This is a genomic window from Hymenobacter terrigena, assembly GCF_054776515.1.
Genome location: NZ_BAAHBU010000001.1, coordinates 173,014 through 230,684, shown reverse-complemented (window position 1 = coordinate 230,684; position 57,671 = coordinate 173,014). Strand labels below are relative to the sequence as shown.

The window sequence follows — 57,671 nt, the reverse complement described above, 5'->3', positions numbered from 1 at the left end:
TGGGGCCCAGCACACGGGCCAGTTCCAGGCCATTGAGCTCCTGCATCTGAATATCCAGAAAGGCCAAATCGACGGTACCGGGATGTTCGTGCAGGTACTTGAGGGCCTCCACGGCGCTGCCGAACTTGCCCACCAGCTCCAGAAACGGGGTTTTCTGGATGAAGGACACAACCAGACCGAGGGCCAGGGGCTCGTCGTCGACGGCAATGGTTTTGAGGGGAGTCATTCGTTAGGATGTGAGGGTAGGCGGGTGTGAGGGTATGAGTGGTGAGGGTGCAAGGGTGTGAGGGTAAGTGGCAATCAACTCCTACACTCATCCTCCTACCCTAGTCCCTTCAACCCCTCCTGCCCAACTTGTAGCGTCAGGTGCACGCGGAATTCATTGGCGGGCGTGTGGTCATCCACCAGCAGGCTGAACCGGCCGGGGTACAGAAGGTCGAGGCGGCGGCGGGTGTTGGCCAGGCCGATGCCGTTGCTGCCGGCCAGGTCGGTGCTGGGCAGTGCGAGTAAGGTGTTGCGCACTTCCAGCTCCAGCACGTCGGGCGATGGCTGGGTGAGGCCGATGAATATTTTGCTGGCCTGGGTGGCGGCCACGCCGTGCTTGAAAGCGTTTTCGAGGAAGGGCAGCAGCAGCATGGGGGCCACGGGCACGTCGCGCACCGGCTCGGGGCGGTCGAAGGTGACGGTCACGCGCTCATCGAGGCGCAACTGCATGAGGGTGATGTAGTCCTGCACGAAGGCGATTTCCTGGCTCAATAAGGTGAGGCCGCCGGCAGTGTCGTACAGCACGTAGCGCATCATGCGCGAGAGCCGGTGAATGGCCACGCGGGCCTGCTCGCCATCGAGCAGCGTCAGGGCATAGATGTTGTTAAGGGTATTGAAGAAGAAGTGCGGGTTAATCTGGGCCTTGAGCACCGACAGCTCCGAACTCACGCGCTGCTGCTCCAGCGTCTGCCGAATACGGGCATCGTTTTGCCACTTCTGCACCACCGTGATGCTCGTGCTGATGCCCAGCACAAACATGGTGGTGAGCAAGCCCATGGTGTCGATGCGGAAGCTGCCCCTAGGGGTGAGCCGGGGCCGGCCGACCGCTGCCTCAAAGGCTTTGTCCATGAGGGCGGGCAGGTTCAGCGAGAGCTCCAGAAACTTGCTGAAGCTGAGCACCACTGCCGTGGTGGCTATCAGGGCCAGGATAAACCACTCGGTACGCCCGTTTAGCAGCAGGCGCGGCACCGTGAATTTGGACGTGAAGTAGAACGTGGCAATCCAGGCGGCAAACATCAGCCCCTGCTTCAGCCAGAACTGCGGCGGCATGGTGAGCCGCCCGGTGAGCGGCTGAAACAACAAAAACGTGAGCCCGAACAGCCCCCACACCAGCACATGGATGAGCGGCGTGAGGTAGCGACGGGGCGTGAGGACGGCCATAGACGAGGGAGAAATCGAAACAAACATAGCCGGTCCCCTATTCCAAAGCCGGGCCAAACCGACCACACCCCGTAATTGTATCGACGGCGGGCAGCGTTTTACCGTTGGGGAAGGAGGCGTTTGGCGGGAAGAGGCCGGCAGAGCAAGGTTCCCCTCCTTGGCAAGGCGGGGAGGTTTCCATGCTACACTTCCGCCCCCAGTCCCGACCTTTGCCCGCATGATTCGCTCGCTACTGCTGTTGCTTGTGCTGTTGTCCCCTGCTCCGGCGCCAGCTGCCCCGCCGCTTCCCGATTATTCTACCTACCCCACCTACCTCGGCCCCGAACTGGGGCTGACCTGGCGCGGCCTCCAGCCGACCCTGCGCGTGTGGGCGCCCACCGCGTCGACCCTGCACCTGCGCCTCTACGCCGCCGGCACCGGCGGCCCGGCCAAGGCTGACTTCTCCATGACCAAGGCCGAAGGCGGCACCTGGACCTATACGCTGCCAGTCGGCACCACCGGTTTCTACACGGTGCAGGCCACCATCGGGGGCAAGCAGATGGCCGAAGTGGCCGACCCCTACGCCCACGCCGTGGGGGTGAATGGCCAGCGCGGGGCCGTGTTCAACCCCATCATCGCCGAGCCGCCGGGCTGGAAAGACGACCTGCGCCCGGCCCTGAAACAGACCACCGACATCGTAATCGGCGAAGTGCACATGCGCGACCTCACCATGCACCCGCAGTCGGGCGTACGGCACAAGGGCAAGTTTCTGGGCGCGGCCCAAACGGGCACCCGAGGCCCGGACGGCGTGAGCACCGGCCTCGACCACCTCGTGGAGCTGGGCCTGACCCACGTGCACCTGCTGCCCACCAACGACTTCGCCAGCATCGACGAAGCCGCGCCCGCCAGCGCCAACCGCTACAACTGGGGCTACGACCCGCTGAACTACACCGTGCCCGAAGGCACCTATTCCACCGACGCTACCAACCCGGCCGCCCGCATCCGCGAGTTCAAGCAGCTGGTGGAAAACCTGCACGGGGCCGGCCTGCGCGTGGTGTTGGATGTGGTGTACAACCACACCGCCGACGCCCGCCGCAGCAATTTTGAGCAGCTGGTGCCCGGCTACTACTACCGCCACAACCCCGACGGCAGCCTGAGCAACGCCACCGCCTGCGGCAACGAAGTGGCCTCGGAGCGCCCGATGGTCCGCAAGCTCATCGTGGAATCCGTGTCCTACTGGGCGCAGCACTACCACGCCGACGGCTTCCGGTTCGACCTCATGGGCGTGCTCGACATCGAAACCATGCGCGCCGTGCGCGTGGCGCTGGACCAGCAGGACCACAGCATTTTCATCTACGGCGAGGGCTGGACCGCCGGCCCCTCGCCCCTGCCCGACGCCAAACGCGCCCTCAAAGGCAATATGATGAAGCTGGACCGCATTGCCGCCTTCGGCGACGAGCTGCGCGACGGCGTGAAGGGCCACTACGCCCACCAGACCGAGCCCGGCTTCGCCAGCGGCCAGCCCGGCCTGGAGGAAAGTGTGAAATTCGGCATCGTGGCCGCCACCCAGCACCCGCAAATTGATTACGCCAAGGTCAATTACTCGAAAGCCCCGTGGGCCGGCGCGCCCTCCCAGGCCATCAACTACGTGGCCTGCCACGACGACCGGGTGCTCTGGGACAAGCTCCGCGCCTCGAATCCCAACACCTCGGAAGACACGCTCATCAAGATGGATTTGCTGAGCAACACCATCGTGTTTACCTCGCAGGGCGTGCCGTTTTTGCCGGTCGGCGATGAGTTCCTGCGCACCAAGGGCGGCTCCTCCAACTCCTACAACCAGCCCGACAGCGTGAACCAGATTGACTGGGGCCGCAAGGCCAAATACGTGGGCGTGTACGAGTTTTACCGCAAGCTGCTGGCCCTGCGCCGCAACCACCCCGCCTTCCGCCTGCCCACCACCGAACTCATCCAGCAGCACCTCGAATTCCTGCCCAACATGGCCCCCGGCATCATCGCCTACCAGCTGAAGGACCACGCCGGCGGCGACGCCTGGAACACCATCACCGTCATTTTCAACGGCAACCGCTCGGCCTGGAGCGTGCCCCTGCCCCGCGACACCTACAAAGTGGTGCTGCGCGGCAACCAAATCCAGGAAGAAGGCCTCGATGTGCTCGAAGTAACCAGCGGCGTGCAGGTCCCCGGCAACTCCGCGCTGATTCTGGTGCGGTAAACGGGCCGCAGACAGTTTAATAAAAGGCCGTCATGCAGAGCGAAGCGAAGCATCTTTACCGCCACCACTAAACCTTTTTGATTGATTTAGTTTCGAGGTAAAGATGCTTCGCTGCGCTCTGCATGACAGACGGGGCCGAACCTGCATTGGCCACAGCCGCCTTGCTGATTTGAAAAAATCCGCTTTCCATTCTGAAAAAATTAATCCCCGCCCGGCCCTGCGCCCGGCGGGGATTTTTTATTATCACACTGAAAATCAATAGATAACTAAATCATACCCGTCAAATCCCCGAAACGGCATTGGTATTGGCATAAGGTGGAGGTAACCAACTAACGGCCGTAGCGGCCACCACCTCCACCCCCAATACCAACGCCATGAACGCACTTCCCTCTTTCGATTCCGCCCCCGGCCTCCCCAAGTGGCAGCAGCCGGAAAAAATTGCCGGCCGCGTGGTCCTCCTCGGACTGGTGGGCACGGCGGTGTACTTCTGGGGCAGCATCCTGCCCTTCCTCGTCGACATGGTGTTCGACACAGTGAAGCTGGGCATCGGGCTCGGCACGCTGTTCGTGCTGTTTCTGCTGGCCACCAACAAGCGGATTCACGCCGGGCTGTGGTACGCCGGGCAGCGCATCCTGCGCTCAATGGCGGGCATTTTCGTCAACACCGACCCCATCGGCATCATGGAGGACTACATCTCGAACACCGAGAAGGAGGCCCGCAAGATGGACGCCGAAGTCACCAACATCGAAGGCGCGCACGAGCTGGTGAAGCGCAAGCTATCCGCCAACGCGACCCAGATTAAGGAGTACCTGGCGCTGGCCGACTCGGCTACCCGCCAGGGCGAAAAGGACGCCGCCGAGAGCTACGCCATGCGCGCCGCCCAGATTCAGGACTACAACCAGCGCCTGCAGCCCATGGCCACCACCACGGCCAACGTGAGCCTGGTGATGCGCCAGATTCTCAAAGCCGCCCTGCGCCAGATTGACGGCAGCAAGTTCAAGGTCAACCTCTTAAAAGACGAGTACGCTCTGGTAAAACGCACCAGCTCAGGCATGCGCGCGGCGATGAACATCCTGCGCGGCGACCCCGACAAGAAGTACTTCTTCGACCTGGCCACCGACCGCGTGGCCGAGGACATGGCCCAGCAGTTGGGCCAAATCAAGCAGGCCATGCGCTACTCGCAGGAGTTCGTCAAGGAGATGGACATCCAGAACGGGGTGATGAGCGAGAAAGGCCAGCGCCTGCTCGACCAGTACCAGAAAGGCGAATTCAACGCCGTGCTCAACGAAAAACCGCAAGCCCCCCAGTCACTTACCGCCACTAAAAAAGCCGCCGATGATGCCTATTCTAGCCTGCTTGATTAGCTTTTTGCTGGCCTGCGGCCTGATAGGCCTGCTGGGCCAGCCAGCGGAATCCTCTTCCCTGAACCGTCATGCTGAGCACAGCCGAAGCATTTCTACCTCAGTAGCAATCCAATCGGCAAAACGAAGCGGCAGCGATGCTTCGACTGCGCTACGCTTCGCTCAGCATGACAAAACGCTGGCCGCTAACGCTGCAGTCAGCCGCTAATCAACCCAACCAAAACCGAAAAAACCTAGCGCCCAAAACGGGCGCCTCACCCCTCTTTTGACCATACTAAAATGACTACCCGCGGTAAATTCATCATTGGCCTCCTCCTCGTGGGCCTCCTGTACTTCGGCATCAACAAGCTGGTTTCCAGCGGTGCCGTCTTTAAAAAAGCTGACACGCAGTCGGTGCTTTTGAACTCGATTGAGCTGCCCACGGCCACCGGCGGCAGCCGGGCCAACATCGTGGTGCCGCTGGCCCCCATGCCCGGCACCGCCCCGGCCGACAAGGGCACGCCCCTCACCTGGGAGGTGATGGCCTGGAACAGCCAGATGGCCGGCATGCTGGCCAACGGCGGCCCCCGCTCCACAATGGGCTCGGCGGCTGCCGCCAACGGCCTGGACATGCAGATTGTGCGCCAGGACGACGTGAGCAAGATGCAGGCCGACCTGGTAAAAAACGCCCTCGACCTGCAAAACAACCCCGCCACGCCGGGCCTGATTGTGAGCATCATGGGCGACGGCCTGCCCGGCTTCTCGGCCGTGCAAACGGAGCTGAAGAAGGCCGGCACCCAGCTGCAAATCATCCCCTACTCGGTGGGTAAATCCTTTGGCGAAGACAAGCTGATGGGCCCGAAAGAATGGCTCGACAACCCCAAAACCGCCCTGGGCAAAACCATTGCCTGCTACCTGCGCGACGGCGACCAGAACATCGCCCTGAAATGGTGCGCCGACAACGGCCTGAAAGTGAACCCTGACGAAACCACCTACGACCCCGAAGCCGTGAACTTCATGGCTGCCTCCGACTTCCTGGTAGCCGCTGAGAAGTACATCCTCGGCAAGCCGGAAGCCCGCACCAAAGTGGTGAACGGCAAAAACACCGGCGTGAAAGTAGACGTGGTGGCCGACGCCGTGGCCACCTGGACGCCCGGCGACGTGAACATTGCCAAGCAGCGCGGCGGCCTCGTCAACATCGTGAGCACCAAAGACTACTCGAACCAGATGCCCAACATCATGGTGACCACCAAGCGCTGGTACGACGCCCACCCCAAGGAAGTGCTGGGCCTGATGACGGCCTTAGCCGTAGCCGGCGACCAGGTGAAAAGCCACCCCGAAGCCCTGGCCCGCGCCGCCGACATTGAAGCCACCGTGTACGGCGACCAGGACAAGCCCGGCGCGTACTGGCTGAAGTACTACAAAGGCGTGAGCGAAGCCGACCGCAACGGCAACGTGGTGGAGCTGGGCGGCAGCAAAGCCTTCAACTTCAGCGACAACCTGAACCTGTTCGGCCTCGACGAAGGCGGCACCAACATCTACGCCGCCGTGTACAAAACCTTCGGCGACGTGCAGAGCAAGCTCTACCCCAAAGAATTACCCAGCTACGTGCCGCTCGATGAAATGCTGGACCTCACGCCGCTAAAGAACCTGCAGCAGCAATACAAAGGCAAAGCCGTGGCCCCGGCCGAAACCCAGCAGTTTACCGCCGGCGACGAAATCCGCCAGAGTGTGAGCAAGCGCGCCTGGAACATCGAGTTCAACTCGGGCCAGAGCAGCTTTACCCCGGCCGCTGAGCACGACCTCAACCAACTCTTCAACGACCTCGTGGTGGCTGGCCGCCTGAAAGTGGCCGTGCACGGCCACACCGACAACTCCGGCGACCCCGGCCGCAACCAGCAACTCTCGGAAGACCGTGCCATGGCCGTGCAACATTGGCTCGAAACCAAGAGCCACAGCGCCTTCCCCGACGGCCGCGTGCAGGTGTACGCCCACGGCGCCACCGAGCCTATAGCCAGCAACACCACGCCCGACGGCAAAGCCAAAAACCGCCGCGTGGAAGTAGTACTGGGCAATTAATTCCCGCCTGTCATTGCGAGTGGAGCGAAGCGAAACGCGGCAACCGAAGGTCAGCGAAGCTAATCCGTCCTCTCAACCGCGACCAGCCCTGAGGAGTGACACTGCTTTTCAACCAAATAGAAAGGCTTCATCAAATCAGAAAGCTGGTCGCTGAGAACAGGACGGATTGCTTCGGCTGCGCCTCGCAATGACAAAAAACTTACAGCCATGAAATCCTTATTCGCCCCCAACGCCCAGCCCGCCCGCCTCGTGTTCACCACGATGGTCATCGGGCAAGCTTCAGTTCTGCTGCTGCTGTGGCTGTTTTATCCCATGCGGCTCTTCCCCAGCCTGGGCGAAGTCGTCCGCTCGCTCGGCGACCTCATCACCACGCAGGGCCTGATTCAGGAACTGTGGGCCAGCATGACCACGGCCATCGAAGCCCTGGCCGTAGCCACGGTACTGGCGCTGCTCATCTCCTATCTCACGGCGCTGCCCTTCTTCCGGCCCATCGCCTACGCGGCCTCCAAAATGCGCTACCTCACCCTCACCGGCCTCACCTTCTTCATGGCCCTGATGGTGAGCTCCGGCCACCAGGTGAAACTCTCGGTGCTCATCTTCGGCGCTACCGTGTACCTGGTCACGGGCATGACGAGCGTGATTCTGACCACCACGCAGGAGGAAATGGACCACGCCCGCACCCTAGGCATGAGCGAGTGGCGCAGCTTCTACGAAGTGGTGGTACTGGGCAAGCTCGATGAAATGCTTGAAGTCGTGCGCCAGAACTTCGCCATCATCTGGACGATGATTACGCTGGTGGAAACGCTCTACCAGTCCGAAGGCGGCATCGGCCTGCTGCTCTACAAGCAGAATCGGTATTTGCACCTGGATGGGGTGCTGGCCATTCAGCTGGTGATTTTGGCAACCGGGGCGGCGCAGGACTATGTGTTTGTGCTGCTGCGGCGGGTGTTTTTCCCTTACTCGGCGCTGGCCACCAGCCGATAAATCGTCTGTCATTGCGAGCGAAGCGCGGCAATGACAGACGGCCTGCATCAACCCTACCAACCCCACATCCCCGCCATGACTGCCCACACCTACGCCTACAAAGCCCCCATCCTCACCCTGGAGAATGTCTCCATGTCCTTCCACGGCGAGCAAGTTCTGCGAAACATCAACGCCCAGGTCCTCGACGTGACGCGCCCCAACATGCAGCAGGGCCAGGTCGTGGGCTTCTACGGCCGCTCGGGCATCGGCAAGTCGGTACTGTGCCGCATCATGGCGGGCCTCATTGCCCCCGGCACCGGCACCGTGGAAGTGGGCCTCGCCCAGCAGCCCGTCACGCCCGGCATGGTGGGCTTCGTGCAGCAGCGCTACCCCCTCTTCGACCACCGCACCCTGCACGACAACCTGCTGGTGGCCGCCCAGCGCAAGCACGCCCCCGCCGACGCCCGCCAGCACGTCGACGCCTACCTCGAACGCTTCGGCCTGGCCCCGCACCGGCGCAAGTACCCAGCCCTGCTCTCGGGCGGGCAGCGCCAGCGGGCGGCCATTGCCCAGCAGCTGCTTTGCTCCGACCACCTCATCCTGCTCGATGAGCCCTTCTCCGGCCTCGACGTGGCCATGATTGACGAAGTGAAACGAATAATAGTCGAAGTCACCACCATGGACGAGCTGAACACCGTCATCATCGTCTCGCACGACATCGTGACCACCACCGCCCTGGCCGACCGCCTCTGGCTGCTCGGCTACGAGCACGACGCGGCCGGGGCCCTCGTGCCGGGCGCCACTATCAGCCCCCAGCACCAATACAACCTGGCCGAAATGGGCCTCGCCTGGCACGAAAACGTCGAAGCCGAACCCGAATTCGCCCAGTTCGTCGAGCACATCAAGAATGAGATTCGGGGGAGTTAATAATCCCACTTAAGGTATTTACCCTTCAACGCTTGGTCAGCGGCGTGCTTTAAACTGGTGTCTTTAATTAATTGGCATTCCAAAAGAAACTCGTGTGTTAATGACTTCTTCCAGCCACTACTAGCAGCTGCAACCCAGTACCTAAGTCCAGATTTATCGCCGGGATATCCTCGCACACCATCTATAAATTCCGGTTGTCTCGCTACGGCAATAATGTCTTGAATTGTCTCATCATCAGGAACGAGTTTTAGCAAAGCAATTGCCCGTAACGCACCATCTATAAACATTGGATTTTGCGTTTTTAAAACCTCGGCCCAAACTTCTGAAAGAGGTTTTTCTAGGATGGACAACCGCACAATTGCATCGCCAAGCCCCAAATAAGTCATTGTCGCATCAAAGTCTTGATGTGTTAATTCCCACAAAAAAGGTAGTGCTGGCAGGTATTTAACCACGCCCAAAGCCGCAATTATATGATACCGGGCGGACCAAGTCCGTTTGTCTTTAATCTCTTTTTTCAACGCCTCCAATAGTATTTCCCCAGATTCGGGTAAGCCTAGTTTACGAAGCCGCTTTGCTCCTGACTCTCTTTTAAGAGCTATTGAGTTGTGTAATAATTCGACAGCTTCAGCAAGCTTCAAAGCAACTTCAGACATAAAGCGAATGGAATAATTGACGTCATCAAAACTAGGCATAACAACGCGTTACACTTTGTCAAAACTGCTTTTTATTGCTGACTTGCCGCAGTCTGGCGTTCTTTGAGTGCCCAATTCATCCTTTCCAAAGCTCAATAATGCCTACCGGTACCCTGCTCATCATCGACGACGAAGCGCGCTTGCGCCAGCTGCTGGCCCAGGTGCTGGAGCTGGAAGGCTACACCGTGCTGCAAGCCCCCGACGCCCACCGCGGCCTCGAGCTGCTCCAGCAACACGCCGCCGACATCCTGCTCGTGCTCTCCGACGTGAAGCTGCCCGACGCCAACGGCGTCGACCTGCTGCCCCGCTTCAAAGCCGCCGCCCCCGATGCCGAAGTGGTACTGCTCACCGCCTTCGGCACCATCCCCGACGGCGTGAAGGCCATGAAGCTCGGCGCGTTCGACTACCTCACCAAGGGCGATTTTGAGCAGCAGCTGGTGGTCGTCGTCGACCGCGCCGCCGAAAAAGCCCGCCTCCGCCAGCGCGTCACGGAGCTGGAGCGCCGCGTGGGCCAGCAGTACCGCTTCGAGTCCATGATTGGCGACTCGCCCGAGCTACGGCGCGTGCAGCAGCTGGCCCGCCAGGTGGCGCCCACCGACAGCACCGTGCTGCTCGAAGGCCCCACCGGCAGCGGCAAGGAGCTGTTTGCCCAGGCCATTCACGAGGCCAGCGGGCGCAAGGGCAAGGCCTTCGTGGCCGTCAATTGCAGCGCCTTCCCCAAAGATTTGCTCGAATCCGAGCTGTTTGGCTACAAGAAAGGGGCCTTCACCGGCGCGCTGGCCGACAAGAAGGGCCTGCTGGAAGAAGCCAACGGCGGCACCCTGTTTCTGGACGAAATCGGCGAGCTGGAGCTCAACGTGCAGGCCAAGTTCCTGCGCGTGCTCGAAAGCCAAAGCTTCACCAAGCTCGGCGACACCAAGCCCACCAAGGTCAACATTCGCCTGGTGGCCGCCACCAACCGCAACCTCAAGCAGGAAGCCGCCGAAGGCCGCTTCCGCCCCGATTTATACTACCGCCTCTCGGTCTTCACTATCCTCGTCCCCAGCCTCAAAGACCGGCCCGCCGACGTGCCGCCGCTGGCCCAGCACTTTCTGCAATACTTCGCCGCCCGCCTCAGCAAGCGCCTCCCCGGCCTCGCGCCGGAAGCATTGGCCATGCTGCAGCGCTACCCCTGGCCCGGCAATGTGCGCGAGCTGAAAAACGTGCTCGAACGCGCCGCCATCCTCGCCCCGAACGGCGAGTTGCTTTCGGCTGATTACCTGCCCGATGAGTTCCACGCCCTGGGCCGCCCCGCCCGGCCCGGCGCCGATGCGGCTGATGAAAGCCTGCGGGCGCTGGAAGCCCGCCACATCGGCAAACTGATGGGCGAGCTGGAAGGCAACAAGCCCGAAGTAGCCAAGCGGCTAGGCATCGGGTTGACGACGCTGTACCGGAAACTACAAGAGTACGGGCTGGAGGCGTAGCGCGGACTCTGCGCGCCCGCGCTTGAACCGCTCTGAATTTCCAGTACCGGCGCGGACTCGCAGAAGTCCCCGCTACGTGGAACGGGCGTGGGTCAGGTCCAATATCAACTGGCAGAGGGCATTTTCCTCGTAGGGCTTGATGAGGCAGGCATTCATGCCGGCGGCCAGGTAGGTGGCGCGGTCACCGGCGAAGGCATTGGCGGTGAGGGCGATGATGGGGATGCGGGCGCGGGCGGCATCGGAGTGACGCCGAATTGCCTGGGTGACTTCGACCCCGCTCAGGCCCGGCATCCGGATGTCGAGCAGGGCCACGTCGAAGGGCTGCGCTTGCAGCGCCGCCAGGGCGTCGGGGCCGTTGGCCACGGCCTGCACCTGCACACCCCAGTGTTCAAGCACGGCCACGGCAATCTGCTGGCTCACCAGGTTGTCTTCGGCCAGCAGCACCCGCAGGCCGCGCAGGGCTTCGCAGGAAGCATTGGGGGGCGCGGGTGCCAGCAGCGGAGCCGGTTCCGGGGCGCGGGGCAGCACCAGCTGAAACGAGAACGTAGTGCCCGCGCCGGGGGTACTGCACAGGGACAGCGTCCCGCCCATCTGCTCCACCAGCTGCTGGCTGATGGCCAGCCCCAGCCCCGTGCCGCCAAAGCGCAGGCTGGTTTCGGCACTGGCCTGGCTGAAGGCGTCGAAGATGTGCGCTTGTTCCCCGGGAGCGATGCCGATGCCGGTATCTTCCACCCAAAAGCGCAGCACGAGCTCCTGCGGCGTGTCGCGCCGCACCTCGGCCCCCAGCCGAACGTGGCCCTGCTCGGTGAACTTGATGGCGTTCGAGAGCAGATTGAGCAGCACCTGGTGCAGGCGGTAAGCATCGCCCACCACCCGGGGCAGCGCCGTGGGCGACTCTACGCGCAGGGTCAGGCCTTTTTGCTCGGCCAGGGTGGCCACCATCTGGCCGGCGCCCTGCATGGTCACGGCCACATCGAAAGGGCCGTGGTTGAGCTCCAGGTGGCGGGTGGTGATTTTGGCCATGTCCAGCACGTCGTTCACCAGGGCCAGCAAGTGCTGGCCGGCCTCCTGCATGGCGCTCAGGTAGTCGAGCTGCGGCGCGGTCAGGTCCGTTTTGCGCAGCAGGGCCGCCATGCCCAGCACACCGTTGAGGGGCGTGCGGATTTCGTGGCTCATGCGGGCCAGGAAGGCTTCTTTGGCACGGGCATTCTCTTCGGCTTCCTGCTTGGCTTGCTGCAGGGCGCGCTGGGCCAGCACGCCGGGCGTCACGTCGTAGCCCGAGGCCACCACGTAGGGCGGGTAGCCCTCCTGCGTCACTTTATAGGTGTAGTAATTAAGGTAGCGCCGTTCGCCCGCCTTGTTGAGGACGCTTATCACGCGGGGTTGCGGCAGGCTGGCTTCGTCGCCGTCCAGGTAAGCTTGCAAGGTGGCCAGGTGCTCGGGCGGCAGCACTTCGCGCAGGTCGCGCCCCACCAGCTGGGCCGCCGGCACGCCCATCAGCTGCTCAATGGCCGGGTTCACGGTGAGGAGTATGCCGTCGAGGTCGTGGGTGCAAATCAGGGCCTGGGAGTAGTATACCAGGTCGTGGTACTGCTTTTCGCGGCGCTCCAGCTCGTGCCGGGCCTGCTTCACGGCCGTGATGTCGGTGCTCACGGTGAGGATGGCGGCCTGCCCGTCGGCGCGGAGCATGGGCCGCTTGTGCACCTGAAAATACCGGGTTTCGCCGGAAGTCAGCGTGAAGGGCAGCTCCTGGGTTTGCGCCTGCCGGGAGGTGCGCACCTGGTCGTTGAGCTGCTGCACCAGGCGTATTTCCTCCTGCACGGCCGCGCTTGCGCCCACCTGCTGCCAGTGCAGGCTGTGCGCATTCATAGCCGTGTAGGCATGGTTGGAGAAAGAAACGTGGCCGTCGGGGTCGACCACGTACACCACGTTGGGCAGGGCATCGAGAATCTGCCGAATGAAGTCCTGCTGCTCCTGCAGCATGGCCTGCACCTCGTGCTGCAGCTTTTCGGCCGTGTAGCGGGCCGTGATATCGATGCCCGAGCCCACCACCAGGCGCAGCGCCCCATCGGCCCCGAACACGGGCCGCAGGTGGCGCAGCATCAGCTGCGGACGCTGGTGGCGGTCGGTGCGCATTTCCTCCCAGGTCACGTCCTGGCCGGTGCGCACGGCCAGGTCGAAATACTGGTTGCGCTGCTGGTCCAGGCCGGTGGGGTGCTGCTGCTGGCGCAGCGCGAAATACTCGTCATTGGTGAGGCCGATGATTTGCCGGCGCACGGCCGCGTCCGACACCGACGACGGATTGACGAACAAAAAGCGGTGGCCGGCATCGAACACGGCCACATCCACGGGCAGCAGGTTCAGAATGGACTCGTAGAACTCCTGCTGGCGGACTATTTCCTGCTCGGCCCGTTTGCTGGCCGTAATGTCGGTGCCCGAGCCAATGACGAGCAGCGTGCCATCGTGGTTCCGCGCGGGCCGGTAGCTGCGCTGTAAATACTGCGGCCCCGGGTAGATTTCCTCCCAGGTCACCTCGGCCCAGGTGCTCAGCGCCTCGGCAAAAGCAGCCGTCCGCTGCGCAATAATGGCTTCCGGGCGCCGACGGCGCACACTGGCGGCCTCGCTGGTCTGGCCCAGCATCCAGGCGCGGATGGCGGGGTCGGGTTCCACCACCGGATTCACGAACAGGTAGCGATGCTGGGCATCAAACACGGCCACGGCCGTAGGCACTTGCTCCAGAATGCTTTCGTAGAAGGTGCGCTGCTCGGCCAGCTGCCGCTCGGCCAGCTGCCGCGCCGTGATGTTGGTGAGGTACAGCGTGACCGATTCCTGGCCCGGCACGGCCACGGCGGTGCACAGGTAGTGCTGCCCGTCTACCAGCAATTCCTGCTGCTGGTGCTCGGGGGCACGCAGGGCCGCCTGCACCAGCGCGTGCAGGCGGCCCTGCGCGCTGGCCGCCAGGGCTTGCAGCAGGGGCTGGGCGGCAGGGTTGGCATAAATCACTTCGCCCGTGGCCGTCAGGCGCAGAATGGGGTTCGGGTTTTGCTGCGGAATGAAGGAAAGCGCCCGAATCTCGTCGTCGCGCTGATGGCGCTCGGTCACGTCGCGGCAGCAAATCAGGCGGCCGGCGCGCACGGTGTCCAGCACCAGATAGTCGAACTCCACTACCCGCCCATCGGCCAACCGAAATTCCTCTTGAAGGGTGGTTTTCCCGGCCGCCTTTGCGGCGTGGACCCACGCCGCAAAGGCGGCCGGGTCGGCAAATGCGTTGTCGATAAACACGGCCGAGCGCGGAATCGGCGGCCCGCCTTCCAACGGCCCGGCCACCGGCGGCAGGCCAAACAGGTCCCAGAACTGCTGATTCACAAACTGAATCTGGCCCTGATAATCGACCAGCACCAGGCCAGCCGGCAGGTGCTGCACCAGCGCCGTGAGCTGGGTATAGTGGCGCTGGGCGCCGACGGCGGCGGCGGCCAACTGCCCTTCGAGGGCGACAACCTGGGCGTGCGCCACGGCTAGGGCGGCTTCGGCCTGTTCGCGGCGGGCGCGTTCGGCGGCCACTAGCGCGGCCCAATCAGCATCAGAGCGAGAAGCGGCGGGCATGGGCAGAGGGGAATGATAGCAGAAGGCTTGGGCTGCTAGCGGTAGCAGCAACTCCGGAGGCGGCAGCCCAAGATACGGACGGGCTTTCGGCAAACAAGGCCGCCCGATTCTGGCCCGGCCGGGGCCGCATCGATTCGGTTTTTAAGCGTTTGTCGTTCTGAGCATAGCGAACGACCTTCCCGCGTCCGCTTACTTTGCTTTGTCATGTCGCTCAAACTCAAAATCCGCCTCAGCGTCTTCCTGCTGCTGGTGCTCCTGCTGGGGCTGGGCGGCTACGCTTTCCTCACCATCCGCTACCTCGAAAACGGCGCGCACGGCATCGAGCAGGCCGATTTCAATACTGCCCGCTTCGCGGTGCTGGCGTTTCTGGTGGCGGGCACGGCGGTGGGCGTCACCATGATGGTGCGGCTGCCGCGCATTGTGGTGCGCCCGCTGCACCGCCTCACCGCCGACATGGAGCGCGTGGCCGGCCCCGGCCCCGCCACCCGCGTGGCCGTGGGCAAGCGCGACGAAGTGGGCACCGTAGCCGCCGCCGTGAACCTGGTGCTGAGCCAAGCCCAGGACGAGCGTCGCGCCACCCTGGCCGAGCTCTTCACCGAGCGCAACCGCATGGAAAGCCTCGTGCGCAGCCTCGACGAGGGCTTGCTGCTGCTCGACGAGCACGGCACCATCGTGCTGGCCAACCCCGTGGCCTGCGACCTGCTGGGCCTGCCCCAGGCCGAGCTGCTGGGCAAATCGGCGCAAGCCGTGGCCGCCACCAACGAGCTGTTGCGCGACTTACTGGTGCCCCTGGCCGAATCCAACCTGGCCGGCGACGCCGTGCCCGACCCCGTGTTCACGTTTCCGCACAAGGGCGAGGCGCCGCACTACCAGCTCAGCATCAGCCCCATCGAAATGGCGGCCGGGCCGGGCGGCAAAACGGTGTCGGGCGGCTACATTTTCTGCCTGCGCAACGTGTCCGATTTCAAGAAGCTCGACGAGGTGAAGTCGACTTTCCTTGCCACCATCTCGCATGAGCTCAAGACGCCGCTGGCCAGCATCAAGCTCAGCCTGATGCTGTTGCAGAACCCCCGCACCACCGATGCCGAGCGCCAGACGCTGGCCACCGGCATCGGCGAGGAAACCCAGCGCCTGCTCAACATGGTGGGCCAGCTCATCGAAGTCTCGCGCCTCGACGCGGGCGCGGGCATCAAGCTCAACATGCAGCCCATGCACCTGGCCGACGTTATTCGCTACGCCACCCAGACGGTGCACCCGCAGCTGCACGACAAGCAAATCCAGCTCGACCTCCAGCTGCCCGAAACCCTGCCCGCCGTGCACGGTGACGTGGAAAAAACTACTTGGGTGCTCATCAACCTGCTGTCCAACGCCATTCGGTATTCTCCGGCCGCGGCCCCGCTCGTCATCCGGGCCATGCGGTGGGGCGAGATGGTGCGCGTGAGCGTGGAAGACCGCGGCCCCGGCATTCCGGCCGAGTTTCACAAGCGCATTTTCCAGCGCTTTGCGGGCGTGCCGGGCCAAGGCGGCCACGGCAGCTCGGGGCTGGGCCTTAGCATCTCACGCGAGTTTATCGGGGCGCAGGGCGGGCAGCTATGGGTGGAAAGCCAGCCCGCGGCGGGCAGCCGGTTCCTGTTTACGCTGCCGGTGGCGGTCTAAATCCGCACAAAAAAAGTATTAGATGCGGCTCGGGAAGTACAAGAACGCACTGGGAAATTTATCGCGCCCGCCCGGGAAACAGTTTTTGGCTTTGTAGCTGCAAGAAGCACGGCTTTCGGCAGAATTCCAACCCCTGCTGGCGATGCCGGATAATTATTGGCTATCAGCATATTGAGCAGAAGGCCGGTTGTTTGCCGCCACCATGCGTAAACCCAACCGCACCGGCGGCTTCATGCTGCCTTTCCTCCTTCGAATTATATGTTGACCCCCGCCCCCAAATTCACCGTTGAGCGCCTCACCTTCGCCACGCTGACCGAACTGCCGAACACCTGGCAAAACACAGATTATAAGGCCTTGTTGGTCATGATGAACTATGACAATCCGGACGCCATCAGCGAAGCCGAATTGAAAGAAATGTGCCTCATGTCTTTCACCGATTTGGAGCCGCGCGAGGCGGCCGAAGTGGTGCTGGGCTATTTGTATCCCGAAGAGTTGAATGCCGGCCAGATTGAAAACCTGGCCCACCAGATGCTCACCGAAAAGCTCTGGGAAGAAAACCCCGAGCTGCCGCTGCACAAGGGCTTTTACCAGGCCACCCAGCTGCTGCACGATGCCTACAACGGCACCTTCCCGGCCACCAAGGCCGTGGAATTCCAGGTGAAGTGCACTGCCGAAAACCCGGCCGACCTGGCCGTATTTGCCGAGGAGCCGGCCGCGCCGCTGCTGCGCCTGCTTGCCCCCGGCCTGCCAGGTAACGCATTGATAAACCGCCTATTTTCGTCACAGCTGGAAGGCGATAAATTCGAGGAAGCCAAGTCGATGCTGTGGCAATTGACCGTGAAGGAAAAAACCGAAAATTCCATCACCTTCGACGTGGTGAGCTCGGCCTACTGGCTGGAAGACTTCAAATACGCCGACACCTACGAAGCCACCACCCACGCCGATGCCGTGGTGACGACCGAAGAGTAAACGCCCCGTTTTTCGGGCCAGGCCAGCATACGCGGAAGCAACTTTCGCGTATGCTGGCCTACTTTGGCACCTTAGCTCGCGGCGGCCCCGCCACGCACCCGGCATTCTATGAGATTTTTTACCCTGCGACGAGTATTGGCACTGGTGCTGCTGCTGGCCGTACTGGGCGCGGGGACGGCCGTCTGGCTGTTGGGGAGTGAATACGGCCGCCGAGTGGTGGCCCAAAAAGTACGGCAGGGCCTGACGCAGAATTCGGAGCTGGTGCTGGCGCCGTTTCGGGTCGAGATGTCGCCCTGGCGCGATTTTCCGCACCTCACGGCCTCCATCCAGCACCTGGCCCTCACGGATACTTCGTTTCAGAAATCGGTGCCGGTGCTCAGCATCGGCCGGGTCGATTTGCGGGTCGAGCTGCTGAGTTTGCTGCGCGGCCGGGTCGAGGTGGCGCGCGTCGAAATAGATGATGTAGATTTTCAGGAGCGGGTCGATTCGCTGGGCCGCGCCTGGGGCCTGCGCGGCAAGCGCCGCAAGGGCACCGGCAATACCCCCAAGCTCAACCTGAAGCTGGACGAGCTGGTGGTGAACAACTTCCATTTTAGCTCACACAACGGCTATTCGCGCGGGGCCTTTGGGGTGCAGGTGCGGCAGGCCCAACTAAAGGGGCGGCTGCGGGGCGGCGTGCTGCGCGTGGCCGGCACCCTTGAGGGCGAATTGAGCTACCTGCGCACCCGCGCCGGCACCCTGTTCGAGCGCGAGCCAGTCACGGCCTGGGTGAACTACAAATACACGTTCGAGAACCGCCAGGGCCTGATTTACAGCACCCGCGCCACCCTCAACGGCGACACCATCCGGGTGAGCGGCACCCACACCGTGGCCGCCGACCAGCCCGCCGGCACCATGATGGCGCTGCGCTTCGTGGGCAACCAACCCCTCGTGGACGTGCTGCACGCTGCCCTCCCGCCCCGTCTGGAGCCCTACTTAGCTGGCACCACCAGCCCCAGCAAGGCCCACATTCACTACACCATCACGGGCCTGAGCGGGCCGAAAGTGACGCCGCGCAACGTGCTCACCTTCGGCCTGCGCGGGGCCAGCCTGCAATGGCCCGAGCCCGCCCGCCACATCCGGCGCTGGGATTTGGTGGGCACGTATGACAACGGCCCCCAGCACAACATCCGCTCCACGGTGCTCACGCTGCGCCGCTGCCGGGTGTATTCGGCTGCTGGCCAGCTCGACGTGGCCCTCACGCTCCGCAACTTCCGCCGTCCCTTCCTGGACGGCCACTTCCGGGGCCGCACCGAACTGACCGAGCTGGCCGCCCTGCTGGCTTCCAACCGCTGGCAGGCCCGGGGCGGCACCGCCGACCTCGACGTGCACCTGCGCGGCCTGCTGCCGCCCCGCGCCGACCGCCCCGCCCCCAAAACGCCCCAGCGGCCGATGTCGCTGCGCGGCACGGTCACGCTGCACCGGGCCTCGCTGGTGCTGCCGGCGCGCGGGGCAGATATCTCGGAGCTGGACGTGCAGGTGGGCCTGCGCGACAGCCTCTGGCACCTGGCCAATGCTTCCGGGGTACTTAATAAGATGCGGTTCAAGGCCTCGGCCACCACCGTCGATTTGCTGGGCTACCTCAATGGCCAGCTGCCCAAGGCCAGCATTAGCGGCCAGTTTGCGGTGGATGAGCTGCGGGTACCCCAGCTGCGGGCACTCATGCAACCCGTGCCCCGGGCCATCGGCCCGGGCTTTGCGCCGACCAGTCTGCCTAAGGCCAAACGCCCCCGCACGGCCCGCGACAAGGCCCAGCTGGCCGCCACCCTGGGCAGCGCCCTCATTCCGCCGGGCCTGCTGCTCGATGTGAGCCTGCGCTGCCAGCGCCTGCTCCTGGCCACCGACACGCTGAGCAACCTGGCCGTGACCATCCACCACGACGGGCAGCGCGTGCAGCTCGAACACCTGGCCGGCCGGGTGTGGGGCGGCGACGTGCGCGGCGACCTGCAGTGGCCCACCGACCCCGACAACCACGTAGCCCCAGTGCAATACCATGTAGGCGTGCACTTTGCAACCATCAACTACCAGCAACTTCTGGCGCGCCTCAACCGCCCTGCCCCCGAGGCGGCCCGGCCCGTTCGCGCCCGGCGCCGCAAGGCCGGCGGTGCCAGCCCGGCCCTGCACGACTTACTGCTATCGGCCAACGGCCAGCTTACCGTAGAAATTGACCGCGTGGACCTGCCCGAAGACGAAACCATGCGCCGCGTGAGTATGCAGCTCGAAAAAAGCGGCCCCACCCTGCGCATGCCCTACCTGCGCTTCCTCACGCCGGAGGGCGGCCACGGCGAAGCCTCGGGCACGGCCCAGGTAGAGGGCCTGCACCTGACCGCCGCCGATGCCGACCTGACCCTGCGCTACGGCACCCTCGACGTACAGCGCCTGCTGGGCCTCATCGCCAGCCTCACCGCACACCCCGACACAGTGCCCACCGCCCGCACCCTGGCCCGGGCCGAACGCCGGGCCGAACGCCGCGCCCAACGGCGGTTGCTGCCCGGTAATCAATCCCTGTTTTCCAACGGGGTGCTGAGCGCCGTGCTGCGCGTGGAGGCTGATAACGTGCACTATGGCCCGCTGCGCGGCGGCCGGTTTCGGTTGGTTTCGCACCTGCTCGATGGCGAGGCCCGGCTCGATAACTGCTCGTTCGATGGCTTGCAGGGCCACCTCAGCCTGAGCGGCTACATGCGCAGCACCGCCAACCGCGCCCACCACCCCACGCAGCTACAGGTACGGCTGGAAGACATTGAGTTACCCGCTCTATTTTCCACCGCTACCAGTATGGGCCTGAACGTGTTGGGTGGCGACAATATAAAAGGCAGCCTGCGGGGCGTGGCCGATATCCGCACCGACCTCGGCCCTGCCTTTCTGCCCGGCCTGGCCCAAACCGCCGGCTACCTCAAAACCGATGTCCGCGACCTGGAGCTCATCAATGTGGAAGCTTTGATGGAGGCCTTGAAATTCATGAAAGCCGAGCGCACCGGCCATCTGTATTTTGAGCCCGTGCGGGCCGAATTTGTGCTGGCGCAGGGCCAGATTATCATCCCCGGCCTGCACCTGAATAGTAATTTGAGTAACCTCGAAGTGAGCGGGCACTACGGGCTGGACGGGGCCACCAACCTCTTCATCGGCCTCAAGCCCCTGCAAGCCCTGTTTGGCAACAACGACAAGCGCGTGGAGCGCATCCAGAACGGCGAAACGGTAAGCAAATCCACCGGCAAGCTCACCTACGTGAACATGCGCCGCACGGCCCCCGGCGAGAAATACAAGGTCCGCCTGTTTCAGCGCGATGAGCACCGCGACGCCATGACCCGCCTGCAGGAACAGTACCGCGGCTTCCTCCGCACCCAGCGCCTCGACACCACGGTGCGGATGCTGCGGTAAAGTCACGCCGCTGCGCTCTGCATCACGTTATTTGCCCTGCGCTCAACTTCTACGCCTCTTCCCACCATGCCTCGCCTGCTCCTCGCCGTCCTCCTGCTTGCCGCCACGCCCGCCGCCCAGGCCCAAACTTCGCCCCGCGCCCAGGATTCCGCCTTTGTTAAGGCAAACTACACCAAGCTCGACCGGCAGATTACCATGCGCGACGGCGTGAAGCTCTACACCGTCATTTACGTGCCGAAAGATGCCTCCACGGCCACGCCTTACCCTTTTCTGATGACGCGCACGCCGTACTCGGCCGGGCCGTACGGGGAAAGCAAGTACCGGCTGCGCGGCCCTGGTCCCAGCCGGGAACTGTCGGCGGAGAAGTACATTTTCGTGTATCAGGACGTGCGGGGGCGGTACATGAGCGAGGGCCAGTTTGAGGAAATGACCCCGGCTCTGACGACGGGCGCGAAGGCCAGCGGGAATAAATCTGCCCCCCACGACGAAAGCACCGACACCTACGACACCATTGAGTGGCTGCTCAAAAACGTGCCCGGCAACAACGGGCGCGTGGGGATGATGGGCATCAGCTACCCCGGCTTCTACGCCTCGGCGGCGCTGCCCAACGCCCACCCGGCCCTGAAAGCGGTGTCGCCCCAGGCCCCGGTTACGGACGAGTTTATTGGCGACGATGCCCGGCACAAGGGCGCGTTTTTCCTGCTCGACAACTTTGAGTTCACCAACTACTTCGACGTGCCGCGCCCTAAGCCGGTGGCGAATTATGAGCCGCTGTTCAAGTTTGAGACGAAGGATGCTTACAAGTTTTTCCTCGACCTCGGCCCCATCAAAAACGCCAACGGCCCGCAGTATTTCAACAACCGCGCCCGCATCTGGAACGAGTACCAGCAGCACGAAACCTACGACGCCTACTGGCAAAGCCGCAACATCCGCACCGCCCTCGCGGGCGTGAAGCCGGCTGTGCTGGTGGTGGGCGGCTGGTTTGATGCAGAAGACCTATACGGGGCGCTGAACACCTACAAGGCCATCGAAAAGCAGAGCCCCGGCGCCACCAACCGCCTCGTGATGGGCCCCTGGACGCACGGCGCCTGGGCCCGGCCCGAGTGGAGCAAGTTCGGCCCGCTCAGCTTTGGCTCGAACACCGCCCAAACGTACCGCGAGACGCTGGAAACGCCGTTTTTCAACTACTACCTGAAGGACAAAGGCTCCTTCAACCCGGCCGAAGCCACGGTATTCAATACCGGCACCAACGAGTGGAAAACCTACCCGGCCTGGCCACCCAAAGCTGAATCTCGGGCCCTATTTTTCCAGCAGGCGAATACCCTAACGTTCACCGCTCCATCCGCTGGTCAGAAGCCCAACGAATACCTCAGCGACCCAGCCAACCCGGTGCCCTACACCGATGGCGTCCACGGCGAGCGCAACAACGAGTACATGATTGAAGACCAGCGCTTCGCTGCCAAGCGTTCCGACGTGCTTACCTTCCGCACCGAAACCCTGCCCAACGACCTCTCGCTGGCCGGTCCGCTCACCGCCGACCTGTGGGTGAGCACCTCCGGCACCGACGCCGACTTCATTGTGAAAGTCATCGACGAGCAGCCCGACGGCACCCAGCGCCTCGTGCGCGCCGAGGTGATGCGCGGCCGCTTCCGCAACAGCTTCTCCAAGCCCGAAGCCTTTACGCCCAACCAGCCCACTGAAGTAAAATACGAGCTGCCCGACGTGCTCCACACCTTCGCCAAAGGCCACCGGCTGATGGTGCAGGTGCAAAGCACCTGGTTCCCGCTCGTGGACAGGAACCCGCAGACCTTCGTGCCCATTGCCTCAGCCGAGGCCAAGGATTTCCAAAAAGCCACCATCAAGCTATACCACGATGCCGGGCACCCGTCTGCGGTGCGGGTGGCGGTGCTGCCGTAACGTGGAATTGTCATTCCGACGAAGGAGGAATCTGGATTAAACCGCTAACGCTCCGTTCTCAGATTCCTCCTTCGTCGGAATGACAGTTTTTGCTATTCCACCAAACCCCGCATGAATTCGTCGGTAAAATCCGGGGCGAAGTGCAGCACGTTGGGCAGGTGTTCGAACTCGGCTTCGAGGTGGGTGGTGGTGAGCACCACGGCTTTCATGCCGGCATTTTGGGCGGCCTCGGCCCCTTTGGGCACGTCTTCAAACACGAGGCAATCGGTGGGCGGCACGCCGAGCAGCTCGGCGCAGCGCAGGAAAACTTCGGGGTTGGGCTTGCTCACGGTCACGTCGTCGGCGCTCACGATGGCTTGGAAGTAATGCCGGATGTTGAGGTTATCGAGCACGAAATTGATGTTGAACGGGATGGCGGCCGAGCCGATGGCCATGGGAATGCCCCGCTGGTGGGCCTTCTCCAAAAATGCCATGAGGCCCGGCAGCAGGGCCAAATGCGGCAGGAATTCGCGCTGGTAGCGCTTTTCCTTTTCGAGCGAAACCCGGTCCATTTCCTCGCCCGTGAAGCGGTCGGGGCCGAAGACGCGCACCAGCACTTCGCGGTTTTTGCCGTACATCTGGGGCTTCACCTCGTCCCAGCTGAAGCTGCCGCCCAGGTCTTCGTTGAAGAGCTGTTGCCATGCGCGGGTGTGGTACTCCATGTCGTGCACCATGGTGCCGTTGAGGTCGAAAATAAAGGCTTTCATGGGGGATTGTAGGGTATTTGAGCGCTGCAAAGAACGGTACGCAACGCGCAAAAAGGCCGTCATGCAGAGCGCAGCGAAGCATCTTTACCGCAGTAGTAATTCAATCGAATAGATTAGCTACAAGCTACACGGTAAAGATGCTTCGCTGCGCTCTGCATGACGTTCATGGGGCCCGACGGTCACAAGTCCTCACTATCTCCCACCCCTACAAATACACCCGGAACGAGGTGCCCTCCCCCACTTCGCTCTCCACCTCAATGCGGCCGCCATTGCCCTGCACAATACGGTTGATGAGGTAGAGGCCCACGCCCGTGCCTTCGGTGTGGGTGTGGAAGCGGCGGAAAAGCTGGAACAGTTCGTCCTGGTGGCGGTGCATGTTAAAGCCCAAGCCGTTGTCTTCCACCAGCAGAACGGGCTGGCCATTGTCCTTCCACACCGAAACGTGGACGCGGCAGGGCCGGGCGGGGTCGGCGTACTTGAGCGAGTTGCTGAGCAGGTTGAGCAGAATGGTGCGCAGGTTCGCCCGTGAATACACCACCGTGGGCGCGGCCGTAAAGTCGACGGTGACGCGGGCACGGGCGGCCTGCATCTGGGGTTGCAGGGTTTGCAGCACTTCCTGGGTTAGCTCCTGCAAAGAGACGGGTTCGGTGGGCAGACCCGCGTTTCGCTGCGTCTGGCCCACCAGGGCCAGGTCGTCGATGGTGGTACTGAGCTGGTGCAGGGCCTGGTGCAGCATGGGCAGCAGCAATGCCTCTTCGGCGGGGTCGGCGAAGGAAACCACTCGTTCCAGTTCCTCAAACAAGCCCATCAGGTTGTTGATGGGCTGGCGCAGGTCGTGGCTGGCCGCGTACACAAAGTTGTCGAGGTCGGCGTTGGTGCGGGTGAGCTGCCGGTTGGTGGCATCGAGGGCGGTGTTGGCAGTGGTGAGGCCGTCGTTGGCCTGGGCCACCAGCTGGCGGCTGAGCACCTTGTCGGTGGTATCGACGATGAAGGCCAGAATGCCGTGGGGCTCGTTGGCCTCGTTGGTGAGGGGCTGGTACACGAAGTCGATGTATCGCTGCTCGGGCTGCCCCGTATGGTCGTCGTAGAGCAGGGCCGGCATCTCAACCCCCACGTAGGGCTTGCCAGTGGCATACACCCCGTCCAGCAGCTCAATAAAACCCTGCGGCACCACTTCGGGCAGCACTTCGGCCGCCGTGAAGCCCAGCCGCGCCCGCCCCCCGGCCAGCCGCTGGTAAGCAGCGTTGAAGAAGCTGAAGCGGTGCTCGGGGCCTTCCAGGGTGGCCACCGAGGCGGGCACCTGGCTCAGCACCTGCGTCAGCAGCCGTTGCTGCTTGCGCAGGTGCTCGCGCTGCTCCTCGGTTTCGGCCAGGGCTTGGTTCAGGGCGTGGGTGCGGTCGGCCACGCGGGCTTCCAGCTCCTGGTTGAGCTCGCGCAGGGCGTGCTGGGCCCGGTGCAGCGCTTCGATGTTGCTGCGAATTTCCTCGTTGGCGGACTGAAGCTCTTCGTTGGTGGCGGCCAGCTCCTCGTTGAGCTGGTTGGTTTGCTGTTCTTTTTCCTCGACGGAGCGGCGGGCCAGCACCTGTTCTGTCACTTCTATGGCCACGTCTACCACGCCGCGCACGTCCCCGGCGGCATCGTAGAGGGGCTGGTACACAAAATTGTAGTAGGTGGTGCGCATCTGGCCATCGCGCCACATGGCCGCCGGGGCTTCGGTGCCGGTCACGGGCTGCTGGGTCAGGCGTACCTGCGTCATCAACTCGTCGAAGCCCTGGCCGCGCAGCTCGGGCACGGCCTCCAGCAGGGGACGGCCCAGCACCTCGGCCAGGGGGCGGCCCCACAGGGCGGCAATGCGCTCGTTGGCCACAGTGATGCGCAGCTCGGGGCCTTCAAACAGGCCAATGGCCACGGGGGCCTGCGTCAGCAGCTCCTGCAGGCGGGTGCGCTCCAGCTCGGCCTGGGCCAGGGCGGCCTGCTCGCGGGCCTGGCTTTCGCGCAGGGCCTGTTCCATGGGAGTACGCTCCTCGTCGGCGGTGTCGGAGAAGCTCACCAGCAGGCCGGAACCGACCCGGCGTGCGGCCAGGCGGTAATACGCATCGAAACCGTCGCGGTGGTAGTAGAAGCTGCGCTGGGCAACCTGGTCCGAGGCCAGCGTCTGCCGGAAAAAATCGAAAATACCCCCGGGCTCCGCCGTGCCTGGCACCAGTTCCAGATGGGTTTTGGTGGGCTGGGCGGGCTGGTTCAGCATCCGCTGAGCAGCCTCGCTGAGCAGCTCAAAAGTGAAATCCACCACCGTTGTGCCGGCATCGTCCCACACGGGCTTCAGCAGCACCAGCGCCGTGATGGAAGTAGCAAAGATGCCCGCCAGCAGCTCATCGGCCGAAAATTGGGCGAACACGGCAGCGGGCAGCGGAGGAACAGCGACGGAATCAGGCATTGACACAGCTAAAAGAACACAGGACCATCGCACACGTTTATTCTACGCTGCAAACATCGGGACTGGCGGTTTATCCTAAACCCGGCCCACTCCTTTCAGCGCCAAAAAGAGGCCTCGCCAAGGAAGTTAGCAACGCTGCTTTCATGTTCGATGGGGGTAAACCATTTTATCCGGCACTTGGCAAAACGCCCCCGTCGCTCGGCAGCAACGGGGGCGTTTTGCATCTAAAGTGGCTTCGGATTACTTCAGCTGGTCGCCAATCACGGCCACGGCTTCGGCCAGGGCGGGGTCTCTGCGGAGGGGCTTGAGGAAGCGGGCCAGGCGCTTAGCAGCCACGGAGTCGGACGCCGGGCGGGCGTCGGCGGGCAGGGCGGCCACGTCGAGCACGGCCAAGGCGTTCTGGGCGTCCGTTTGCTGCTTGTTGATGGCGCGGGCCTCCACCTGCTGAGTGCGGTAGGCGGCCAGGTTCAGCGACAGCACGGTTTGCTTCTGGCGCAGGGTGGCGCGCTGGGCGGCCTCGGTGATGAGCCGGAAGCCGGGGCTGGCGGCCACGCGGGCGGCACTGGCGGCTTTTAGCGGAGCCAGAGCGGGCAGCGTGTTGGCGGGCTGGAACGCGGCGGGCGCAATCTCATCCCAGGGCAGCGGGTATTCCGATTCCTGCTCGCCTTTGGCGTAGGAGGCCAGCGCATCGGGCACCATAATGTCAGGCGTCACGCCCTTAAACTGGGTCGACCCCCCGCTCACGCGGTAAAACTTCTGGATGGTGAGTTTGAGCGAGCCCAGCGGCTTGAGGGCGTTGGCCTGCGCGTTCACGGCATTGTCCAGGTCGAACACCTGCTGCACCGTGCCCTTGCCGTAGGTGGTGCTGCCCATGATGATGGCGCGGTGATAGTCCTGCATGGCGGCGGCCAGAATCTCGGAAGCCGAGGCGCTATACTTGTTCACGAGCACCACCAGCGGGCCGCTGTACTGCACGGCGGGGTCGGTATCGGCCACGGGCTGGGCCGGGCCACGGCTGGTCTTCACCTGCACCATGGGGCCGGTGGGCACAAAAAGGCCGCCCATGTCCACGGCGTCGCGTAGCGAACCGCCGCCGTTGTAGCGCAGGTCGAGCACCACGCCGGCCACGTTTTCCTTGCTGAGCTTGGCCAGCTCGGCCTTCACATCGGCCGCGCTGCTGCGCCCGCCCTTGCCGCTGAAATCGGCGTAGAAGCCGGGCAGGTTGAGGTAGCCGTAGGTGCGCCCGCCCTGCTTGATGAGGGCCGACTGCGCATACGTGTCTTCAATCACCACCACGTCGCGGATGATGGGAATGACCTGGATGGCCCCGTCGGGCTTGCGCACCGTGAGACGCACTTCCGTGCCCTTAGGGCCGCGAATGAGCTTCACGGCCTTGTCTTGGCGCATGCCTTCCACGCTCACGGGCTCGGCCGCGCCCTGGCCCACGCGCAGAATAATGTCGCCCACCTTCAATTCGCCCTGCCGCGACGAGGCCGAGCCCGGCACGATGTCGACAACCTTGAGCTTGCCTTCGTCTTCCTGCAGCTGGGCCCCCGTGCCCTCCAGCCGGCCCGACATCTGAATGTCAAAGTTTTCGCGGGCAATGGGGGCAAAATAGTCCGTGTGCGGGTCGTAGCTGTTGGCAATGGCCTCGGCGAAGGCGGCCAGGCGGTCGTTGGAATCAATCTGCAGCTGGTCGGTAAAAATCTCGTCGTAGTACTTCAGCACGCGCTTGCGGGCTTCGGCCTCCATCTCGGCGGGGGTGCGGGATTTCTCGGTCGTATTGGCCGGCGAGGCCCCGACTTTGGTGGCAGCCAGAGGTTTGTCCTTCTTCTTAGCCTCGTCGTCCATCATTTCCGACAGGCGGGCCAGGGTCTGGTACTTCAGCATCTTGCGCCACTGCTCGCGCTGCTCGGCGGCGTTGGCGGCGTAGGTGGCCTTGGCGGGGTCGGTTTCCCAGCTTTCCTGCACCGAGAAGTCGAAGGGCTGGGCCAGAATCTGGCGGTAGAGGGCCTGAATCTCGGGCATGCGCTTGGCCAGCAGCGCGCTCGTAGCGTCCAGAAACTCGTGGGTGCCGCCGCGCATCTGGTCGTCAATCTGGGTTTTGAACTGGCTGAGTTGGGCCACTTCCGGGGCCAGCAGCAGCTGCTTGTTCACGTCGATGCGCTTGAGGTACAGGTCGTACACGCGCTGCGAAAACTGGTCGTCAATCTTCTCGGGCTGGTAGTGGAGCTGGTTCAGCCCCTGCATCATCACGCCGAGCACCACCTGGTCGCGCGGCGGCGTGCCCTGGTACACCGAGTAGGACGCCAGCCCCAGCAGGGCCAGCACGGAAGTGGAATATAATCCCAGTTTAAAGCGGGGGAATTGCATGCGGAGAGGTCTAGTGAAGAAAGGAGAATAGTTTCGGCCGGGGCCAGCACCCGTGCCCTGACGGGCCAAAGGGTAAAGATGATGCTTCCTTAACCAGAATCGCACCAGTAATTGCTCCCAAAGTCGAAAAAGAACCGACAAAGGTTGCGGAATGCCCCATCAGAAGCTCAGCGTAAGCTGCCGGCCCGCGCCCTCCTGCGCATTGCTCAGATTGGAAAGCGTGACGCCCAGCAGGCGCACGCCCTTTTCCAGCGGAAACAGGCCCGCCACCAGCTCCCGGCAAATGCGGGCCAGCACTTCCGGCCCCGGCACCAGGCCCACGCCGCTGCGGCTGCGCGTGATTTGCTGGAAGTCGCCGAATTTCACTTTCAGCGTCACCGTCCGCCCCCGGATGCCGCTGCGCTGGCAGTATTCCCACACGTCTTCCAGCAGCGGCTGCAAGGCTTCGATTAGGTCCGAGAACTCCCATAAATCCTGCGCGAAGGTGTTTTCCGAGCCCATGGACTTGCGCAAGCGGTCGGCCACCACGGGCCGCTCGTCCTCGCCCCGCGCAATGGCGAAGTAGTAGCGCCCCACCTTGCCGAAGTGCTGGTGCAAAAACTCCACCGTCTGGGCCCGCAAATCGGCCCCGGTGAAGATGCCCAGCTCATTCATGCGCGCCGCCGTCACGGGGCCCACGCCGTGGAACTGGCCCACCGCCAGCCCTTCCACGAAGGCCAGCCCCTGCGCGGGACGCACCACAAACTGCCCGTTGGGCTTGCGGTAGTCGGAGGCCAGCTTGGCCAGAAACTTATTGTAGGAAATGCCCGCCGAGGCCGTGAGCCCGGTTTCGGCCAGAATTTTGGCCCGGATTTCCCGCGCAATCTGGGTGGCCGAGTCCAACTGCTTAAGGTTGTGCGTCACGTCGAGGTAAGCCTCGTCGAGCGACACGGGCTCAATCAGCGGCGTGTATTCGGCGAAGATGGCCCGAATCTGACGTGATACTTCCTTATACACCGCGAAGCGCGGCGGCACGAACACCAGTTCCGGGCATTTGCGCAGCGCCGTGGCACTCGGCATGGCCGAGCGCACCCCAAATTGCCGGGCCTCATAGCTGGCCGCCGCCACCACGCCGCGCTCCCGTGCGCCGCCCACCGCCACGGGCCGTCCGCGCAGTTCGGGGTGGTCGCGTTGCTCCACCGAAGCATAAAATGCATCCATATCCAAATGGATGATTTTGCGAATGGAGCTGGCATTCACCATTTTTATTTTTTATTCTAACAAAGATAAAAGTCAGGCGACGGAAGGAAAAATCTTTGCTTTCAGCACGTACAGCAGGTTTTAGACTTGGGAAATGCTATGCCCTAAACAGCATTTTGCCTGATTATCAAAATTTAACAATAAGACAATCTGAAGAATTATATTTTTATTGACAATTCTTTTTTGTAACTTTGAATTATCAAACCTTGTGGGGTGGCGGAATTGGCAGACGCGCTAGCCTATCTCGCTAGTAAAATTAGAGGTTCGAGTCCTCTCTCTACAGCAACAATCCCGGTCGCAGCAGCGGCCGGGATTTTTTGCGTTCGGGGTTTTCGGGCGGGAATGGCGCGTTGCTGACATTGGTGCTGCGGAAGCAGCACACCGGGGCAACCAGCAGCTAAAACGGGGCAGCAGAACATCAGGATAGACAGGACAGATTAGTTGCAGCCCGGACGTACTGGGAAGGGGATTTGCGAAAAATTATTGCGGGGGCTGATAAGGGTACTTGGCCGGTTCGGTGTAATACCCCAAACGTTTGCGGCGCACGACTGCAATCGTTTGGTGGCGATGCTGCCTGCGGGCAAAACCGCCGCCCTTTTACTCCTCTGAACTCCAACCTCCAACGAGAATTCCCCCATGCAAGAACTCGACTCTATGACACTCCGCCGGAAAAAGGCTGGCCGTGGCTTGAGCATACTTCCTGCCCTAATAGTGCTGGGTGCCACTGGTGCATCACCGATGCCATGGGCCGCGTGGTGCATTCGGAAGCGGTGAAGCTCGCTGCCGGTACCACCCTTTTGGAACTGACTCAGCTGGATTCTCTGCCTGCTGGCGTGTACCTGCTGCACGTCGCGCTGCCCGGCCAGGCGCAGCAATTGAAAATCGTGAAAGAGCAATAATTAATAGTCAGCAGTGAATAATCAAGCCCTGCTTTCCACTGACCATTAATCATTTGCCACTGCCTATTTACCATTATAACCCCACCCTTTCGTATGAAAAGACCACTAATCCTTCTGGCCCTGAGCATGCTGGCCGTGAACTCGGCGCAGGCCCAGACGACGGTGCCGGTGCGCTCGCTACTGGCCGATTTCGGCCCCAACGACGTGACCAACGGCAACATCACGCCCAGCCCCGACGCCAACGGCAACTACTGGAACAACATCCTGAACAACACCGGCGTGGCCGACACTTTCAGGCTGGTAGACAGAGCCAATGCGGCCACCGGCATCAAGCTCAAAGTGGGGCCCAACTTCCTCACCAATGGCATTGCTACCGGCGGATTGCTGGCTCCGAGCGCGGCGCTGCTGGGCCAATACGCCATTGCCACGGCCACGCAGGACTACTTCTTCGTGCAGGGCACCGGCTCGACCAGCACGGCCACGCTCCGCATGAGCGGCTTCGACCCCACCAAGCGCTACGTATTCCACGTCTTCGGCAGCCGCAACGCCACCACCGAAACGCGGGTGTCGCAGTACCGCTTCACCGGGGCTACCGTCAGCACCATCACCCAAACCACCACCGGCGCCAACGTGGGCGCCAACGGCTACGCCGGCAACAACAACACGATAACCGACTCGGATACCATCTCGGCCGATGGCAGCGGCGTTATCACAATGGAGCTGAGCAAAACAGTGGGTTCGTATGCCTACCTCAACCTGATGCGCATCGACATTGTGCCCGGCCGCGGCACGGCGCCGGTGGTGAACTACGCCTTCCAGAACCCCGGCTTCGAGCTGGGCAACCTGAACTTCTGGACCACGGTGGCGCGCGGCACCGGCGCGGCTGCCACGGTGAACACCTCGACCAAGCACGTCGGCACCTACGCCGCCCAGTTCACGGGCGGCAGCCTGGGGCTGGAACAGCAAATTAGCTACCGCGCCGCTACGGGCGTGAATTCCTACCGGCTGAGCGGCTACTTCTACAACCCCTCGGCCGCCGCGCTGAGCGGCAGCCAGTCGGCGCACCTGGAGCTACTGTACTACGGCAGCAACCAAGCGCTGCTGGGCAGGTTCAAGTCCGACTCGTTGGTGGCCACCTCGCCCACAAACGCTTGGACTAAGCTGGAGGCCATTGGCACCATCCCCACGGGCACGGCCTTTGTGAAAGCCGCTGCCGTGTGGCGCAATGCGGCCGGCACGGCCACCGGCACGGTGTATTTCGATGACCTGCTGCTGCAAGCCTACTACCCGCAAAACCCGAACAAAATCGCCTTCATCGGCTCGTCGGTGATTACCGGCGTGGGCGCGACCAACAACCGCGGCTACTCCACGCTCTACTCCGAGCTGCTGACGCGCCGCGCCACCGCCGGCACCGGCGGCCCCTGGGTGACTACCAACCTGGGCGTGCCCGGCAACAACACCAACGACGTACTCGGCCGCTTCGAGAACGACGTGCTGCCCACCGGCAGCAAGTACGTAATGGTGGGCCTGGTGCTCGGCAACGAAGGCATCATCACCGGCGGCCAGCCCATTTTCGACCAGTTCCGCACCAACCTGCAGCGCATCATCGGCCTGGCCCGCGCCGATGGTCTGACTCCGGTGGTGAACCTGGGCTACGGCCGCAACGACTACGCGGCCACGCAGTACACCTTCGTGCGCCAGATGAACCTGCTCATCCACGGCTGGAACGTGCCCAGCGTCAACTTGCTTGGTGGCGTGGACGACGGCAACGGCCGCTACGCCGCCGGCTACTGGTGGGATGCTCTGCACCCCAACGACCTCGGCCACCCCGAAATGATGTACACGCTGGTGCCCTCACTGTTTGATGCGCTCAACGCCAACAAGGCTCTGCCCCGCCGCAAGGCTAGCAACGGCATCACCCTCACCAAAACCAACGGTGTAGCCACCAACATCATCCGCCTGGTGCCCGAGGAAATTGTGCATCCCTTCACCCAGGCCATCCGCTTCAAGACGGGCGGCGCGGGCCGGCTCGTGGAAATCCGCGACAGCGCGGGCATCGCGGCTGGCACCATCAACGTGAGCAGCGCCGGCGTAGTAACGTATCAGTCGGCCAAAGGCCAGAGCATTGTGGGCACGGTGCCGGTGACCAATAACCGTTGGCACAAGCTGGTGCTCACGCACTACTACGCCCGCGGCGCCACCATGCTCTACGTGGACAGCGTGCGCGAAGGCACCGTGCAGGAGCGCCTACGCCCCACCCGCTTCGACCTCGGCGGGGCCGCCGCCCCCACCCGCGTACAGTTCCGCGACTGGATGTTCTTCCGCGCCGGCATGAACCAGGACGAAATCTTGGCCATGGCCGCCGACTCGCTCCTCAAAGGCAGCCTGGAAATCTACGCGCCCCTCGACGGGCGCCGCGTCGCCACCACCGACTCGCTCGCCAACCTGGCCCAGAGCACCAACACGCTGGCCCGCATCAGCGGCCCGCTGGCCGTGCGCGAAAGCGCCTTCGCGGCCCAGTTCAGCCTTTACCCCAACCCCACCGCCGGCCTGCTCACTATCACCGGCCCGGTAGCGCTGGAAGGCACCCCGGCCGTGGTATACGATGCGCTGGGTAAGGCCGTGCTCACCACCCGCCTCACCGGTGGCCGCCTCAACCTGAGCGCCCTCGCACCGGGCGTGTACTCGCTGGTGCTTGATACCCGCGAGGGCTTGGTGCACAAGCGCGTGGTGCGAGAGCAAGAATAGCGACTTTCTGGTTTCCGCTTTACTTTAAAAGAGCGGCTGCCATGCGGCAGCCGCTCTTTTTTGATTTCGTGCCCCCGGCGGCAGCGAATGCAGCCGGAGAAGCAACGGTTTTCTATTTTAGTGAGAAATTTCGTCTCACCCCGCAAGCCCGGTTGGCCGGAGAAGCCTGCCGGGTTTGCATCTTGCAGGATATTAGCAAGCTGGCGGGCGCCGATTAATGCTTTAGAGGAAGCTCGGCCGTAAAGGTTCATTCCGATTTGGCCCCACTACCCAGAGGGAGAATGAATGGCCCAAAAACTATCCTGAGGGTATTTTTCTTATTAGCTAATTGTTAATTTTAGCTTTGTTTTACCCTGAGCCTGCGTGGAAATAGCGCGCGAATTTTCGGAGCTGGATTGCCTGCGCCGCCTCAACCAGGGCGACGAACGGGCCTTTGATGCCCTGTTTCGGCATTACAGTGCGCTGGTCTACCGGTTTTCCTACGGCTACCTCAAGTCGCGCACCGACGCCGAGGAAATTGTGCAGGAGTGCTTTCTGAAAATCTGGGAAAAGCGCGAGCAGCTGCGCGACGACGTGCCCCTGAAAGCTTACCTGTTCACCACGGCCCATAACGCCATTCTCAACCAGCTGCGGCGGCAGCAGCAGCGCAACCGCTTCCAGACCTATAGTGCCGGCCTGGTGCCTGGGCAGGTGGCCAACGAGGTAGAATTTGCGGAGCTCGAATCCCTCTACCAGGCCGCTCTGGAACAGTTGCCGCCCAAGCGCCGCGAGATTTTCATCCTGAGCCGGCAGCAGGGTCTCTCCTACCCCGAAATCGCCCAGCAGCTCAACCTGTCGGTGAAAACCGTGGAAGCCCAGATGACGCAGGCCCTGAAATTCCTGCGCGGCTACTTCCAGGCCCACGGCGAAAGCATCGTGGCCCTGCTGCTGTGGGTGGCCATTGCCAATTCTTAATTTTTTTTCAGAAGCCAGTAAGGGTGTTAGGCGCTAGCGGTGTATTACTGCAAACGATTGGGGAACCATGCCCCAACGGCTTGTAAGTCCACACTCACCCTGCCCTCTACCACTCAGAAATACTGGCTGTTACCTCCCAGCTATTTCGAACCCCCGCCTTTTTCACTAGCCCATGGCTTTTTCCGTTACCGAAGACCTTTTCCAAAATTACCTCGCCGGGCTCACCACAGCGGCCGAAACCGAGGCTGTAGCCGCCTGGCTGGCCGAGCCCGCCAACCAGCTCCTGGCCGAGCCCTGGATGCGCCGGCACTGGGACGCCCTGGTCGCCGCGCCGGCCAGCATCCCCGTAGCCGCCGAAGAACCCAACTACGACGCGTTACTAAACTCCTTGCACCTGAAACTGGGCTTTGGCGAGCCGGAGCCGGCCACTGTGGCCGCGCCGCGCTGGCGGCGCTGGGCTGCGGCCGCCGCCCTTGCCGGAACCGTGGCCGGCAGCGGCTGGCTGCTGTATTCGCAGCGCGTGCCCGCCCCGCAGGAAGTGGCCACGGCCTACGGCCAGGTCGATACCATCAAACTGCCCGACGGCTCCGAAGCGACGCTGAACGGCCATTCCACGCTGCGCTACGCCAATTCCTGGGCGGCTAATAAGCCGCGCGAAGTGTGGCTCGATGGCGAAGGCTACTTCTCGGTGAAGCACCAGCCCAACAACCAGCGCTTTGTGGTGCACACCCGCGCTGGCTTCGCAGTGGAAGTACTGGGCACTAAGTTCACCGTGTACCGCCGCCGCGACCAGGCGCGGGTGGTGCTGCTCTCGGGCAAGGTGCGGGTTGATTTCGACGACCAGCGTCGCCCCGACGTGATTCTGAAGCCCGGCGAGCTGCTGGAAACCCGTGATTCACAGCCCCTGGCCGCCGTGCACAAGGCCGTGCGCACCGCCCCCTACGCCGCCTGGAAAGACGCCAAGCTGGTGCTGGAAGAAACCAGCATTGCCGAGCTGGCCACCCGCCTGCAGGACACCTACGGCGTGGAAGTGGTGGTGAACAGCCCCGAGCTCAGCGAGCGCCGCATGACCGGCACCGTGCCCGTGGGCGACCTCGAAGTGCTGCTCCAGGCCCTGCAAGAAACCTTCCACCTGAAGGCCACTCGCGAGGCGGACCGCATTGTGCTCTCTGATAACACCGTCACCAAATAATACTGGTTTTCAAACGATTACTCCACCCATTTGTATCCCACCTTTTTCACAAAAATTCCCATAAACCATGAATAAACCCATTACGCATCTGCGCCGGCAATACGCCCTGCCGGCTTGCCTGACGGCGGGAATGCTGGTGTTTCAGGCCTCGGCCATGCCGGCGGCGGCCCAGCTGCTGGCTTTCCACCAGGAGCAGCCCGCCCCGGGCTCGGCAGCGCCCGCGCCGGTAGCCGGCGAAAGCGTGGCCCTGAAAGCCCTGCTCCACCAGTGGGAAAAAGACCACCACGTCACCATTTTCTATGAAAGCTCGCTGGTGGGCAGCAAGCGCGTGGTGCCCCAGGCCGGCGTGACTACGCTGGACAACAAGCTGGCCGCCGTGCTGCCGCAAGCCGACCTGCGCTTCAAGAAAATCCGCGACGATTACTACCTGATTATCAGCAAGCCGGAGACGATGGCCAGCACCGGTCACGCTGCTACCGCCGCCGGTGCCGCCGTGCAGGACGTGCCCGTGTCGGGCCGCGTGACTTCGGCTAATGGCGAAGGCCTGCCCGGCGTTACGGTGCTCGTGAAAGGCACCACCATTGGCACCACCACCGGCGCTGATGGCTCGTTTTCGCTGAATGCCCCGGAAGGCAGCACGCTGGTATTCAGCTCGGTGGGCTTTGGGCGGCAGGAAGTGGCCGTAACCGGCGCCACCAGCACTCTGGCCATTGCGCTGAAGGACGACCAGCAGGCCCTGAACGAAGTAGTGGTGGTGGGCTACGGCACCCAGAGCCGCCAGGAGCTGACCACGGCCGTTACCTCAGTGAACTCGGCGGCCATTGAGCGCCAGCCGGTGGCCGGTTTCGACCAGGCCCTGCAGGGCCAGGCCCCCGGCGTGCAGGTGACGGCCCCGAGCGGCGCGCCCGGCGCGGGCATCAACGTGCGGATTCGTGGCAACGCCACCATCGGTCTGAATGCCTCGCCGCTGTACGTGATTGACGGCATTCCGGTGCTGCCCACCTACGACCAGGAGCTGGCCGTGGGTGCCCAACGCCCCAACCCGCTCAACGCCATCAACCCCAACGACATCGAGAGCATCGACGTGCTGAAGGACGGCGCGGCATCGGCAATCTACGGCGTGCGTGCTTCCAACGGCGTGGTGGTGATTACCACTAAGCGGGGCAAGGTGGGCAAGGCCACGGTGGGTTTCAGCACCTACTTCGGTCGCCAGACCATTCGCAAAAAGCTGGATTTGCTGAACGGTAAGCAGTTTGCCGCCCTCTACAACGACGAGCAGGTGAACGCGGGCCTGTCGCCGGCCTACAACCCCGACACAGTGCGCACCAACACCGACTGGCAAAACGAGGTGTATCGGCCGGCCAACATCCAGAACTACCAGCTGAACGTGAGCGGCGGCACCGACAAAACCCGCTATTACCTGTCGGGCGGCTACTTCAAGCAGGACGGCATCAGCCTGAATTCGGGCTTCGACCGCTACACCTTCAAGCTCAACCTCGACCAGCAGCTGAGCAGCCGCTTCCGGGCCGGCACCAGCCTCAACCTGAGCCGGACCAACAACAACAACAGCTCGCGTAGCGAGAACGGCGCCGGCAGCTCGGGCACGGTGCTGGGCACCCTGGCCTCGATTCCGACCATGCCGGTGCGCAACCCCGACGGCACGTACGCGGTGAACCCCTTCGCCCGCAACTTCGACAACCCCATCGGCAACCTACTGGAGACCAGCAATAAGGCCGTAATTTATCAGGTTATCGGCAACGTGTACGCCGAGCTGGACATTCTGAAAAACCTGACTCTGCGCTCGACGGCCGGCATCGACTTCCGCTCGCAGATTGAGAACGAATTCATCACCCGCGACTACCCTGGCACCTCAGCCCCCGGCACAGCCGAGGCCAATAAGGGCTCCGGGCGCACCGGCACCAACCAGCAGGTTATCTGGCTGCAGGAGAATACCCTTACCTACCGTCCCAGCCTGGGCGACAAGCACAACCTGACGCTGCTGGCCGGCGAATCGATGCAGGCCTCGGACCGCTTCACGTCTAGCGCCAGCGGCAAGGGCTACGCCGCCAACGCCGTGCCGTTCCTGTCGGGCGTGTCGGTGTTCAACAAGCCCAGCAGCTACGAAGACCAGTGGGGCCTGCTCAGCTTCTTTGGGCGCGCCACCTACGACTACGACCAGCGCTACCTGGCCTCGCTCAGCTTGCGGGCCGACGGCTCCAGCCGTTTCCGCGAGGGCCGGAAATTCGGCTACTTCCCCGCCGCCAGCGTGGGCTGGCGCGTGTCGAAGGAAGCCTTCTTCCCCGAGAACAAGGTGGTGTCGGACCTGAAGCTGCGCGGCAGCTTTGGCGCCAACGGCAACCAGGAATTCTACACTTACCAGCGCTTCTCGCAGTACGGTGTGGGCTACAGCTACCCCGGCACGGGCATCACGGTGGCTCCGGGCATCACGCAGAGCGCCATCGGCAACAACGACCTGAAGTGGGAAACCACCTACCAGTACAACGGCGGCCTGGACCTGGGCTTGCTCAATAACCGCCTCACTTTCACGGCCGACGTGTACCGCAAACACACCAAGGACTTGCTGCTCCTGGTGAGCATTCCGCCCAGCACCGGCGCCGAGGACCTGCGGATTCTGCAGAATGTGGGCAGCATCCAGAACCAGGGCCTGGAGCTGGGCCTGACCACCAACAACGTGCAGCCTGTCAACGGCTTTGGCTGGACCACCAACCTGAACTTCACCATGAACCGCAACAAGGTGCTCGACCTGGGTCAGGCGGTGAACAGTGATGGAAAAATTGCCGACCGCCGCCTCGAATCCGGCAACGGCTTTGTACTCACGGGCCAGCCACTGGGCGTGTTCTACGGCTATCAGGTGCAGGGCATCTTCCAGAACCAGGCCGAGGTTGACGCCGCCGCTAAGCAGAGCCCCGGCAAAACGGCCCCCGGCGACATCCGCTTCCGTGACCTGAACAACGACGGCATCATCAACGACAAGGACCGCACGATTATCGGCAACCCCAACCCCAAGTCGATTGCCGGCGTGACCAACACCTTCACCTTCAAAGGCCTGGAACTGAGCATTTTCTTCCAGGGCAGCTTCGGCAACGACATCTACAACCAGAACCGTGAGACGCTGGAAAGTATGCGCGACCCGCTGAACCAGACCACCCGCGTGCTCAACCGCTGGACGCCCACCAACACGAACACCAACGTGCCCCGCGCCATTGCCGCCGACCCCAACGGCAACGCCCGCTACTCGGACCGCTTCATCGAGGACGGCTCCTACGTGCGCCTCAAAAACCTGACCCTGGCCTACAACCTGCCGGTTAGCCTCATCAAACACGCCGCCCTGAGCAACCTGCGCCTCTACGTGACCGGCCAGAACCTGGCCACCTGGACGCACTACTCGGGCTACGACCCGGAAGTGAGCTCCGACCCTTTCTCCACCACCGGCCAGGGCCGCGACTTTGGGGTGTACCCCCAGACGCGCACCTACACCGTGGGCCTCAACGCCTCGTTCTAAGCCGCTTGTTTGCCTAGCCTTCTAATTCCCATGAAAAAATATTTCATTCCTGTTGCTTCCGCGATGCTGCTCCTCTCGGGCTGCAACGTGCTGGACAAGGAGCCGCTGACGACCATCGCGCCTTCCAACTTTTTTAAATCAGCCACCGACGCCGAGGCGTCGCTTACAGCCGCCTACGATGGCTTGCAAAGCAAGGGCTGCTACGCCGAGGTGCTGAACCTGGTGGGCAACATGCCGTCCGACGACTGCACCAGCAACAACAACGACGTGCGGGCGCTCGACGACATCAACTGGAACTCGTCGACGGGCCAGGTGGGCGACGCGTACCGCGACAACTACCGCACCATCAACCGGGCCAACGCCGTTATCAAGTACGTGCCCGGCGTGGCCGGCATGAACGCCACCCGCCGCGACCAGATTCTGGGCGAAGCCCGCTTCCTGCGGGCCTTGAGCTACTTCAATCTGGTGCGCCTCTACGGGGCCGTGCCCCTGCGCCTGGAACCCACCGAAACCGGCGACCCCGCCGTGCTCAACCTGCCCCGCGCCGCTACCGACCAGGTGTACGCCCGCATCGTGGAAGACCTGACCGTCGGGGCCGGCCTCATGGCCGATGTGAACCCCGCCCGCGCCACCAAGGGCGCCGCCAATGCCCTGCTGGCCCGCGTGCAGCTCACCCAACGCAACTGGGCCGCCGCCAAAGACGCTGCCAACCTGGTGCTGAGCGGCAAAGGCGGCTACTCGCTGCAGGGCTTCAACTCCCTTTTCCCGGCCGACAACAAAGGGGAGTCAATTTTTGAAATCCAGTTTTCGGGCAGCGCCGATGGGGGTACCTCCTTCACCCTGCCCGACCTGCTGCTGCCCTTGCCGGCAGCCACGTATTCGTTTGCGAAGTTTAACCTGCCCACGCTGTTTGTGAGCGGCAGCGCGGCCCGCCCCACCGACCTGACCTCGGTGGTCGACACCATCAACGACCAGCGCTGGAGCTACCAGGGCTCCGTGAACGTGGGCCGCAGCCACGCCAGCTACGTGCAGGGCCGCGGCCCCGGGGCCAACGACCGCGGCCCCTTCGTGTACAAGTGGCGCAGCGACGGCAGCGGCTTCAACTCGAGCGACAACTACTACGTGCTGCGTCTGGCCGAAGTGTACCTCGCCGCCGCCGAAGCCAGCAACGAGCTCAACAACCCGGCCCAGGCCGTGCTCGATTACCTGAACCCCATCCGACAGCGCGCCGGCTTGCCCGCTCTCACCCCGGCCAGCCCCGAGGCCGCCAGCCAGGCCACCCTGCGCACCGAAATCGACAAGCAGCGCCGCCTCGAGCTGGCGTTTGAAGGCGAGCGGTGGTTCGACCTGCTGCGCTACGCCCGCCACACGCAGGCCAACAGCGCCGTGCAGCACGCCGTCACTGCCCTCGACGTGATTGCGCAGAAGCGCGGCACCCGCGACGTCAACTACCTGCTCTTCCCCATCCCGCTGGGCGAGCTGAACACCAACACGCAGCTGCAACAAAACCCTGGCTACTAGTAGTGCCAGCCGTCGTTTCGGGGCAGGGAAAATGGTGGGAATAGTTAGTACCTGCCCTGGAACGACATTTTTTCCGACTGGTGAAAGGCCGTCATGCTGAGCCTGCCCCTACGCCAACTCCTCACTGAAAACACTTCCAATGGCCGCCCCCGTCTTCGCGCCAGTTACCGCTTCTTCCGCCGTGCCGGCCGGCGCCGCCGCGCCGCGCTATGCGCCGGCCCTGTCGGCCCTCACGGTGCTGTTCTTTTCGTTCGGCTTCATCACCTGTCTCAATGACATTCTGATTCCCTACCTCAAGGCCATTTTCCAGCTCAGCTACGCCCAGGCCAACCTCATCAACCTGTGCTTTTTCGGGGCCTATTTCGTGATGGGCATCCCGGCGGGCAAGGTCGTGAGCCGCCTCGGCTACAAGGGCGGCATGCTGATGGGCTTTGTGGTAGCGGCGGCGGGCTGCTTCCTGTTTTACCCGGCCGCCGATAGCCATTCCTACGGCCTGTTTCTGGGGGCGCTGTTTGTGCTGGCCACGGGTGTGGTGCTGCTGCAAGTGGCCGGCAACCCCTACGTGGCCGTGCTGGGCCCAGCCGAATCGGCCCCGGCCCGGCTCACGCTCACGCAGGCCTTCAACTCGCTGGGCACCTACGTGGCCCCGCTGCTGGGCGCAGCTCTCATCCTCTCGCACCTGCCCGACCTCGACGCTGCCCGCGCCGCCGATGCCATTGATGTGCGCGCCGTGCAGGTGCCCTACCTCTGCATCGGCGCCGTGCTGATTTTCATCAGCTTGGTGCTGAGCTTTCTCAAGCTGCCCGTCATCACGCACACGCCCGACCCCAGCGACGACGCCAGCCGCCGCCCCTGGCACTACCGGCACCTGGTGCTTGGCATGGTGGGCATTTTCGCCTACGTGGGGGCCGAAGTTGCCATTGGCTCGCACATCGTGAGCTACCTCGGCCAACCCGACGTGCTGAACATGGCCCCGAAGCTGGCCGGCTACAAAGTATCGTACTACTGGGGCGGAGCTATGGTGGGCCGCTTTCTGGGCGCTTATCTGCTCAATAAAGCCAAGCCTGGCCGGTTGCTGGCGGCGGCGGCCGTCGGCGCTATTCTACTGGTACTGGTTTCGGCCACTACCTCCGGCGAAACGGCCATGTACAGCCTGCTGGCCGTGGGCCTGATGAACTCCATCATGTTCGCCACCATTTTCACGCTGGCCGTCGCCGGCCTGGGCCGCCACACCGAAGAAGCCTCCGGGCTGCTGAACGTGGCCATCGTGGGCGGCGCGGTCATCCCGCCGCTGTTTGGGCTGGTGGCCGATGCCAGCTCGCTGCGCCTGGCGCTGGCGCTGCCGGTGCTCTGCTACGCCTACATCGTGTGGTACGGCCTGCGCGGCCACGTACGCCGGGCCATTTAGGCCCCGGCCGATTCTTGCTTTCTCTCTCCTCCATGCTTCCAAAATCCCACCGCCCTTTCGTTACTTCCGTTGCCTTGCTGGCGCTGCTGGCGGCTGGTGCGCCGCAAGGCGCACTGGGCCAGGGCGCGCCTAAAGCCAAAGGCGCGGCCCCAAGCGCCGGTGTCACCACCTGGCTCACTACCGCCGATAAGTCGGTGCTGTTCCAGCCCCAGGCTGGCCCGCTGAAGTTCGCAACGGCGAAGAATGCCAACCCAACCATCGAAGTCGACGAGGCCAAAACCTACCAGACCATCGACGGCTTCGGCTACTGCCTTACCGGCGGCAGCGCTGAGCTGCTGCACCAGATGGGCGCGGCCGAGCGTGCCAAGCTGCTCCGCGAATTATTCGGCACCGAGGGCACTAACATTGGCGTGAGCTACCTGCGGGTGAGCATCGGCGCGTCGGACCTCGATGCGCAGGTGTTTAGCTACGACGACCTGCCCGCCGGCCAGACCGACCCGGAGCTGACCAAGTTCAGCCTCGCCCCCGATGAAAAGCACCTCATTCCGGTGCTCAAGGAGATTCTGGCCATCAACCCCAGGCTGAAAATTCTGGGGTCGCCGTGGTCGCCGCCCACTTGGATGAAGACCAACGATGCCTCGAAAGGCGGCAGCCTCAAGCCCGAGTTTTACGACGCCTACGCCCGGTATTTCGTGAAATACATCGCCGGGATGAAGGCCCAGGGCATTCGCATCGATGCCATCACCATTCAGAACGAGCCACTGCACCCCGGCAACAACCCCAGCCTGCTGATGCTGGCGGAGCAACAGGCCGAATTCATCAAAAAGAGCCTCGGCCCCACCTTCCGCAAGGCCAAAGTCGACACGAAAATCATCGTGTACGACCACAACGCCGACCGGCCCGACTACCCGCTCACCATTCTCAACGATGCTGAGGCGGCGCAGTACGTCGACGGCTCGGCCTTTCACCTTTATGCCGGCCCCATCGAGGCGCTGGGCAAGGTGCACGACGCGCACCCCGAGAAAAACGTCTACTTCACCGAGCAATGGATTGGCGCGCCCGGCAAGTTCCCCGGCGACCTGGCCTGGCACACCCGCACGCTCATCATCGGGGCCACCCGTAACTGGGCGCGCACCGTGCTGGAGTGGAACCTGGCCGCCGACCCGCAGCAGAACCCCCACACGCCCGGCGGCTGCACCGAATGCCTGGGCGCCATCACGCTGGCCGGCAATGCCATAACGCGCAACCCGGCCTACTACATCGTGGCCCACGCCAGCAAGTTTGCCCGGCCTGGCTCGGTCCGCATTGCCTCCACCCTGCCCGATAAGTTGCCCAATGTGGCCTTCCGCACGCCCACCGGCCAGCACGTGCTGGTGGTGCTGAACGACGGTGCAGCGGCTCAGCCCTTCAACATCCGCCAGGGCGGGCGGCAGGTAGCGGCCACACTGCCCGCTGGGGCTGTAGGCACCTACGTCTGGTAGGGTTTCCTGAGTTTTCTACTTGTGATTTCCATCTTTTTACCCATTCCCACATTTTTCACAATTCAAGTCAAATTCCCATGAAAAAGCTCTTTACCCTTTCTGCTCTCGCCACTTTGGGCCTCGGCTCCCTGAATGCGCAGGCCCAGTTCACCGTGAACGGCGTGCTGGCCCCGGCCGAAGTAGGTACCGGCGTTGGCAAATACCAGTTGCTGGGCACCTACGCCGGCACCCACTCCGTGAACGACCGCGGCCTGAAAGCCATTTACATGGGCACCACGGCCACCACGCTCAACATTATGGTGGTGGGCTCGCCCGAGCAAACGGCCTACAGCGCGTTGGTGCTGTACCTCGATGCCCCGAACAAAACCGGCATCGCGGCCGGCACCCGCCTGCCTGGCAGCAGCAACACGTCGTCGCAGCTGCGGCATCGCCCCACCCTCGACATGCCGGTGGACTACGGCTTCCGCATCACCGTATCGCCTCTGAATGACGCTAACAACGCCATGTACCTGAGCCGCGTGAACTACACTACGCCCGGCACCACCTACCCCGAAGTGGGCATGGGCACCGGCCCCAAAAACGGCGTGGCTGTGACCGACGCCGCCGACCCCGCTGCCGCCCGCACCGCCTACTCCACCACCGCCAGCGTGGCGGCCAACAGCACCACCGGCTGGGAATTTGAAATCCCGCTGAGCGCCATCGGCGGCGCGGCTTCCGGCGATGTCTTCCGCGTGATGGCTGCCTACTTGGCCGACAACGGCGACTTCTATTCCGACGTGCTGCCCCAGGTAGCCGGCCAGACCACCGACCTCGGCAACGACCCTAACTTCTCTAACATCCCGCGCTCGCAGTTCTACACCTACCAGGTCGGCACCGGCCTGCTGGCCAGCCGCGCCGCCACCGCCGAGGCCCTGGGCCTGAGCGCCTACCCCAACCCCCTCACCAGCGCCAGCGCCCTGAGCTACACCGTGGCCGGCGGCACCCAGCCCGTGAGCGTGGAAGTGTACAACGCCCTCGGCCAGCGCGTGCTGAGCCTGCTCAATGCCGACCAGGCCGCTGGCGCGCACACCGCCGACCTGGCCCCGCTGCAGCAGCTGGCCGCCGGCTCCTACCTCGTGAAGCTGCAGGTGGGCACCCAGCTCACCAGCCGCCGCGTGGTGGTCGAATAATGATGTAACCCGGCCGGTGGCCCCCATTGCGGCAGGGGCCACCGGCTTTATTTTTTCGCCCTGTTACTGTTTAGCTTATGAATCGTAACCCACTAATTGGCGTGTGCTTATCGGCAATATTGCTGGCCGGAGCGGGCTGCTCCAAAAAGACCGAGGATACCCCCGACCCCACCCCCCCTGTGGTGACGCCCCCTACGCCCACCGGCCCATCGCAGGTGGCCTTCTGGCTCACCAACACCAACCGCACGGCTCTGTTTGCCCGCCAGAAAACGGTGCTCAACTTCGCCGCGCCCACTAACTCCTATCCGACCATCAACGTCGACACCACCAAGACCTATCAAGTCATGGACGGCTTTGGCTACAGCCTTACCGGGGGCAGCGCCACGGTCATCAACGCCATGAGCGCCACCAACCGGGCCGATTTGCTGCGCGAGCTTTTCGCCACCGACAGCACCTGGCTGGGCGTGAGCTACCTGCGCGTGAGCATCGGGGCTTCCGACCTCAGCGACCACGTTTTCACCTATGATGACGTGGCCGGCGACGTCAACTTAACCCAGTTCAGCCTGGGCCCCGACCGCACCGACCTGATTCCGGTATTGAAGCAGATTCTGGCCATCAACCCCAACATCAAAATCATGGGCTCGCCCTGGACGGCCCCGCTTTGGATGAAGACCGTGAATGCTACCCGGGGCGGCAACCTGCAACCGCAGTACTACGATGCCTACGCCCGCTACTTCGTGAAATACATCCAGCAAATGGCCGCCGAAGGCATCCGCATCGACGCCGTGACGCTGCAAAACGAGCCCCTCTACGGCGGCAACGAGCCCAGCATGCTGATGGACGCAACCGAGCAGGCCAACTTCATCAAGAACAACATCGGCCCGGCTTTCGCGGCCGCCGGCATCACCACCAAAATCATTGCCTACGACCACAACCCCGACCGGCCCGACTACCCGCTGGCCGTGCTAAACGATGCCGCCGCCCGGCCCTACGTGGAGGGCACCGCTTTCCACAACTACGGCGGCCCGCTCTCGGACGCGCTCACACAGCTGCACAACGCCTACCCCAGCAAAGGGCTCTATTTTACCGAGTTCTGGACCCAGGCCCCGGGCAATATGCTCACCGACTTCCCCGGCCACGTGCGTGACCTTGAAATTGGGGCCGCCCGCAACTGGGCCAAGAACGTGCTGGAATGGAACCTGGCCAGCAACGCCAGCTACGGCCCCCGCACCGCTGGCGGCTGCTCCCAATGCCTGGGCGCCGTCACCATCTCGGGCAATGCCGTGACGCGCAACCCGGCCTACTACGCCGTGGCGCACTCCAGCAAATTCGTGCGCCCCGGCTCCTTCCGCATCGACACCGACACCCCCGCCAACCTGCCCAACGTGGCCTACAAAACGCCTTCGGGCAAGAAAGTGCTGGTGGTGCTGAACTCCGGCACCGACCCGCAGCAATTCAACATCCAATACAAGGGCAAAACCGTGAGCTCGGCTCTGGCCGGCGGTTCCGTCGGCACCTACGTGTGGTAGCTTAAAGGACGGGCCTGGGCAGCATGACCAGGCCCGTTTCTTTTGGATTTTATTAAACGCAAATATTTGACAATCATATTATTAAAAAATCACCTTCTAATAACACTGGCTGCTTCGTTCAGGGCTGGCCCCTGCGGCTTGTAGCAGGTGCACATCGCCGGCTTTTTCCTCCTGAATTTCTCTCCAACTCCCAATTCCCACAATTCATGAAAAAGCTTTACCGCCCTGTTTTCACCCTCGTGGCCGCCGGCGTGCTGCTGCCCATCATGGCCTTCCGGCCGGCCCACACGCAGGCCAACGAGCCCGTGAGCGTATGGCTCACCACCGGCGACCAGACCAAGTTGCTCCAGGCCCAGGCCGGCATCAGTTTCAGCGCCAGCACGCCCGCCACTGGCACCACCATCACCGTGGACGAGAGCCAGACCTACCAAACCATCGACGGTTTCGGGGCCTCGATGACCGGCGCCTCGGCCTACCTGCTGAACCAGAAGATGAGCGCCGCCCAGCGCGACGCCCTCCTGACCGACTTGTTCGGCGCCAGCGGCATTCACCTGAGCTTTTTGCGGCACACCATGGGCGGGTCGGACTTTTCGGCGCAGGGCGATTTCACCTACGACGACCGGCCCCAGGGCCAGACCGACGTGGGCCTGAGCAGCTTTTCCATTGCCAATGACTTGGTGGATTTGGTGCCCATGCTGCAAGCTGCCCTCGCCAAAAACAGCAGCCTGAAAATCCTGGGCACGCCCTGGAGCGCCCCGGCCTGGATGAAGGAGCCCACCGCCAGCGGCGTGTACGAGCTGCGCAACGGCCACTTCCTCAACACGGCTTACTACCAGGCCTACGCCAATTACTTCGTGAAGTACGTGCAGGCCTACGCCGCCCAGGGCCTGCCCATCTACGCCGTGACGCTGCAAAACGAGCCGCTTTTTGCGGCATCCTACATGTCGATGCGCATGGATGCCGGCAACCAGCTGGCGTTTCTGAAGAACAACATCGGGCCGGCGTTTCAGACGGCCGGTTTGAATACCAAGCTCATTGTGTACGACCACAACTGGGACCAGCCCACCTACCCCAATACCGTTTTTGCCGACGCCACGGCGGCGCAGTACGCGGCCGGCTCGGCCTTCCACGGCTACGCGGGCAGCGTGAGCGGCCAGAGCACCACCCACAACGCCTACCCGGCCGAGGACATCTGGTTCACGGAAATTTCGGGCACGGTGGGTTCCAGCTTCGCCGGCGATTTGAAGTGGCACGCCTCCAACATCATCATCGGCACCACCCGCAACTGGGCCAAAAGCGCCTTGGAATGGAACCTGGCCCTCGACCAGAACAACGGCCCCACCAACGGCGGCTGCACCAACTGCCGCGGCGTGGTCACCATCAACAGCACCACCGGGGCCGTGACGCGCAACGTGGAATACTACGCCCTGGCCCACGCCAGTAAGTTTGTGGACCCCGGCGCGGTGCGCGTGGGCTCCAACTCGGTGGCCGGCGGCATCGAAACCGTGGCCTTCCGCAACCCCGACGGCTCCAAAGTCCTTATTGCCCTGAACAACAGCAATGCCTCCAACACCTTTAAGGTGAGCTGGAACGGGCAGTCGTTCAACTACACGCTGCCGGCCGGCGCGCTGGCCACCTACAAGTGGAACACCAGCGACATCACGCTGGGCCGCATCTACGAAATCAGCGCCAAGCACAGCGGCAAGGCCCTCGAAATCGTGGGTTCCTCGACCAGCAACGGCGGGCAGGCGCAGCAGCGCACCTGGGCCACCGGCAGCAACCAGAAGTGGAAAACGGTGGACATGGGCAATGGCTTCGTGCGCCTGGTAAACATCTTCAGCAACAAGTCGCTGGACGTGCCCGGCCCCAGCACCGCCAACGGCGCCCTGGCCCAGCAGTGGGACTGGACCAGCAACGACAGCCAGGCCTGGCTGGTGCAGCGCCAGAGCGACGGCACCTACCGTATTATCAACAAATACAGCAACAAAGCCCTCGACGTAACCAGCGCGTCCCAGGCCGACGGCGCCAACGCCCAGCAGTGGGACTGGACCGGCGCCGACAACCAGCGCTGGTGGTTCTCGGACCAGGGCCCGGCTGCCCTCACGGCCCTGGCCGCCACCGGCTCGGCCGCTGCGGCCCGCCTGCAAGTGTACCCCACCACCATCAGCCAAGAACTTACTTTCGACTACACCGCCGAAACGGCCGAAACCCTGCAAGTGCAGCTCGTGGACGTACTGGGCCGCGTGGCCCTGGCCCCGCCCGCCGTGGCGGCCAAAGCCGGACTCACCCATGTCAGCCTCAACGTGGCTTCTGCCCGGCCCGGCCTGTACGTGCTGAAAGTGCGCGCCGCCGCCGGCCCGCTCAGCCAGCGGGTTATCATTGCCCGCTAACTAAATGATGCGATTCTGAAATATCCCCCACCTTTAGAACAACTTTTGCTGCTAATGTCCCTGTAGGGTGCGGGGCTTGCCCCCGCCCGCCGTTCGCACCGTTTCAACAGCCCCGCTCAACGACGGGCGGGGGCAAGCCCCGCACCCTACCCCACCATTCTTTCTCATGACGAACCAGAAATTCCTGTCTTTCCTATTTCTCTCGACGCTGGGCCTCGGCAGTGCCGCCGCGCAAAAAGCAGCTTCCACACCCTACTCGGCCGCCGGCAAAACGGCCCACGTTTTCGCCACCGTGCAGGGCACCAGCCAGCGCCTGGCGGCCGGCGGTGACCTCAAGCTCGCGCCCGCCGCGCAGCCGCTCGAAACCCAAGTGTGCGTATTCGTCGACCCCGGCCACTCGTTCCAGACCATGCTCGGCATCGGTGGGGCACTGACGGATGCCTCGGCCGAAACCTTTGCCAAGCTGCCGAAACCCCAGCAGCAGGAGTTTTTGAAGGCGTATTACAGTCCCACGGGCGGCATCGGCTACACGCTGGGCCGCACCAGCATTCACAGCTCCGACTTTTCGAGCGGCAGCTATACCTACGTGGCGGATAAGGACGAAGCGCTGAAAACCTTCAGCGTGAAGCACGACGAGCAGTTCCGCATCCCCTTCATCAAGCAGGTGATGGCGGCGGCCGGCGGCAAGCTCACCCTCTACGTGAGCCCCTGGAGCCCGCCCGGCTGGATGAAAACCACCGGCGACATGCTGCACGGCGGCAAGCTGCTGCCCCAATACCGCCAGGCCTGGGCCGACTACTACGTGAAGTTCATCAAGACCTACGAGCAGCTGGGCATCCCCATCTGGGGCCTCTCGGTGCAGAATGAGCCGATGGCCACCCAGAAGTGGGAGTCGTGCATCTTCACCGGCGAGGAGGAGCGGGATTTCATCAAAGGCTACCTCGGCCCCACGCTGGCGAAAGGCGGGCTGGGCTCGAAGAAGCTCATTGCCTGGGACCACAACCGCGACCTGCTGTTCCAGCGCGCCAGCACCGTGCTCGACGACCCCGAGGCCGCCAAATACGTCTGGGGCATCGGCTACCACTGGTACGAAACCTGGACCGGCAGCAGCATGCTGTTTGAGAACGAGAAGCGCGTGAAAGAGGCTTTCCCCAACACCAACCTGATTTTCACGGAAGGCTGCAAGGAGAAATTTGACCTGGCCAAAGTGGATGACTGGACGCTGGGCGAGAAGTACGGCAACTCAATGATTGGCGACTTCAACGCCGGCACTGTGGGCTGGACCGACTGGAACGTACTGCTCGACGAAACCGGCGGGCCGAACCACGTCGGCAACTTCTGCTTCGCCCCCGTCATCGCCGACACCAAAACCGGCAAGCTCATCTACACCAACGCCTACTATTACATCGGCCACTTCTCGAAGTTCATCCGGCCCGGCGCCAAGCGCATCAGCGCCTCATCCAACCGCGACGCCCTGCAAACCACCGCCTACCGCAACCCCGACGGCAGCGTGGCCGTGGTGGTGATGAACCAGACCGACAAGCCCGAGGAATTTCAACTCTGGATGCGCGGCCAAGGGACCAAAACCACCGCTGCCGCTCACTCCATTATGACGCTGGTGGTTAACTAGTGCGGTTGTTGTTGAAGAAAAAGCCCGTCATGCTAAAGCTACGCTCGGCATGACGGGCTTTTTACAATTCTCATTGCCTCATGCGCCCCCACCTCCTCCTTCTGCTCCTCACCGCGCTAGCCTGGCTTCTGGCCCCCACCGCCCAGGCCCAACCAGCCAAGGGCCAGGTCGTCGTCACCTACCTCGATTCGAAACTGCTGCGCGGCAACCCCGGCGGCGAAAACCCGCGCCGCCGCGTGAGCGTGTATCTGCCGGCTGGTTACGCGGCCAACCCCGGTCGCCGCTATCCGGTGCTCTACTACCTGCACGGCTTCACCTGGAACGACAGCCTGCTTTTTCATGCCGATGGCCTCGGCGCCCTGCTCGACCATGCCATTGCCGACGGCCAGATTCGTCCGCTCATTGTGGTTGCGCCCGATGAACAGACGCTGTTTCAGGGCAGCTTCTACGCCAATTCTGCCACCAATGGCCCGTGGGCCGATTTCACGGCCCACGAGCTCGTGCAGTTTATCGACCACAAGTTCCGCACCCTGGCCAGGCCCGCCAGCCGGGGCATTGCCGGCCACTCCATGGGTGGCAACGGCACCTTACGCCTCGCCCTGCTCTACCCCGGCATCTACGCCGCCGCCTACGCCCTGAGCCCCGCCTTCGCCGCTCCGCATGCCGAATGGATGAGCGGCCGCGCCGGGCAGTCCGTTGCCGGCCGCGCCACCTCGCGGGCTGGGCTGGGCCAGAACTTCGACGCCATTCGGATAGTGGCCACCGCGCGGGCCCTTTCGCCCACGCCCGGCCGGGGCGTATTTGGCGCGGCCCTGCCCTACGCGCCCGGCCCCGACAGCCTCGCCCCCCGCGACGCCGTGCTGGCTCAGTGGGCCGCCGCCACGCCGCTGGCCCTGCTGCCCACGCACCTGGCCAGCCTGCGCAAGTTGCGCGGCCTGGCCTTCGACTGGGGCGAGCAGGACCAGTTCCAGCACATTCCATTCGCGTGCCGTGCCCTTAGCACTCAGTTGGCAGCCTTCGGCATCCCGCACGCGGCCGAAGGCTACGAGGGCAACCACGGTAACCGTATAATGGGCCGCGACGGCCGCATGTACCAGAAATTACTGCCGTTTTTTAATCGACTGCTTCAGTTTGAATAGCAGGCGGTTTTCTCACCATTAATTCAGCCATGCTTTATTCTGATTCCCTAAAAGGCCTACGTGCGGCGCTGTTGCTGGCGGGCCTGCTCTTAGCTGCCACCGCCCACGCCCAGCAGCCCACTGACCCGGCCGCTGCCAAAAAAGCCGCTGACGAGGCTTACCACGAGCGCCAGGAATACCTGCTGCACAACGACTGGCCCAATCTCCAGAAATACGCGGCCGCCAACCAGCGCCTGCCCGAGCCTGCGCCCGGCCGGCCCCGCGTGGTCATCATCGGCAACTCCATCACCGAGGGCTGGGTGAAGGAAGATTCGGCCTTTTTCCGGGGCAAAACCTACGAGTATGTGGGCCGGGGCATCAGCGGCCAGGCCACGGGCCAAACGGTGGTGCGCTTCCGCGCCGATGTGATTGACCTGCACCCGGCCGTGGTCGTCATTCTGGTGGGCACCAACGACGTGGCCGAAAACAACGGCCCCTACAATCCCCAAACCACGATGAACAACATCATGACGATGACCGAGCTGGCCCAGGCCCACGGCATCCGCGTGGTGCTGGGCTCGGTGGCCCCGGCGGCGGATTTCTGGTGGCGCAAAGGCCTGAACCCCGCCCCCAAAATCATTGCCCTCAACAAGCAAATCAAGGCCTACGCCGACCAGCATCACCTCGTGTACTACGACATGCACACCGCCCTGAAAGACGACCAGAACGGCCTGAAAAAAGCCTACGGCGAAGACGGCGTGCACCCCAACCTCACCGGCTACCGCGTGATGGAGCCCCTGCTCAACCAAGCCGTAGCCGCTGCTTTGAAGTAGAAATAGCTGCCTTACTGATGACTGCGCCAGTGCCGCCCGCCAGCTCCAAGCTGCTAGGCAGCATTGGCTTTTTTGCGGCCGACGGGCTTTTTCTTCTTCGCTTTCGGCCGGGCTTTTTTGCGGCGGGGCGGCAGCCGCTCGCGCTCGGCTTTGCGCTCGGCGCGCATGAGCAGGCGCTCGGGCAAACGGGCAATGAGCCGCTCGCGCACGTACTGCGCCAGGCTGGACAGCGGCACCAGCTGCGTGGTGCGCAGGAAATTGCTGACCTCGCGGCTCCGCAGCGTGCTCACGCCGGTGAGGCCCCGCGCCAGCAAAAATTGCTTCACCTCCTCCAGCAAAAGCAGTTTCGCGAGCGGCGCGCGCTCCACGGTGGCGTTGTAGCCGGCGGCGCGGTGCGGGCGCAGCCCCTCAGCCGAGGCTACCAGGATGCCCACCCACTCGGGCAGCAGCGGCAGCAGCCTGGGCAGGTGTTTTTCGGTGATGATGAAGGTGACGAAATCGTAGACCTCGCCGTAGCAGCGCAGCTGGTTGGCCACGCGTTGCAGGGTGTCGCCGTCGCCCTTCACCTCGTAGCCGTGCATGAAATGCTCGGTGATGTGCACCACGTCGGCCCGCGTGGTGCCGGTGGGCAGCTCATCGATGCGCACGCCCCCGACTAGCAATGGGTAGAGCAGGGCGCGGATTTCCGGGTCGTTCATGGCAACCCCAAAAGTAGCTTCCGGACGCGCAACGACTTAAAATTAATTACATTGTTATAATTAATATTTATAATATTCATTATAAATAAATTTCGTTATTTTTGTTTAGCCGTGAATTAGTTGTATCAGAGTAATTACCAATACGCTTCGGGCTCGCGCTATGGACGCGGCAGGAAGTGGCCCAGCGGCGGGGCATGATGTGGCTTAATCAGACTTTCGGAATAATTATATCGTTATGAAAAAGACTGTATTCGAATCAGTTAACTACTGCTTCACCCGCGAAACCATTACCCGGCTCGGCCTGCGCCTGGATGAAGCCGCGCCCAACGTTGAATACGCGCTAAGCCAGGCAATATCTCTTGTGCTCAACGAGTTATCGGGACGGATAGGCCACGGTCTCACGCCCGAGCGCCTGCTGGAACTGGTGCGGGAAGCCAACTCGGCGCAGGTGCTCCAGCACCTGGCCGACCTGCACCCGACCGCTCGCTACGAGCGGGGCGTGAACCTGCTCCTCGACCTGCTCGACGGCGCCTACCGCAGCACGGTGAGCCGCATTGCCGCCGGAGCAGCTATCCGGCCCTCGGCCAGCGACATGCTGCTGCAAATAGCCGCCACGGCCGTGCTGGGCGTGCTGGGCCACGCCGCCGCCGAAAAAGCCCTCTCCCCCACCGACTTCGTTTATTGGCTGCACGCGGAGAAAGAGGCCATTGCGGCCGCCATGCTGCCGGTGCCGGCCCTGGGTGCCGTCCCGCCCCTGCCCGCCGAGCAGGGCCTGCGCCGCCAGCCCCCGCAGCCGGCGCAGCTGGCTCCCACGCCCGCCGCCTGGGCCGAACCAACCACGGAGGCAGCACCGGGCAGCGGCTTGTCGCCGTACTGGCAGTGGGGCGGGCTGCTGCTGCTGGCCGTGTGCCTGGGGTACTTCTTTGGCCACAGCAGCCCCAGCCGCGACCAGCAGCCAGCGGCGACCACCAGCTTGGTGGCGGAAACCAGCCCGCCGGCAACCCAGCCAGCCGCCGCGCCCACAGCCGCCTACACACCTCCCGCAACGCCCCTGGCCGAAGCGACCGGGCCGGCTCCGGAAGCCGCAATGCCAGCAGCCCGCCCCGCCCCGGCCATTGCGAACCGGCCCGTAGAAACGCTGCCTACCCGCACTCCCGCTACGGTAGCCAGCGGAGCCGCCCGCCCGGCAGCCATCGGCAATGAGCCCAACGGCCGCTACGACCAGGACCGCGACACCTACATCTACGATACCGGCAAACCCATTGTGCTGACGCTGGCCGACGGCACGACCCAGAGAGTGGGGGCCAACTCAACCGAAAACCGCCTCTACACCTTCCTGTCATCGCCCGCTTTCCAGGTCGATTCGGTGAACCGGACCAAGGGCTGGATTAATTTTGACCGCATCAACTTTGAAACCGGCAAGGCCCGGCTAACGCCCGAGTCGGCGCTGCAGCTGGGCAACATTGCCAGCATTCTCAACACGTTTCCGCGCTCCATCGTGAAAATCGGGGGCTATACTGACAGCACCGGCGACGCCCTGGTAAACTACCAGCTCAGCGAGGACCGCGCCCGCGCCGCTATGCTCACGCTGGCCAGCATGGGCGTGAGCGCCGACCGCCTGCAAGCCAAAGGCTACGGCCCCAAGTACTTTGTGCGGCCCAACAACACCCCCGCCAACCGCGCCCTGAACCGGCGCGTCAGCATTCGGGTGTTGCGCAAATAGCAGCCCCCGGCATGGTTGGTGCAGCGCTTATCTAAGCGCTTAAATCCTGGTTCTCATCGCCTGCTGGCAGATGCGCAGCCAGGCTTCGGCCTCCGGTACCTGCTGAAAAATCTGGAGTTCCAGCGCGCCGGCCGCTCCGTGGTTGAAATGCACGGTGAGGATGTCGGACAGGGAATCGGCCTGCACCACGTGGGCCACGTAGCGCAGGCCCACCGCGGTGGCTTGCGGCACCCACACGCGCTCCAGCCACTCGATGGAATCGAACCATGGCCCCATCAGCTCCACGTTGTCGTTGAGCAGGCAGGGGTTGCGGAGGTCTTGCAGGGTGCGCAGGTACTTATCGGCCCCGCGCAGGGCCTCCTGCATATCGACGAAGCCGCGCCAGGTGGCCCGCAGCCAGCCTTCGGGCTCTTGCGACAAGGTGCAACGGCTGCCGTCGGCATCGGGAAGGGAGCTAAGAATCATGGCAGAAATCGGTAGAGGAGTTCGGCAGTTGAATCATGGAAAAATCTTGGGAAGCGGTTCGGATTTGCCTGCGTACGGCTTTTCCGGATTCTTGATGCCTTGGGTGCGAGGCAAATCCGCAATTCCGGGCTGGTTAAGGTCAACAATTAAAATCCCTTGGGACTGATTTAGTTGGAACTGCGAACAGCAGGTATTTCCGGGGGCAGGGCCAGGTATTTTGAGACGCGGGGCACTGCCGCAAATGGCGCCGCCGCTAACCTTTGCAATTTGGTAATGGTTGCGGTAGCAGGAGCCGCGGGCGGGGGTGTTATTTCGCAGCCCATACTGTACCTTGGCGGCGTGCCGGCCCTGCCATGGGGCAGTCCGCCGGCAGTTCGGTTGCTTCAACTTTGCTTCCTGCATGTCCCGAAAAAAGGCTCTGTTTCTCATCGGCTCGCCCAACCAGACCACGCAAATGCACCAGATTGCGCAGCTGCTGGAAAACGACTTCGACCCCTACTTCAGCCAGTTGTACTACGATGGCTGGCAGCGTCAATTCTACAAGTTCCTGCTCTGGACCGGCGGCCTGGACAAGACCATCGTCACCGGAAAAATCAAAGCCAAGGCCGATAAATACCTGGCCGAGCACGGGTTGAAGAACGATTTCGAGGCCCGCGTTTTCAACAATCACTACGACCTCATCGTGTGCTGCTCCGATGTGATTGTGCCCTGGCCGCTGATTAAAAAGACGAAAACCGTTTTCGTACAGGAGGGCATGACCGACCCGCTCAACCTGTGGGCCCGGCTGGTGAAGCGCTTCACGCGCTACCCCATCCTGGCCATCGGCACGGCCCTCAACGGCATGAACAACTGCTGCGACATCTACTGCGTGGCGTCGGAGGGCTATGCAAAGCACTTCAAACGCGTGGGCGTGGATGCCGATAAGCTCATCGTGACGGGCATTCCCAACTTCGACAACATCGAGCAGGTGCGCCACAACGATTTCCCGCACCACGGCTACGTGCTGGTGGCCACCTCCGACCTGCGCGAAACCTTCACGCCCGAAAACCGCCCCAAGTTCATCCGCGAGTGCGCCCGCATTGCCAACGGCCGCCCGCTGGCTTTCAAGCTGCACCCCAACGAGGAATTGCCCCGCGCTGTGAACGAAATCAAGAAGCACGCGCCGCCCGGCACCCTGATTTTCACCGAAGGCAACACCGACCACATGATTGCCAACTGCGTGGAGCTCATCACCCAATACTCGACGGTGGTGTACGTGGGCCTGGCGCTGGGCAAGCCGGTGCACTCCTACTTCGATGTAGATGACCTGCGGCGCAAGCTGCCCTGGCAGAATGGCGGCACCTCGGCCCGGCGCATTGCGGCCATTTGCCGGGGCTTCAGCCGGTTTGAAGGCAACAGTGGGCCGGCCTTTTTGCGGCAGTTCGATGCGGAGGCCTTTGCAACGGCAGCGGCGGCCGAAGCCTCACCGGTAGGGAGCTAGCCATTGGCGGCATTATTTTAAGAATGTATTTACCAACGCCTTATCAATTAGCCAGCTTTTTGACCGGCAAATTTTAGCGTATTTCCGTTTCACGTCCGACTACGCGGTACCGACACCTTCCTTTATGCCCGTTCCGAAGATTCTGACCGTTGTGCAGGCCCGCATGGGCTCCTCGCGCCTGCCGGGCAAGGTGTTGCTGCCGCTGGCCGGCCAGCCCCTGCTGGTGCGCATGGTGCAGCGGGTGCAGCGCGCCCACCTGGCCGGCACGGTGGTAGTAGCCACCACCACCGAGGCCGCCGATGACGCCATTGCCGAGCTGTGTGCCGCTCACGGCCTCGAATGCTTCCGTGGCGATGCGCTGGATTTACTCGCCCGCCACTACCAGGCCGCCCGCCACTACGGGGCCGACGTGGTGCTGAAAATCCCGTCCGACTGCCCGCTCATCGACCCGGCCGTGATTGACGAAGTGGTGGGCTACTACCTGCACTTTGCCGACCGCTACGACTTCGTGAGCAACCTGCACCCCGCCACCTTCCCCGATGGCAACGACGTGGAAGTAATGCCCATCGAAGCCCTGGAAACCGCCTGGCGCGAGGCCCAACGGCCGTTGGAGCGCGAGCACACCACGCCGTTTTTCTGGGAAAACCCCGACCGGTTTCGGCTGGGCAACGTGGAGTGGGACGCGGGCCTCGATTATTCGATGAGCCACCGCTGGACGATTGACTACCCGGAAGACTACGATTTCATTGAAGCCGTGTATGACGCGCTGTATCCGACCAAGCCAGATTTTGGGCTGGATGACATCCTCACCCTGCTGAAGCAGCGCCCGGACATTGCCCGCCTCAATGCCCATTACGCCGGCGTGAACTGGTACCGCAACCACCTCGACGAACTCAGAACCGTGGATTCGTCGCAAACCAAACAAGCCTCCTCCCCTACTTTATGACCGACCAAAAACGCCAAGAAATGGAAGCCCTGGCCCTGCGCGTGCGCGAGCACATCGTGCGCCTGAGCACCGACGGCGGCTGCTTCACCGGCGCGTCGCTGAGCTGCGCCGACCTGCTGGTGTACCTCTACGCCGACTGCCTGAACGTGCGGCCCGACAACCTCCAGGACCCGGCCCGCGACTACCTCTTCCTGAGCAAGGGCCACGACGTGCCCGCCCTCTACGGCACCTTCGTGGAACTCGGCTTCATCGACAAAACCCGCCTCGACCAGCACCTGAGCACCGACGACCACATCTACTGGCACCCCAACCGCAACGTGCCGGGCGTGGAATTCCATTCGGGCTCGCTCGGGCACCTGCCCAGCGTGGCCTTGGGCGTGGCCATGGATTGCCGCATGCGCGGCCAGGACAACAAGGTCATCGTCATCACCGGCGACGGCGAGCTAAACGAAGGCACCGTGTGGGAAAGCCTGCTGGTAGCCAGCGCCCACCAGGTCAACAACCTCACG

General features: G+C 63.1%; 39 protein-coding genes and 1 tRNA gene (2 of these 40 only partly in view). 30 read left to right on the top strand and 10 right to left on the bottom strand.

Annotated features, from left to right (window positions below; genetic code table 11):
- Together ACYU7Q_RS00825 and ACYU7Q_RS00820 are read right to left on the bottom strand one after the other, a co-directional pair.
- Positions 1 to 226, bottom strand: the start of a protein-coding gene (locus ACYU7Q_RS00825) for a LytR/AlgR family response regulator transcription factor (protein WP_460607534.1). It extends 512 nt beyond the left edge of the window; only the first 226 of its 738 coding nucleotides appear in the window; it begins with the start codon at positions 224 to 226; the stop codon falls past the left edge of the window.
- Positions 227 to 321: 95 nt separating this feature from the next.
- Positions 322 to 1,425, bottom strand: a complete 1,104-nt coding sequence (locus tag ACYU7Q_RS00820) for a sensor histidine kinase (RefSeq protein WP_460607533.1) — start codon at positions 1,423 to 1,425, stop codon at positions 322 to 324.
- Positions 1,426 to 1,642: 217 nt separating this feature from the next.
- Here ACYU7Q_RS00820 and pulA point away from each other — a divergent pair, with 217 nt between their 5' ends.
- From pulA to ACYU7Q_RS00795, 5 genes are all read left to right on the top strand, one after another.
- Positions 1,643 to 3,634 (top strand): type I pullulanase, encoded by a 1,992-nt coding sequence (gene pulA / locus ACYU7Q_RS00815; RefSeq protein ID WP_460607532.1) that lies wholly within the window; start codon positions 1,643 to 1,645, stop codon positions 3,632 to 3,634.
- A 374-nt stretch (positions 3,635 to 4,008) separates the two neighbouring features.
- A complete protein-coding gene (locus ACYU7Q_RS00810; RefSeq protein ID WP_460607531.1) occupies positions 4,009 to 4,998 on the top strand; it encodes a hypothetical protein in 990 nt (329 codons plus the stop codon).
- Positions 4,999 to 5,274: 276 nt separating this feature from the next.
- The gene (locus ACYU7Q_RS00805; RefSeq protein ID WP_460607530.1) at positions 5,275 to 7,053 is read left to right on the top strand and encodes an OmpA family protein; all 1,779 of its coding nucleotides are present in this window, start codon (positions 5,275 to 5,277) and stop codon (positions 7,051 to 7,053) included.
- 207 nt (positions 7,054 to 7,260) lie between these two features.
- On the top strand, positions 7,261 to 8,037 hold the full coding sequence (locus ACYU7Q_RS00800; RefSeq protein WP_460607529.1) for an ABC transporter permease: 777 nt from the start codon (positions 7,261 to 7,263) through the stop codon (positions 8,035 to 8,037).
- Between the two features lie 75 nt (positions 8,038 to 8,112).
- Positions 8,113 to 8,943, top strand: a complete 831-nt coding sequence (locus tag ACYU7Q_RS00795) for an ATP-binding cassette domain-containing protein (protein WP_460607528.1) — start codon at positions 8,113 to 8,115, stop codon at positions 8,941 to 8,943.
- Here the strand turns inward: ACYU7Q_RS00795 and ACYU7Q_RS00790 are convergent.
- Positions 8,940 to 9,596 carry a hypothetical protein gene (locus tag ACYU7Q_RS00790; RefSeq protein ID WP_460607527.1) on the bottom strand — a complete coding sequence of 219 codons (657 nt, stop codon included), beginning with the start codon at positions 9,594 to 9,596 and terminating at the stop codon, positions 8,940 to 8,942. The genes ACYU7Q_RS00795 and ACYU7Q_RS00790 overlap by 4 nt on opposite strands.
- A gap of 137 nt (positions 9,597 to 9,733) precedes the next feature.
- Here ACYU7Q_RS00790 and ACYU7Q_RS00785 point away from each other — a divergent pair, with 137 nt between their 5' ends.
- Complete coding sequence (locus tag ACYU7Q_RS00785) at positions 9,734 to 11,098, top strand: sigma-54-dependent transcriptional regulator (RefSeq protein ID WP_460607526.1); 1,365 nt, start codon at positions 9,734 to 9,736, stop codon at positions 11,096 to 11,098.
- Positions 11,099 to 11,170: 72 nt separating this feature from the next.
- Here the strand turns inward: ACYU7Q_RS00785 and ACYU7Q_RS00780 are convergent, their stop codons facing one another.
- The gene (locus tag ACYU7Q_RS00780) at positions 11,171 to 14,701 is read right to left on the bottom strand and encodes a PAS domain S-box protein (protein ID WP_460607525.1); all 3,531 of its coding nucleotides are present in this window, start codon (positions 14,699 to 14,701) and stop codon (positions 11,171 to 11,173) included.
- A gap of 204 nt (positions 14,702 to 14,905) precedes the next feature.
- Between ACYU7Q_RS00780 and ACYU7Q_RS00775 the strand changes: the two genes are divergently transcribed.
- The 4 genes from ACYU7Q_RS00775 to ACYU7Q_RS00760 all read left to right on the top strand — a co-directional run bounded on the left by ACYU7Q_RS00775 (position 14,906) and on the right by ACYU7Q_RS00760 (position 22,660).
- Positions 14,906 to 16,357, top strand: coding sequence for an ATP-binding protein (locus tag ACYU7Q_RS00775; RefSeq protein WP_460607524.1), 1,452 nt, complete (start codon positions 14,906 to 14,908; stop codon positions 16,355 to 16,357).
- Positions 16,358 to 16,615: 258 nt separating this feature from the next.
- Positions 16,616 to 17,326, top strand: a complete 711-nt coding sequence (locus ACYU7Q_RS00770) for a hypothetical protein (RefSeq protein WP_460607523.1) — start codon at positions 16,616 to 16,618, stop codon at positions 17,324 to 17,326.
- A gap of 108 nt (positions 17,327 to 17,434) precedes the next feature.
- Positions 17,435 to 20,743, top strand: a complete 3,309-nt coding sequence (locus tag ACYU7Q_RS00765) for an AsmA family protein (RefSeq protein ID WP_460607522.1) — start codon at positions 17,435 to 17,437, stop codon at positions 20,741 to 20,743.
- A gap of 66 nt (positions 20,744 to 20,809) precedes the next feature.
- Positions 20,810 to 22,660 (top strand): CocE/NonD family hydrolase, encoded by a 1,851-nt coding sequence (locus tag ACYU7Q_RS00760; protein ID WP_460607521.1) that lies wholly within the window; start codon positions 20,810 to 20,812, stop codon positions 22,658 to 22,660.
- A gap of 92 nt (positions 22,661 to 22,752) precedes the next feature.
- Here ACYU7Q_RS00760 and ACYU7Q_RS00755 read toward each other — a convergent pair whose 3' ends face one another.
- The 4 genes from ACYU7Q_RS00755 to dinB all read right to left on the bottom strand — a co-directional run bounded on the left by ACYU7Q_RS00755 (position 22,753) and on the right by dinB (position 29,416).
- Positions 22,753 to 23,406, bottom strand: a complete 654-nt coding sequence (locus ACYU7Q_RS00755; protein ID WP_460607520.1) for an HAD family hydrolase — start codon at positions 23,404 to 23,406, stop codon at positions 22,753 to 22,755.
- A 205-nt stretch (positions 23,407 to 23,611) separates the two neighbouring features.
- The gene (locus tag ACYU7Q_RS00750) at positions 23,612 to 25,843 is read right to left on the bottom strand and encodes a PAS domain-containing protein (protein ID WP_460607519.1); all 2,232 of its coding nucleotides are present in this window, start codon (positions 25,841 to 25,843) and stop codon (positions 23,612 to 23,614) included.
- A 240-nt stretch (positions 25,844 to 26,083) separates the two neighbouring features.
- Positions 26,084 to 28,216 (bottom strand): carboxy terminal-processing peptidase, encoded by a 2,133-nt coding sequence (locus ACYU7Q_RS00745; protein ID WP_460607518.1) that lies wholly within the window; start codon positions 28,214 to 28,216, stop codon positions 26,084 to 26,086.
- A gap of 159 nt (positions 28,217 to 28,375) precedes the next feature.
- The gene (gene dinB / locus ACYU7Q_RS00740; RefSeq protein ID WP_460607517.1) at positions 28,376 to 29,416 is read right to left on the bottom strand and encodes a DNA polymerase IV; all 1,041 of its coding nucleotides are present in this window, start codon (positions 29,414 to 29,416) and stop codon (positions 28,376 to 28,378) included.
- Positions 29,417 to 29,662: 246 nt separating this feature from the next.
- Here dinB and ACYU7Q_RS00735 point away from each other — a divergent pair.
- The 16 genes from ACYU7Q_RS00735 (at position 29,663) to ACYU7Q_RS00660 (ending at position 51,850) form a co-directional block, all read left to right on the top strand.
- Positions 29,663 to 29,738: transfer RNA gene (locus ACYU7Q_RS00735), tRNA-Asp, on the top strand.
- A gap of 460 nt (positions 29,739 to 30,198) precedes the next feature.
- Positions 30,199 to 30,354, top strand: a complete 156-nt coding sequence (locus ACYU7Q_RS00730; RefSeq protein WP_460607516.1) for a T9SS type A sorting domain-containing protein — start codon at positions 30,199 to 30,201, stop codon at positions 30,352 to 30,354.
- Positions 30,355 to 30,447: 93 nt separating this feature from the next.
- The gene (locus tag ACYU7Q_RS00725) at positions 30,448 to 33,102 is read left to right on the top strand and encodes a GDSL-type esterase/lipase family protein (protein ID WP_460607515.1); all 2,655 of its coding nucleotides are present in this window, start codon (positions 30,448 to 30,450) and stop codon (positions 33,100 to 33,102) included.
- 41 nt (positions 33,103 to 33,143) lie between these two features.
- Entirely contained in the window at positions 33,144 to 33,320 is a 177-nt protein-coding gene (locus tag ACYU7Q_RS00720; protein ID WP_460607514.1) for a hypothetical protein, read from the top strand.
- Between the two features lie 145 nt (positions 33,321 to 33,465).
- Positions 33,466 to 34,056, top strand: coding sequence for an RNA polymerase sigma-70 factor (locus ACYU7Q_RS00715; RefSeq protein ID WP_460607513.1), 591 nt, complete (start codon positions 33,466 to 33,468; stop codon positions 34,054 to 34,056).
- Between the two features lie 172 nt (positions 34,057 to 34,228).
- Positions 34,229 to 35,248: a FecR family protein gene (locus ACYU7Q_RS00710; protein ID WP_460607512.1), complete on the top strand. Its 1,020-nt coding sequence runs from the start codon at positions 34,229 to 34,231 to the stop codon at positions 35,246 to 35,248.
- Positions 35,249 to 35,315: 67 nt separating this feature from the next.
- On the top strand, positions 35,316 to 38,771 hold the full coding sequence (locus ACYU7Q_RS00705) for a SusC/RagA family TonB-linked outer membrane protein (RefSeq protein ID WP_460607511.1): 3,456 nt from the start codon (positions 35,316 to 35,318) through the stop codon (positions 38,769 to 38,771).
- Positions 38,772 to 38,801: 30 nt separating this feature from the next.
- Positions 38,802 to 40,292, top strand: coding sequence for a RagB/SusD family nutrient uptake outer membrane protein (locus ACYU7Q_RS00700; protein ID WP_460607510.1), 1,491 nt, complete (start codon positions 38,802 to 38,804; stop codon positions 40,290 to 40,292).
- Between the two features lie 139 nt (positions 40,293 to 40,431).
- On the top strand, positions 40,432 to 41,700 hold the full coding sequence (locus tag ACYU7Q_RS00695; protein ID WP_460607509.1) for a sugar MFS transporter: 1,269 nt from the start codon (positions 40,432 to 40,434) through the stop codon (positions 41,698 to 41,700).
- 32 nt (positions 41,701 to 41,732) lie between these two features.
- Positions 41,733 to 43,181, top strand: coding sequence for a glycoside hydrolase family 30 protein (locus tag ACYU7Q_RS00690; protein ID WP_460607508.1), 1,449 nt, complete (start codon positions 41,733 to 41,735; stop codon positions 43,179 to 43,181).
- Positions 43,182 to 43,258: 77 nt separating this feature from the next.
- The gene (locus ACYU7Q_RS00685) at positions 43,259 to 44,350 is read left to right on the top strand and encodes a T9SS type A sorting domain-containing protein (protein ID WP_460607507.1); all 1,092 of its coding nucleotides are present in this window, start codon (positions 43,259 to 43,261) and stop codon (positions 44,348 to 44,350) included.
- A 77-nt stretch (positions 44,351 to 44,427) separates the two neighbouring features.
- Positions 44,428 to 45,879 carry a glycoside hydrolase family 30 protein gene (locus ACYU7Q_RS00680; RefSeq protein WP_460607506.1) on the top strand — a complete coding sequence of 484 codons (1,452 nt, stop codon included), beginning with the start codon at positions 44,428 to 44,430 and terminating at the stop codon, positions 45,877 to 45,879.
- A gap of 206 nt (positions 45,880 to 46,085) precedes the next feature.
- Complete coding sequence (locus tag ACYU7Q_RS00675; protein ID WP_460607505.1) at positions 46,086 to 48,269, top strand: RICIN domain-containing protein; 2,184 nt, start codon at positions 46,086 to 46,088, stop codon at positions 48,267 to 48,269.
- Between the two features lie 166 nt (positions 48,270 to 48,435).
- Positions 48,436 to 49,899: a glycoside hydrolase family 30 protein gene (locus ACYU7Q_RS00670; protein WP_460607504.1), complete on the top strand. Its 1,464-nt coding sequence runs from the start codon at positions 48,436 to 48,438 to the stop codon at positions 49,897 to 49,899.
- A gap of 80 nt (positions 49,900 to 49,979) precedes the next feature.
- The gene (locus ACYU7Q_RS00665; RefSeq protein WP_460607503.1) at positions 49,980 to 51,038 is read left to right on the top strand and encodes an alpha/beta hydrolase; all 1,059 of its coding nucleotides are present in this window, start codon (positions 49,980 to 49,982) and stop codon (positions 51,036 to 51,038) included.
- 29 nt (positions 51,039 to 51,067) lie between these two features.
- Complete coding sequence (locus tag ACYU7Q_RS00660) at positions 51,068 to 51,850, top strand: SGNH/GDSL hydrolase family protein (RefSeq protein ID WP_460607502.1); 783 nt, start codon at positions 51,068 to 51,070, stop codon at positions 51,848 to 51,850.
- A 53-nt stretch (positions 51,851 to 51,903) separates the two neighbouring features.
- Here ACYU7Q_RS00660 and ACYU7Q_RS00655 read toward each other — a convergent pair whose 3' ends face one another.
- Complete coding sequence (locus ACYU7Q_RS00655) at positions 51,904 to 52,548, bottom strand: sce7726 family protein (RefSeq protein WP_460607501.1); 645 nt, start codon at positions 52,546 to 52,548, stop codon at positions 51,904 to 51,906.
- A 235-nt stretch (positions 52,549 to 52,783) separates the two neighbouring features.
- Here ACYU7Q_RS00655 and ACYU7Q_RS00650 point away from each other — a divergent pair, with 235 nt between their 5' ends.
- On the top strand, positions 52,784 to 54,271 hold the full coding sequence (locus ACYU7Q_RS00650; RefSeq protein WP_460607500.1) for an OmpA family protein: 1,488 nt from the start codon (positions 52,784 to 52,786) through the stop codon (positions 54,269 to 54,271).
- A 39-nt stretch (positions 54,272 to 54,310) separates the two neighbouring features.
- On the opposite strand, the gene ACYU7Q_RS00645 is transcribed toward ACYU7Q_RS00650, so the two are convergent.
- Positions 54,311 to 54,736: a hypothetical protein gene (locus ACYU7Q_RS00645; RefSeq protein ID WP_460607499.1), complete on the bottom strand. Its 426-nt coding sequence runs from the start codon at positions 54,734 to 54,736 to the stop codon at positions 54,311 to 54,313.
- A gap of 400 nt (positions 54,737 to 55,136) precedes the next feature.
- Between ACYU7Q_RS00645 and ACYU7Q_RS00640 the strand changes: the two genes are divergently transcribed.
- The 3 genes from ACYU7Q_RS00640 to ACYU7Q_RS00630 form a co-directional block, all read left to right on the top strand.
- On the top strand, positions 55,137 to 56,216 hold the full coding sequence (locus ACYU7Q_RS00640; RefSeq protein WP_460607498.1) for a hypothetical protein: 1,080 nt from the start codon (positions 55,137 to 55,139) through the stop codon (positions 56,214 to 56,216).
- 124 nt (positions 56,217 to 56,340) lie between these two features.
- Positions 56,341 to 57,162, top strand: a complete 822-nt coding sequence (locus ACYU7Q_RS00635; protein WP_460607497.1) for a cytidylyltransferase domain-containing protein — start codon at positions 56,341 to 56,343, stop codon at positions 57,160 to 57,162.
- Positions 57,159 to 57,671: the 5' portion of a transketolase gene (locus ACYU7Q_RS00630; RefSeq protein WP_460607496.1), read on the top strand. 345 nt of this gene lie beyond the right edge of the window; 513 of the gene's 858 nt are visible here — the first part of the coding sequence; it begins with the start codon at positions 57,159 to 57,161; its stop codon lies off the right edge, out of view. Before ACYU7Q_RS00635 ends, ACYU7Q_RS00630 begins: the two co-directional genes overlap by 4 nt.

Coding starts and splice junctions, on each gene's coding strand:
- ACYU7Q_RS00820 (WP_460607533.1), bottom strand. CDS start 1,425: ATGGCCGTCCTCACGCCCCGTCGCTACCTCACGCCGCTCATCCATGTG.
- pulA (WP_460607532.1), top strand. CDS start 1,643: ATGATTCGCTCGCTACTGCTGTTGCTTGTGCTGTTGTCCCCTGCTCCG.
- ACYU7Q_RS00810 (WP_460607531.1), top strand. CDS start 4,009: ATGAACGCACTTCCCTCTTTCGATTCCGCCCCCGGCCTCCCCAAGTGG.
- ACYU7Q_RS00805 (WP_460607530.1), top strand. CDS start 5,275: ATGACTACCCGCGGTAAATTCATCATTGGCCTCCTCCTCGTGGGCCTC.
- ACYU7Q_RS00800 (WP_460607529.1), top strand. CDS start 7,261: ATGAAATCCTTATTCGCCCCCAACGCCCAGCCCGCCCGCCTCGTGTTC.
- ACYU7Q_RS00795 (WP_460607528.1), top strand. CDS start 8,113: ATGACTGCCCACACCTACGCCTACAAAGCCCCCATCCTCACCCTGGAG.
- ACYU7Q_RS00790 (WP_460607527.1), bottom strand. CDS start 9,596: ATGTCTGAAGTTGCTTTGAAGCTTGCTGAAGCTGTCGAATTATTACAC.
- ACYU7Q_RS00785 (WP_460607526.1), top strand. CDS start 9,734: ATGCCTACCGGTACCCTGCTCATCATCGACGACGAAGCGCGCTTGCGC.
- ACYU7Q_RS00780 (WP_460607525.1), bottom strand. CDS start 14,701: ATGCCCGCCGCTTCTCGCTCTGATGCTGATTGGGCCGCGCTAGTGGCC.
- ACYU7Q_RS00775 (WP_460607524.1), top strand. CDS start 14,906: ATGTCGCTCAAACTCAAAATCCGCCTCAGCGTCTTCCTGCTGCTGGTG.
- ACYU7Q_RS00770 (WP_460607523.1), top strand. CDS start 16,616: ATGTTGACCCCCGCCCCCAAATTCACCGTTGAGCGCCTCACCTTCGCC.
- ACYU7Q_RS00765 (WP_460607522.1), top strand. CDS start 17,435: ATGAGATTTTTTACCCTGCGACGAGTATTGGCACTGGTGCTGCTGCTG.
- ACYU7Q_RS00760 (WP_460607521.1), top strand. CDS start 20,810: ATGCCTCGCCTGCTCCTCGCCGTCCTCCTGCTTGCCGCCACGCCCGCC.
- ACYU7Q_RS00755 (WP_460607520.1), bottom strand. CDS start 23,406: ATGAAAGCCTTTATTTTCGACCTCAACGGCACCATGGTGCACGACATG.
- ACYU7Q_RS00750 (WP_460607519.1), bottom strand. CDS start 25,843: ATGCCTGATTCCGTCGCTGTTCCTCCGCTGCCCGCTGCCGTGTTCGCC.
- ACYU7Q_RS00745 (WP_460607518.1), bottom strand. CDS start 28,216: ATGCAATTCCCCCGCTTTAAACTGGGATTATATTCCACTTCCGTGCTG.
- dinB (WP_460607517.1), bottom strand. CDS start 29,416: ATGGATGCATTTTATGCTTCGGTGGAGCAACGCGACCACCCCGAACTG.
- ACYU7Q_RS00730 (WP_460607516.1), top strand. CDS start 30,199: ATGGGCCGCGTGGTGCATTCGGAAGCGGTGAAGCTCGCTGCCGGTACC.
- ACYU7Q_RS00725 (WP_460607515.1), top strand. CDS start 30,448: ATGAAAAGACCACTAATCCTTCTGGCCCTGAGCATGCTGGCCGTGAAC.
- ACYU7Q_RS00720 (WP_460607514.1), top strand. CDS start 33,144: ATGCGGCAGCCGCTCTTTTTTGATTTCGTGCCCCCGGCGGCAGCGAAT.
- ACYU7Q_RS00710 (WP_460607512.1), top strand. CDS start 34,229: ATGGCTTTTTCCGTTACCGAAGACCTTTTCCAAAATTACCTCGCCGGG.
- ACYU7Q_RS00705 (WP_460607511.1), top strand. CDS start 35,316: ATGAATAAACCCATTACGCATCTGCGCCGGCAATACGCCCTGCCGGCT.
- ACYU7Q_RS00700 (WP_460607510.1), top strand. CDS start 38,802: ATGAAAAAATATTTCATTCCTGTTGCTTCCGCGATGCTGCTCCTCTCG.
- ACYU7Q_RS00695 (WP_460607509.1), top strand. CDS start 40,432: ATGGCCGCCCCCGTCTTCGCGCCAGTTACCGCTTCTTCCGCCGTGCCG.
- ACYU7Q_RS00690 (WP_460607508.1), top strand. CDS start 41,733: ATGCTTCCAAAATCCCACCGCCCTTTCGTTACTTCCGTTGCCTTGCTG.
- ACYU7Q_RS00685 (WP_460607507.1), top strand. CDS start 43,259: ATGAAAAAGCTCTTTACCCTTTCTGCTCTCGCCACTTTGGGCCTCGGC.
- ACYU7Q_RS00680 (WP_460607506.1), top strand. CDS start 44,428: ATGAATCGTAACCCACTAATTGGCGTGTGCTTATCGGCAATATTGCTG.
- ACYU7Q_RS00675 (WP_460607505.1), top strand. CDS start 46,086: ATGAAAAAGCTTTACCGCCCTGTTTTCACCCTCGTGGCCGCCGGCGTG.
- ACYU7Q_RS00670 (WP_460607504.1), top strand. CDS start 48,436: ATGACGAACCAGAAATTCCTGTCTTTCCTATTTCTCTCGACGCTGGGC.
- ACYU7Q_RS00665 (WP_460607503.1), top strand. CDS start 49,980: ATGCGCCCCCACCTCCTCCTTCTGCTCCTCACCGCGCTAGCCTGGCTT.
- ACYU7Q_RS00660 (WP_460607502.1), top strand. CDS start 51,068: ATGCTTTATTCTGATTCCCTAAAAGGCCTACGTGCGGCGCTGTTGCTG.
- ACYU7Q_RS00655 (WP_460607501.1), bottom strand. CDS start 52,548: ATGAACGACCCGGAAATCCGCGCCCTGCTCTACCCATTGCTAGTCGGG.
- ACYU7Q_RS00650 (WP_460607500.1), top strand. CDS start 52,784: ATGAAAAAGACTGTATTCGAATCAGTTAACTACTGCTTCACCCGCGAA.
- ACYU7Q_RS00645 (WP_460607499.1), bottom strand. CDS start 54,736: ATGATTCTTAGCTCCCTTCCCGATGCCGACGGCAGCCGTTGCACCTTG.
- ACYU7Q_RS00640 (WP_460607498.1), top strand. CDS start 55,137: ATGTCCCGAAAAAAGGCTCTGTTTCTCATCGGCTCGCCCAACCAGACC.
- ACYU7Q_RS00635 (WP_460607497.1), top strand. CDS start 56,341: ATGCCCGTTCCGAAGATTCTGACCGTTGTGCAGGCCCGCATGGGCTCC.